Raw genomic sequence first — 41,047 nt, 5'->3', positions numbered from 1 at the left:
CCTCCCCCGGCAGGACACAGGAAGCCCACCACACCACGACCATCCAGCCACCACCAACCACCACACGCCAGCCGACACGCCCACCACACCAAATGGGCAACAGAGTCGCTAGCAGATCAACATCTCGCTGCGGGCGGCGCGTCGGGCGCCACTGGTGCCGAAACCGGGGACGCGGGGTTGGTGCGCGTGCGGCAACGGCTCGGCGGCGAGAGGGCGCGGCGGCGGGCGAGACTGCGAAGGCGAGAGCGCGTAAGCGAGGGGCGTAGGCGAGAGGGCGTAGCCCAGGGGGCGTAGGCCAGGAGAGGGCGTAGGCCAGGGGAGGGCGTAGGCGCGGGGGCGCTCGGGTGAGGCGGCGTAGGAGTGGGCGCACAGCGAGAGTGTGCGCTGAGGGTGAGTGCGGCGGGGGGGGTGAGGGGCGGGGCGGAGTGGGGTGCGGAGTGGGAGGGGCGGTGGTTAGCGGGGTGGGATTACGGTTAGGACTGTTTTGCCTGTTGTGTGGCCCTCGGCCAAGTAACTGATCGCGTCCTCTGCGGATGTCAGGGGGTAGGTGCGGCCTACTACGGGGACCACTGCGCCGGACTCCAGGTGGGCGGTGAGGGTGTCCAGGGAGGTGTGGGTTTCGTCCGCTGTCACGCCTCGGACGTGTGCCCGGCCGAACGGGGAGATCAGTGGGGCGGCCAGCTGGCGGCCGAAGCCGCCCAGTAACAGGCCTTGGGCGTGGCCGCCGCCTACCAGGGCTATCACCCCGGCTGGTTTGGTTGCCTGGCGCAGCACGGACAGGGGGCGGTTGCCTGCGGTGTCGATGACGGCGTCATACTCGATGCCCGCTGCGGTGATCTCCTGCCGGGTGTGGTCGATGGTGTCTGTTGCGCCCAGGGAGCGGGCCAGGGTGGCCTTGGACGGGCCGCAGACCGCGGTCACGGTGGCGCCGGCCTGGACGGCCAGCTGGACGGTGAAAGAGCCGACGCCGCCGGCTGCGCCGATGACGAGGATGTGCTGCTGGGGGCGTACGCCTGCGGTCTCTGTCGCCTTGAGCGCGGTCACCGCGGAGATGGGGACCGCCGCGGCCTGTTCGAAGGTGAGGTTGGCGGGCATCCGGGCGAGCCGGCGCTCGGTGGTGCGGGTGAACTCGGCGAAGGTGCCGGTGGAGCTGGTGCCGTAGACGCGGTCGCCGGGGCGCAGGCGGGTGACCCCGGGGCCGGTCGCGGTGACCACGCCGGCCAGGGCCCGGCCCAGCACGGGCTGGCGGGGGCGGCGCAGGCCGAAGCCGAGGCGGGCCGCGTAAGGGCGGCCGTGCAGGGCTATCCAGACGCCGGGGTCGAGGCCGGCGGCGTGCACTTCGACCAGGACGTCGTCGGTTCCGGTGAGCGTGGGGGCGGGCAGGTCGGTGACGGTGATCGAACCGTACTGGGGGGCGGTCACGGCTTTCATGCTTGCTCCTCGTCGGGGTAGTGGAAGACGTCGTCCAGCGGCACCCCGAAGACTCGGGCGATCCTGAAGGCGACCTCGAGGCTCGGTGAGTAGCGGCTCTGTTCGATGGCGAGCAGGGTCTGCCGGGTCACGCCGACCCGCTCGGCGAGGTCGGCCTGGGTCATCTCGCCGTGCGCGGCGCGCAGGGACCGGATCCGGTTGGTGACGCGGGTCGGTTTCACCACTGCGGCACGCCCACGCGGTAGACGACGACCTTGGTGATGCCGCCGAGGACGGCGGAGAGCACGAAGCCGAGGTAGATGACGTTGGCGATCCAGAACGGGTCGGTCCCGGTGATCGCCAGAATCATCGCGGTGATCGATCCGATCACCACGAACGCCTGTCCGACGTGGTCGCCGAGCCGGCCGATCTCGCGGTCCCGGTCGTCGGTGGCGCGGGATGCCTTCGGGGCGAGCGCGGCGAGGACGGCCTCCGCGGCAACCGCGGCGACGACCGCGCCTCCGATGGAGATGATCAGGGCAGCGGCGTACGGGGTCCGCTCCCACCCCTGGCCGCCGGAGCGGGCGAGGACGACGGCCAGGTAGCCGGTGTAGCCGAGGATCGCGGTGGTCAGCCGGATCCAGGCTTGTTTCTCCTTGTGCGTCATGGCGGCGCCCCCGGTCGTGTAAAAAATCTTTGACACGTGAAGCGTAGCAGTCATGTACAAAATCTTTGACATGGCGAAGCCCGGCACCTCCGGAGAGACGTGCCGGGCTTCGCGGACGTACGGGTCAGGGCCGGGGCGCCCCCGAGCGGACGAACACCGGCATGGTGTCCAGGGTCGTGGTGATCGAGGCGGTGGTGCCGCCCGCGTACCGCTTGCCGGTGAAGTAGTCCGTCCAGCTGCTGCCGGGCGGGAACCACACCGTCGTGGAGGCCGTCGTGCCCGGCGTGGTCACCGGGGCGACGAGCAGGTCACGGCCGTAGAGGTACTGGCTGCCTGCCGTCGCGTAGGCCTCCTGCTCCCCCGGGTACGCCAGGTACATCGCCCGGACGATCGGGGTGCCGGTGCGGGTGGCCTCGGCCGCGGCGGCGTACGTGTAGGGCTGCAGCTTCTTGCGCAGCTTCAGGAACTTCTTCGCCGACGCCTCCGCCGCCTCGCCGTACTGCCAGGGCAGCCGGTCGCTGTGGTTGGAGTGCAGCCGGTCGATCGGCTGGAAGGTGCCGGACTGCACCCACCGGGCGTACAGGTCGTCCGGCAGCTTGGTGCTGCCCGGCTCGGAACCCGGTTCCTGGAGTCCGCCGGTGTGCCCGCCGATGTCGTGGCTGACCGCGGCCAGCCCGGTCGCGGCCGACTCACCCGGCGTGTACCCGACGGTGAACCGCAGCGTCTCCCAGTTGGAGATGGTGTCGCCGGTGAAGTGCAGCGTGGTGCGCTTGTCGGCCCACGGGCCGGTCGGCACCGGACCCGGGTTGGCGTAGCCACCGGCCTGCAGCGAGCCGTACGCCCGGGAGAAGGCGAAACTGGTCTTGTCGGCGTACTGCTGGTTGATCCAGGCGTCCGGCGTGACACCGGGCAGGGTGGACCGGGAGGCGTCGCAGCACCAGTCCAGCCACCACAGGTCGAGGTTCTTGGTGCCCATCTTGTCGTGCAGCCAGAAGTACGCCTTGAGCTGGTCAGGGTCACCGAAGTCGAAGACGTAGCAGTCCGGGCCGCCGTTGCAGCCGGTGCGTTCCAGCTTGCCCTTGGCGATCCGCTGGGCCTCGGCGAACAGCGGGTCGGAGCCGAGGATGCTCGGGTGGATGTTGAGGCCGGTCCGCACGCCCTGGGCCCGCAGCGACGCCGCGAACGCGTTCCAGTCCGGGAACCGGGTGGGGTCGATGGACCAGCCGTTCCACTTGTCCGGCGCCTTGAAGTCGGTGTCCACGACGAGCACGTCCAGCGGTACGCCCTCGGCCTTGAACCGGGCGACGAGCTTCTCGTACTCGGCGGCGGTGCGGTCGAAGTACTGCGAGTACCAGACGCCGTACGCCCACTTCGGCAGCAGCTTCGTCGGGCCGGTCAGCGTCGACAGTTCGCGCAGGGCCCGGCGGTAGTCCTGGCCGTACGCGAAGACGTAGCCGTCCTGCCCGGCGGCCGGCCGTTGCCGCACCGCGCCGGTGGCCGGGCGGTAGAGCGCCGACGCGGAGTCGTCGAGCAGCGACCAGCCGTCCTGGTAGAGCAGCCCGCCGTAGGTCCGCGCCCCGCCGTTGACGTTGTCCAGGCCACGCCGGTAACCGCCGAGCGGCGCGTGCGGTGCCAGCAGTGGCGCGTTCGTCGCGGTGACGGCGACCGTGTCCAGGTTGACGTTGCAGCTCTGGTCGGTGGGGCAGCCGAGCGTGACGGTGTTCGTGCCGGCGGCCAGGCGGACCCGGACGGATCGGGTGCGCCAGAAGTCCCAGCCGCTGGTCGGTGGCAGCGTGGCGGTGACCGGGGCGGCCCCGTTCGCCGTCACGGTCATCGTCCGGTCCTGCACGGGCTGGCTGCCGGCCTGCGCGTTGGCGTAGCGCAACTGGACCTGGTAGTCACCGGCGACCGGCACCCCGGTCACGGTCAGCGCGACACCGGCCCCGGCGCGTTCCAGGCCGGCCACGAAGCCTTCACCGGCGTACCCGTTGTGGTCGTTGGCGAGCCGCGCGCCACCGGCCGGCGCGCCGGTTTCCGCCTCGCACACCGTGCCGAACGCGCACGGCTGCGGGCCGGGCGGGGTGGGTGCGGGGTACGCGGCGCCGGGCGCGAGCACCGCGAGGCTGTCCACGTTGACGTTGCCGGAGTCGCCGGCGGTGCGGACCAGGGCGATCTCGTGCCGGCCGGCGGCCAGGTCCAGCGGCACCGAGGCGAGGCCCCAGGTGTCCCAGTTGGCGGTCGGCGGCAGGGTGAGCGTGCCGGCCGGGGCGCCGTCCACGGTCACGGTGAGCGTGCGTGGCACGTTCTGGCCGTCCCCGCCGGTGCTGTTGGCGTAGCGGACGGTGAGCTGCTGGGCACCCGCGGCGGCCGGGGTGACGGCGAACGTGAGCGAGCTGCCGGTGCCCTCGAACCCGGCCGCGAAGCCCTGGCCGGTGTAGTCGCGGTGGTCGGTGGCCGTGCCGAGCCCGGCGAGGGCCAGGTCCTCGGCCTCGCACAGGACGCCGGTCGCGCAGTCCGGGGCGCCGAGGCCCGCCCAGGGTGCGGCGGTCACGCTCTGCCGGCCGGTGGCCAGCCGGACGGTGAGGTTGTCGGCGGTGAACGGGCCGGAGCCGACCCGGTAGCGCAGGGTGGCCGCGCCGGTGTCGATGGTCAGCCAGCCGCGCGACACCCGTTCGGTGAACCGGGTGGGCCGGAAGTCGTCCCGGCCGATCACGTTGAAGGTGTCGCCGTCGGTGAAGTTGCCACCGGCGGCGTACTCGGTCCGGATCAGGGTCGGCGAGAGGATCTGGAACCGGGCGTCGCCGGAGATCACGGTCGGCAGCCGGTGGGCGGTGGCGTGGGCCGGCGCCGACGGTGTCAGCGTGAGGCCTCCGGCCACCAGGGCGAGGGACGCGGCAGCGGCGACCCTCCGTCGAACAGAGTCGCGCACAGACGCTCCCCTTCGGTCGCGAACGAAACCTTTCGATCACGAACCTGTCATCCCGCCGCAATGATTGTCAATGGATCAAACAAACTCCCGCTTCTTGACTCCCGGTTTGTTATCGCTAACCTTCGATGTCAAGCGGGCCGGCCGTGACCACCGCAGAGAACGCGAACATCGCCTCTGGAGGACCGCCCCATGTCCCCGTACCCCCGCAGCCGGCTCCTCGCGGCCCTGGCCGCCGCCCTGCTCGCCCTGCTCGCCGCCGTCTCCCCGGCCTCCCCCGCGCAGGCCGCCCCGGCCGTCGCCTACACCAACCCGCTGGCGAACCAGCGCGCCGACACCCACATCTACAAGCACACCGACGGCTACTACTACATGACCGCGACGGTCCCGCAGTACGACCGGATCGTGCTGCGCCGCGCCACCACGCTGCAGGGCCTGTCCACCGCCGCCGAGACCGTCATCTGGCGCAAGCACCCCAGCGGGATCATGGGCGCGCACATCTGGGCGCCGGAGATCCACTTCATCGACGGCAAGTGGTACGTCTACTTCGCCGCCGGGGCCACCGACAACGTGTGGGCCATCCGGATGTACGTCCTGGAGAGCAGCGCCGCGAACCCGCTCACCACGAACTGGACCGAGAAGGGACAGATCAGCACGCCGTGGAACACGTTCGCCCTGGACGCGTCGACGTTCGTGGCGAACGGCGTGCGGTACCTGATCTGGGCGCAGCAGGAACCCGGCATCGCCACCAACTCGAACCTCTACATCGCCCGGCTCGCCAACCCGTGGACGATCACCGGCACGGTCGCCCGGATCGCCGTGCCCACGCTGGCCTGGGAGACCCGCGGCTTCAAGGTCGCCGAGGGGCCGACGGTGATCCAGCGCAACGGGCGGATCTTCCTGACCTACTCGGCCAGCGCGACCGACGCGAACTACTGCCTCGGCCTGCTCACCGCGGCGGCGGGCAGCAACCTGCTCAGCGCGTCGTCGTGGACCAAGTCACCGAACCCGGTCTTCGCGAGCAACGCCGCCACCGGGCAGTACGGCCCCGGGCACAACTCGTTCACCGTGTCCGAGGACGGGCAGAGCGACATCCTGGTCTACCACGACCGCAACTACCGGGACATCAGCGGCGACCCGCTCAACGACCCGAACCGGCGTACCCGCATCCAGAAGTTCTACTGGAACGCCGACGGCACCCCGAACTTCGGCATCCCGGTGGCGGACGGGGCGACCCCGGTGCGCTTGCGGTCGTACAACGCCGGCCGCTACCTGCGCCACTGGGAGTACCGGGCCCGGCTGGACGCCGACGTCACCACCCTGGCCGACTCCCAGTTCCGGATCGTGACGGGTCTCGCCGGTTCCGGGACGGTCTCCCTGGAGTCGACGAACTTCCCCGGGTACTACCTGCGGCACCGCGACTTCCAGGTGTTCGTCGAGCGCAACGACGGGTCGGCGACGTTCGCCGGTGACGCCAGTTTCGTGCGGCGCGCGGGCCTGGCCGCCAGTTCCGCGGTCTCCTTCGAGTCGCACAACAACCCCGGTCGCTACCTGCGGCACAGCAACTACCTGATGTACGTCCAGGCGGTACCGGACGCGACCGGCCGGGCCGACGCCACATACCTGCTGGAGTAAGCGTCCGGGATGGTGTTGGCTGTCCGGATGAGCATGATCAATTCGCTGCGCGACGTGCTGATCCCGGACAATGTCGTCGGCAGCGACGGCTGGGTCACCCGGGTCGGCGCGACGGTCCGGCTCGCGCTCGAGTTCGACTGCGAGTCGTGGGCCTACACCGACGCGCCGGCACCGCCCCGATACGACGACGGCAGCGGATACGAGCTGGTCGGCGAGGTGCAGCCGGTCGAGGCCGGCTGGGTGCACGGCTGGATGCTCGGCACGGGCGGGCTCACCGCGTACGTCCGGACCGACGACCTGCCCGAGGGCGGGCGTCTGGTCCGGGCGCGCGGGCGGTTCAGCATCGCCGAGGACTACGTGACAGATCTGTTCGAACCGCGTGACGAACTGCTGGCGCGCGCCTGCCGGTCCTGGCGCGTCGACCGGATCGTGCGGATCGGCCACCACGACCGGCGCGAGGTGTCAGTGATCCCGCGTCTGGAATCCGGGCGCCGGGGCTACCTGCTGGATGTGACGGGGGTGCCGGCATGAAGGCGTTGATCGTCCGCGGCGGCTGGGAGGGCCACGCGCCGGTGGAGTCGACCTCGCTGTTCATCGACTTCCTCGCCGCGCGGGGCTTCGCGATCGACATTCGCGACCAGCTGGCGGCTTACGACGATCCGGCCCTGCTGGCGTCCGCCGACCTGATCGTGCAGTGCTGGACGAACGGCGGGCTCACCGCGTCACAGGAGCGAAACCTCGTCGATCGCGTGCGGTCCGGCGCCGGCCTCGCCGGATGGCACGGCGGGATCACGGCTTTCGGGTACGAGAACCCGCAGTACCAGTACATGATCGGTGGCCGTTTCGTCTTCCACCCGGGCGGGTTCGTCGAACACTCCATCGGCATCGCGGGCTCCCACCCGATCACCGCCGGGCTCGGCGGCTACCGGGTGCACACCGAACAGTACTTCTGCCACGTCGACCCGTCCCTGACCGTGCTCGCCACCACCGAGTTCGCCGGCACGCCCGACGCACCGGAAACCGCCGGCGTGACCATGCCGGTCGTCTGGACCCGCCACTTCGGCGCCGGCCGCGTCTTCGTCTGCACGCTCGGCCACTCCCCCGCCGACCTCCGCGTCCCGCAGACCCGCACGATCACCGAGCGGGGCCTGCTCTGGGCCGCCGGCGCCCTCAACTCTCCGCAGCGGTGACCCGCCGGCCGGGTACGCCGGCGTCACCCGACCCGCCCGCGCCAGCCAAGCCGCCCGCGTCAGCCAAGCCGCCCGCGTCGCGCCGCGCGTCCTCCGGTGAGCCTGCGCCGGCCCGCTCGCCCGCCGGCGCCCCGCCGCGCCGGTCGCCCTCGGGCGTCAGGTCCAGCACGAAGCGGCGCGACGTCTCCCGGCTGTCGGTGAACCCGAGGCTCTCGTAGAACAGGTGCGCCGGATGCCGATGATTACTGCTCGTCACCTCCAGGAACAGGCACCCCGCCGCCCGGGCCCGCTCCTGTGCCGCCGTGATCAGCATCCGGCCCGCCCCACGCCCCCGATGCGCCTCGTCGACCACCAGCGCCGCCAGCCGCCCGAACTTCCCGGTGATCTCCAGGATCGGCGTGACGTGCAGTGCCGCCACCCCGATCAGCTGGCCGTCGTCGTCGGCACCGAGCAGCGCACCGGCCCGGTCGCCGAGCCAGTAGTCGAGCCGCTGCCGCACGTCCCGCTCCCCCGCCGGGAACCCGAGCTGCTCGAGAAGCTCCGCCATGCGGGCCGCGTCGCCCTGGTGGATCGGCCGGATATGCATCCACCGACCCTAAGCGCACCAGCGGCGTCCGTCGAAGCGGGCTGCCCGCACCGTGGCCGCCGTGCGCCCGGCCGCACATCACCCCAGCCGTGCGCCCGGCCGCCCATCACCCACGCCGGTCGCACGACGTCACGTCCGCGCGGCGGGTGTTGATCTGCTAGCGCTACGAAATCGCGGTGATCAAGGGCCTGAAACCGCGATTTCGCGTCGCTAGCAGATCAACATCTCGGCAGGGACGGCTCGATCGGCCGGCGGCAGGCCGGCCTCAGGCCGGAAGCGGACACTGGCTGCCGCCGCGCTCAAGCCGGGAGTGGACACCGGCTGCCGCCGCGCTCAAGCCGGGAGTGGACACCGGCTGCCGCCGCGCTCAAGCCGGGAGCGGACAGCGACGGCCGCCGCCCTCAGGCCGGGACCAATGCCAGGTCGATCTCGGCGGCCGGGGCCGGGCGGGCGAAGTGGAAGCCCTGGGCGTACCGGTAACCGAGAGCGTGCAAGCGGTCCGCCTGGCCCTGGGTCTCGACGCCCTCGGCGACCGCGCGCAGGCCCAGCGTGTGGGCGATACCGCTCAGTGAGGCCGCGATGGCCTCCTGCTGCGGGCTGCCGTTGAGCTCGTCGATGAAGGACTTGTCGACCTTGAGGCTGGTCACCGGACAGGTGCGCAGCAGTGTGAGCGACGAGTGGCCGGTGCCGAAGTCGTCGAGGGCGATGCCGACGCCGAGCGCGCGCAGGGCGTGCACGGTGTCCAGGGCGGGGCCGCCGGCGAAGACGGCGGTCTCGGTGATCTCGAGGGTGAGCAGGTGCGGGTCGAGGCCGTGCCGGTGCAGGGCGGCGGCGACCAGGCCGGGCAGGTCCGGGTCGAGCAGCTGGCGGGCGGAGACGTTGACGCTGACCCGGGGGGCGACGGCGCCGTGCCGGTGCTGCCAGGCGGCGGCGTCGGCGCAGGCGGTGTCGAGGATCCAGGCACCCAGGTCGATGATCATGCCGGTCTGCTCGGCGACCGGGATGAACTCGGCCGGGGAGACCGGGCGGCCGTCGGCGGGGTGCCAGCGGATCAGGGCTTCGACGGCGTTGATGGTGCCGTGCGGCAGTTCCACGATGGGCTGGTAGACGAGGCGGAACTCGCCGGTACCCAGGCCGCGGCGCAGGGCCGCGGCGAGGTGCGCGGTGTGCTCGGCGGTGGCGTCCAGGGCGTCGGTGTGCTGCTGGTACCGGCCGGCGCCGACGCGCTGGGCGGCCTGCTGGGCCAGCTCGGCGCGGCGCAGCAGGTCGGTGACGGTGTCGCCGCCGCCGGTGGCGACCCCGGCGGTGACGGTGACGAGCAGGTCGTGCCCGTCGGCGGGCAGCGGTTCCTGGAACGCGCGCAGCAGGGCCTCGGGCAGCCGGGTGCCGGCGGCCAGGGGGTGGCCGGCGGGCACCAGGACGCCGAACTCGTCGCCGGTGAGGCGGGCCACGAGCGCACCCGGCCCGGCCGTCCGGGAGATCCGTTCGCCGGCCTGGCGCAGCACCTCGTCGCCGGCGGCGTCGCCGACCCGGTCGTTGAGGCCCGCGAACCCGTCGAGGTCGCAGACGGCCACGGTGACGGCGCCGGCCTGGCCGGCGCGGGCCTGCAGCTCACCGGTGAAGTGGCGGCGGTTGGGCAGGCCGGTGAGGTCGTCGCGGCGGGCCTGCGCGGCCAGCCGGTCCACCAGCCGGGTGTTGTCGCTCAGCGCCAGGTGCTGCCGGACCACGACGAGCACGATCAGGGTGACCGCGCCGGCGGCGAGGCCCAGCGGCAGCGACCCCCGGTGGACGGCCACGCTGAGCAGGACGGCCACGGTGGTGGCCACCGCGACGTACGGGACCCGGCTGATGCCGTGGCCGACGCCGGTGACCTGGCGCGGCCGTGACGTGGCGGCCGTCGCGGTGTCGGCACGGACCTGGGCGTACGCGGCCACCGCCAGCAGCACCGCGAACGCCGGCAGCACGATGACGGTGGCGTTCAGGTGCGGCCACCGCTGCACCGCCGGCGCGATCAGCAGCGACACCGCGCCGAGCGAGCCGACCGGGCTGAGGATCCAGAGGGCCGGGCCGTGCACCGCGCCGGCGCCACTCATCCCGACCTTGACGACGGCGAGGACCGCGGCGCACGCGGTGCCCACGACGATGACGCGCAGCGCGGTCGCGAGCGGACCTTCGGCAATCGGGACCGGCAGCACCGTGATGGTCTGGCCGACGACGAGGCCGGCGGCGACCGCGACGATCGCGATGTCGAGCCAGAGCGCGAGGGTGGCCCGCCAGCTGCGGCGGCGGCTCGGCAGGCGCAGCAGCGCCACCACGGCGACGCTGACGGCGGCCAGGTAGAGCGCACCGGTGACCGGGCTCATCGCCACGAGCTCGTCGTGGACGCGCAGGGTGTCGACGGTCTGTCCGGCGGCGCCGGCGGCGAGCAGGACGACAGCCCAGCCGAGACGCCGCCAGAAGTGGCTGCCGGCGGCGGAGGCGGCCGCACGCGCGGCGACCGCACAGGCCGCCGCGGCGCTCAGCACCGCCGCGACCGTCAGCGGCCACAACGTCCAGGACGGTACGGCCGTCAGCGTCCCGAGGACGCCGATCGCCACGCCGACCAGCAGCCATCCGCAGGTCAGGGCGACGAGAAGCCTCGCCGAGCGAGCCGGTTGTCGCATCACAGTCCCGCGGTTCCTTCCGTCCCCAGCCCCGTCCCGGGCCGATCCACCTCCATCGGCGGCACGGGAACGGAGCTGAGCGGAACGGCGGACCGCGGAACGGCTGACCGCGGAACCGCGGATCAGTCCTGCGCGGCGGGCAGGCTGTCCATGAACGAGCTCACCGAGAAGACCGCGTTGCCGGCGCCGGCCGGGCCGTACCCGGGCGGGCTCGCCAGACCGTAGTGGTCCATGGTCGCGCGGTACGTCTCGAGCAGCCGGATGTGGTACTCCAGGGGGGCGCCGTTCGGGTTGGTCTTGCCCAGCGGCGTGGTCGGTTCCGGGCACCAGGTGGTGAACCGGGGCGTGATGCCCTTGGACATGAAGTAGTGCAGGCCCTCGGCGGTGGAGTCGATGGCCTCGTCCACGGTGGTGAAGCCGAACGGCTCGGCCATCTCGATGCCGGCCACGAAGTTCGGGATGACGTTGCGCGGGCCGAAGATCTCCGCGGAGTCGAGGATGCGGCGGTGCCACTCCTCGCGACCCACGTACCGCTCCTTGCCGGGGCAGTAGAGCTCGAAGAGCCGCTTGTCCCACACCTCGTAGTTGGGGTGGTAGATCTGGATGCCGTAGTCCTTGAAGCGCTGCACGTCCGCCTTCGGCAGCGCCTGGGCGACGACCTTGCCGATCCAGCGGCCGGGGAACCGCTCCTCGATGGCCTGGGCGTACTGGCCGTAGAAGTCGGCCTCCGCCTTGCCGCCGACCTGCGAGGTGACGCTGCCGCCGGTGAGCGTGTACGCCGTCGAGGTCTTCAGCGTGTCGTGCTTGTCGATGATCTCGAGGGCTTCGAGGACCTCGTCGACCGGCTTGACACCGGTGTACGGGCGCCCGGCCGCCTTGTGCTGACGCCAGTTGTGGTTGATGTCGCAGTACTGGCACTCCTCCTTGGCGCCGAAGTACTGGCAGACGCGGAAGACGGTGAGGTAGACGAGGTAACCCCACTGGATCGTCGGGGCCACCTCCATCACCTGCTTGCCGTTGGCGAGGGTGTGCCGGTAGTAGTCCGGCATCGGCGGCAGGCCGACGTCCGCGATGGCCCGGCCGTCGAGGAACAGCTGCAGCCGGCCGTCGGCGTCCGGCTTCACCCGGTACGGCGAGGCCGGGTTGATGCGCACGCTCACCACGGTGCGGCGCATGTCGTACGGTCCGCCGGTCAGCACGATCTCCTCCGGCGGGCGGCGCAGCGCGGCCTCGCCCAGCTCCGGCAGGGTGCGGTGGTCGAAGGAGAAGATGAAGTACGACTTCGGCTTGACGTCACCCTTCTCGTTGTCGGTGAGCGCCGAGTCGTCGAAGGCGAGCCCGCCCCGCAACAGATCTTCCTTGATCACCGCCTCGCGCGGGACGTGCGGAAAGCGTGCCATCAGATCTTCGACGAGATCGGTACGCGACTGCATGCGTCCTCCTTGCGCTGGTCCAAGCCGTTCCAGCTCATCACAGGCCATCGCGCCACGGCGATGTCACGGGGTCGGCAAATGGAGACGTTCGCGACAGCGTACGCGCGGCGGGAATGCGGTCACCAGGTGGCGAGCACCCGGGCCTGGCCGCCGGAGCCGCCCTCGTACGGGATCAGGCCGACGAAGACGGTGGCCCCGGTCCGCGGGATGCGGTGCAGGTCGGCGACGTTCTCCAGCCCGTACCGGTCGGCGCCGGCCAGCAGCTGGTGCACCGCGAAATCCGCCGAGACGCCGGGGTCGACGCTGAGGGTGTCGACGCCGAGGCAGCGGATCCGCCGGTACCGCAGCAGCCAGGCGGCAGCCTCCGCGCCGAAGCCCGGGAAGTGCAGGCCGCCGTCCGGACCGGCGTTGCGGTAAGCGTCCGGGTCGTCGACCCGGGTGGCCCACCCGGAGTGCATGAGCACCGCTGCGCCGTCCGGGATCCGGCCGTGCCGGCTCTCGAAGGCGCGCAGGTCGTCGACGGTGACGACGGTGTCCGGGTCCCGGGCGGCGCGGGCGGCCACGTCGACGACCACGGCCGGCACGACCAGTTCGGCCGGCAGCAGCTCGGTGGCGGGCCGGCCGCCGGGGGCGAAGTGGGCCGGCGCGTCGACGTGGGTGCCGATGTGCTCGACGATCCGCCACTCCTGCATGAAGTAGCCGTCGTCCGCGATCGTGGCGACGGTGCGGCGGCTCGCCTCCTCGCCGGGACTGAACGCCGGGAAGGCCGGTCCGAGTGGGTGGGTGAGGTCACGGATCCCGCGCCGGGTGCTCACCGGCGCCGCCGTGGCCGGGGTCGCGGTGGCGGCGGCGGCGAGACCGGTGGCGAGGGCGACGCCGCCCAGCAGCGCACCGCGGCGGGTCATGCTGTGATGGTTGACGCACACACCGGCCATTCTCGCGCGGTCCGGCCCGCCGCGCCCGCTTCGCCCGGTGGCCGTGGCGTGTCGGCGGCGATCAGCCCTGGAAGGTGTCCGGGTGCGGGCCGGTGCGCCCGTCCGCCTCCAGCGCGTCGATCGCGGACAGTTCCGCGCCGGTCAGCTCGAAGCCGAGGACGTCGAGGTTCGCGGCGATCCGGTGGGCGTCACCGACTTCGGGATCACCACGCGGCCCTGCTGCAGGTGCCAGCACGGTGGGGTTCATCGGGTGGCTCCGTTCAGGGTGAGGGTGCGGTCGCGGTGGAACTCGCCGCCGGGGACGGCGGCCGCGACCAGGAAGACGAGCAGGCCGGCGAGGGTCACGGCGGCGCCGGCCCACATCGGCGCGGTGTAGCCGAGGCCGGCGGCGAGGGTGAGCCCGCCGGCCCAGGCGCCGAAGGCGTTGCCGACGTTGAACGCGGCGATGTTGGCCCCGGAGCCGAGGGTGGGTGCGTCGGCGGCGTGCGCGAGGATGCGCATCTGCAGGCCGGGCACGGTGGCGAAGCCGAACCCGCCCATCAGCACCAGGGCGACGACGGTGGCGAGCTGGCTGCCCGCGACCAGGGCGAAGACGGCCAGGACGACGGTGAGGGCGGCGAGCAGGACGATGAGCGTACGCCCGAGGTCGCGGTCCGCGGCCTTGCCGCCGGCGATGTTGCCGGCGAAGAGACCCACCCCGAAGAGTACGAGCAGCCACGGCACGGTCGACGAGGAGAACCCGCTGACCTCGGTGAGGGTATACGCGATGTAGCTGAACGCACCGAACATGCCGCCGTAGCCGAGCACCGTGACGACCATCGAGAGCCAGACCTGGCGGTTGCCGAAGATCCGGAACTCGCTCAGCAGCCCGGTCCGGGCGGCGGCCGGGGTGGGCCGCACCAGCACGGTGATCCCGGCGAACGCGACGATGCCGATGGCGGCGATCGCCCAGAAGGTGGCACGCCAGCCGGCGGCCTGGCCGAGGAACGTGCCGAGCGGGACGCCGAGGACGTTGGCGATGGTCAGCCCGGCGAACATGACGGAGATCGCGGCGGCCTTGCGGTTCTGCGGCACCAGGTCGGCGGCGACGACCGCGCCGATGCCGAAGAAGGCGCCGTGGCACAGGGCGGCGAGGATCCGGCCGAGCAGCATCAGCTCGTAGGAGGGCGCGACCGCCGACAGCAGGTTACCGGCGATGAACAGGATCATCAGGCCGAGCAGGGCCTTCTTGCGGTCGACCCGGCCGAGGGCGGCGGTGAGGGCGATGGCGCCGACCGCGACGGACAGGGCGTACCCGGAGATCAGGTAGCCGGCGACGGCCTCGGTGACGCGGAAGTCGGCGGCCACCTCGGGGAGCAGGCCGGCGATGACGAATTCGGTCAGCCCGATCCCGAACCCGCCGAGGGCGAGCGCGTAGAGCGCGATGGGCATGATGACGCCTTTCTTAATGCAGACGCAGATAGGCAGCGTGTGCAACAACCTGACGATAGTTGCACGCGCGCTATATCGGCGCAAGGCGGTGTATCCTCGGCCACGTGGGGATCACCGATGACGCGATCGAGGTACGGGCACAGGGCTGGCGCCGGCTCGCCGCCCTGCACGGCCTGATCGAGACCGAGCTGGAACGCCGCCTGCAGGGCGAGCACAAACTCTCGGTGGTGGAGTACACCGTGCTCGACGCGCTGAGCCGCCAGGACGGCTGGCACATGCGGATGCGCCAGCTGGCCCGGGCCGCCGCACTGTCCAGCAGCGCCACCACCCGGCTGGTCACCCGCCTCGAGGACCGCGGCCTGCTCACCCGGATTCTGTGCGCCGACGACCGGCGCGGCATCTACACCGAGCTCACCCCGGCCGGGCAGCGGCTGCTGGAGCAGGCCCGGCCCACCCACGACCAGGCGCTGAGCGAGGCCCTGCGGGAGGCCACCGGCACACCCGAGCTGGCCGGGCTCGTCACCTTCCTCCAGACCGGGTAGGCGCCTTTCCCCCATCACCGGGCGAGGGCTGCCACCCGACTACTCCCTTCGGGGCGAGGGCTACCACCCGACCGGGCGCGACGCCCATCACATTTCCCGCGAATCGCCTAAAACGATCTAGCGGAGGCCTAGCTTTCGAAGCGGAAACAGTACGGAACTCAGGAGAAAGCCGCTTCGTTGCCTTCGCACCCCGTCACCCTCGTCGTCCTCGGTCTCACCCTCTGCGCGGTCGCCGCGACAGTGCTGTCCCGCCAGGTCCGTCCCGCCGCCGAGGCAGCCGGCCGGGCCGCGCTCGCCCGGCTGCGGCCGCACCTGCCAGCCCCGCTGTGCCGCGTCGCGCGCCGCTGCCACGGGCGCACCGACCCGGCCACCGTGCGGTCGGTGCTGGTGACCGGGGCCGCCGCCGGGATCGCCTGGTCGGCGGCGGACACGCTGAACGTGGTCGGCCCGGTCACCGCGGCGATCTCCGCGACCCTGTCGGTGCAGCTCAGCGCGCACGCCTCGATGCGTGAGGGCACGCAGCGGCTGGTCGGCACGCTCGCCGGCATCGCCGTCACCGTGGTCGTGTGGGGTGCGTTCGGCCTGACGCCGTGGTCGATCGCGGTGATCGCCGGATGCGGTCTGGCCGCGGGCCGTCTGCTGCGGCTCGGGGACGGGGCGATCACCGTACCGATGACCTCGCTCGGCATCCTCGTCGCCGGCAGCGTCGTCACCGAGGCCTTCGTCTGGCAGCGGATCGCCGCCACCGCCCTCGGCATCCTGGTCGGCGTGATCCTGTCCCCGCTGGTCGGCGGCATGACGCCGCTCGAACGGGCCCGGCACCGGCTCGCCTGCCTCTCCGCCGAGATCGCCCGCCTGCTCGGTCAGCTCGGCGCCGGTGTCCGCGACACCTACACCCCGGAACAGGCCGCCCGCTGGCTGGCCCGGTCCCGGGAACTCGAGGCGGACCTCGACGAGGCCGGCACCGCCGTCGACGACCTGCTCCGGCAGGCCCGCTGGTCGCTGACCACCCCGGTCACCCGGGTCGCGCCGCTGCAGCAGACCCTGCGGGCCCTCGAGCACGGCGTGCACCAGGTCAACTCGGTGGCGCGCTCGATGTTCGACGCCGCCGCCACCCCGCAGGCGCCGGTCGTGCCCGGCCAGATCGGCCAGGTCCTCGCCGCCGCGGCGGACGCGTTCGACGCCCACGCCGCCCTGGTCGCCGACCGGGACGCCGGCGCCGCCGCGGACGCCGGCAAACTGCGGGCCCTTCTCGACGACCTGCGCGAAACCCGCCGGCGCACCCTGCGCACGGTACGCACCGAGGTGGACGACACCGGCGTGCTGGTGCTCACCGGCTCGATCATCACCGACATCGACCGGATGGCCGGCACCCTGGAACGGTCCGCGCCGGCCCTGTCCGTCGGCGTGCACGAGCCCGGCCCCGGCATCCCGGCCGTGTCCGAGGTGCTGCCGGCCGTCCGCCTGATGTGGAAGAAGCGCGTCCCGGCCCGTTCCGGCCGCTGACCGCGAACCCGGCCGGGTCCGATCGAGCTGGGCCGGATCCGGTGCGCCTCGGGCGGGCGCTGGTGCGGCTCGGCGGGCTGATGCGGGCGGCCGCTCCTGCGGCTCGGCGGGCTGGCGCGGCGGGCACTCCTGCGGCTCGGCGGGCTGGTGCGGCTCAGTCGGCCACGAACGCGGCGATCGTCTGCCCCAGCGGGGTCAGGCTGAAGGCGGCGAGGAGGCTGGTGAGCACGGCGGCGGCGACGCACCAGCGGTACAGCGCCGGCGGCACACCGCGGCGCAGACCCAGTTGGGCGACGCCGAGCGCCGCGACGGCGACCGCGAACGGCGCGCCCAGCAGCGCGACGTAGAAGCCGGGCACCCCCAGCAGCCAGCCGGGCACGATCCACAACCAGGTCGGCGGGTACGCCCGGGGCGCCCACAGATACGGCACGAGGGCACCGGCCGCATACGCCGCGACGACGTAGAGCTGTACGCCCACGAGAGTACGCACGGCTGCGACGGGCACGGCGGGGCGGCGTGGCACGGCAGTGGTTGTCACGGGAACACTCCTGCGTCGAGGGGCACAGTGCCGTGACTGTAGACCGGGTACGCCACACACGTGCCGGTCACTGGTTGAGGTAGGTCAGCACGGCCCGTACCCGCCGGTTGGTGTCGTCGGCGGGTGGCAGGTCGAGTTTGGCGAAGATGCTGGTGATGTGTTTCTCCACCGACACCGGGGCCAGGAACAGGGTGCCGCAGATCGCCGAGTTGGACAGGCCCTGCGCCATCAGGTCGAGGACCTCCCGCTCGCGGGCGGTGAGCCCGTCGATGCCGTGGTTGCGGCTGCTCCGGGTGAACAGCTGGCGGACCACCTCGGCGTCCATCGCGGTGCCGCCGGCGGCGACACGCTCCACCGTGTCCAAGAAGTCGTCCAGGGCGGTCACCCGGTCCTTGAGCAGGTAGCCGACTCCGCCCCGGCCGTCGGCGAGCAGTTCCGCGGCGTACGCGCGTTCGACGTACTGGGAGACGATGAGCACCCGGGTGCCGGGGTCGTCGGCCCGGAGCCGCAGGGCCGCCCGCAGGCCCTCGTCCCGGAACCCGGGCGGGAGCCGGACGTCGACGATGGACAGGTCCGGCCGGTGCTCGCCGACCGCGGCGATCAGGGCGGGAGCGGTGTCCACGGCGGCCACGACGGTGTGGCCGGTGTCGGTCAGCAACCGCACCATCCCGTCCCGGAGCAGGAGCAGGTCCTCGGCGATCACGATGCGCATGGGAACTCCGCGTGCAGGACGGTCGGACCGCCGCTGGGACTGGTGACGGTGAACGTGCCGTCGAGGGCCTCGACCCGGCGCCGCAGCCCGTCCAGGCCGGACCCGGCCGGGTCGGCGCCGCCGTGCCCGTCGTCGGTGAGTGTCACCCGGACGATGTCGCCGGAGCGGCCCAGCGCGACGGTGCACCGGCCGGCTCCGGCGTGCTTGGCGGCGTTGGCCAGGCCTTCGGCCACGACGAAGTACGCCGCCGACTCCACCGCGGCCGGGTACCGGTCGCCGGGATCGCCCTGGACGCCGACGGTGAGCGGGCTGTCCCCGGCGAGCGCGGTGACCGCGGCGTGCAGACCCCGGTCGGTGAGGATCGGCGGGTGGATGCCGCGGACCAGCCGGCGCAGCTCGGTGAGGGCCTCGTCCAGCTGACGGCGGGCCAGCGCGACGTCCGCGGCCGCCGGCGCAAGGTCGACGCCCTCGGAGGCCGGCACCACGGCCACGTCAGCGGTCGCGGGCCTCCGGCCGACGTCAGCGGTCATCGGGGCCAGGCCGGGAGCCGCCTCACCGGCTGCGTCCGGCACGCGCGGCCGGAGCTTGCGGGCGGCCAGCGCCAGGGTCATCCCGGCGGCCACGATCCGGGCCTGAGCGCCGTCGTGCAGGTCGCGTTCGATGCGCCGCAGTTCGGCCGCCTGGGCGTCGACGACGCGACGGCGGGTCTCGGTCAGCCGGGCCGTCTCGTCGACGAGGTGCCGGTGCAGGCCGGGGGCCAGCAGCGCGTGGGCGGTGCGGGCCTGCAGCCGACCGAGGGCGCGCACCAGCCAGGCGGCCGCCGGCAGCAGCAGGACGCCCAGCAGGGCCAGGACGAACCGGCCCGCGACGGTGGTCATCAGGAAACGCATCGGTTCCGGTGCGTGCGGGTTGGGCACCGCCCAGGCCCACAGTGGCGCGGTCAGGATGCCGGCCTCCACGACGGTGGTCACGATCGCGGCCACCCCGCCGGCCAGACCGATCGGGAACAGCAGGATCAGCCAGACCAGATCGCGCCACGTCGCCGGCTGGGCGGCCACGGCGCGGACACGTTCGACGACGGTCCGGCCGCGGCCGGGCACGTACGGCGAGGTGATCGGTGTGCCGAGGACCCACCCGGCCCGGCGCCGTTCCGCGTCGGCCCATCGGCGGGTGACCCAGGAGGCGCCGAGGAAGACCGGCCCGCCGAGATGGGTGATCGAGGTCAGTGTGACGACGACCGTGGCGGCGATCGCCCAGGCGAAACCGAGGACGCCCGCGACGACACCGGTGGCCAGGTAGGCCAGGGCCCGCGCCGTCCGCAGCAGCATCGCGTCGATGGTACCGGTCCGGGCGCGGGCCGCGACCCCCACGCCGGTCCGGGCGCGGGCCGCGACCCCCACGCCGGTCCGACCGCGGGACCAGGCGGCGGCCACGCCGGGCCGCCGGCGTGGCCGGGCCGCGGCCATGTCAGGCCTCCAGTGCGGGCAGGCTGCGGCGGGGGACGACGAGCCGGATCGGGAGCAGTCCCGCGAGCAGCCCGAGCCCGCCGACCCCGCCGATCATCGCCAGGTACGTCAGCGGGTCCACGACGATCCGGGTGATGCCGTCCTGTGCCGTGCTGAACGTCGCCACCACCACGCCCGTCACGATCGCGCCCAGGGTCAGCCCGACGGCCACCGTGATCAAAGCCTCCCGCAACGCGAGCCGGTGCAGTTGGCCGGGGGTGGCACCGGCCAGGCGCAGACCGGCGTACTCCCGCCGGCGTGACACCGTGGCGATGGCGAACGTGTTGACGACCGCGATCGCGGTGAAGCCGAGGGAGATCACCATCAGCAGTTCCCATCCGCCCTGCTGGTTCGCCGCGTCGCCGGCGGGCCCGGCGCCGAGGGCGGGGGTGACGCGCACGCCGGGAACGGTGGCGGCGAGCCGCGCGGGCACGTCACCGGTGTACCGCAACCCGACCGCGCCGACCAGCCCGGCGGGGTCGTGCGCGGCGACGAGGCCGGCCGGCAGCACCAGGTCACCGAACCCCCGGGCCCGTTCGTAGACAGCGGACAGACGCAGCCGCACCTGGTGCCCGTCGGCCAGCCAGACCGGCACCTCGTCGCCGACGTGCCAGCCGTGCTGCCGGGTGAGGTACGCGCTCGCGGCGAACGTCTCCGGCCCGCCCAGGGCGCCCTCGCGCACCGACAGGTCCAGCGCCGGCGCCGTCCCGGTGGTCAGCAGCCCCTGCGCCGCGTAGTCCTGCGGTTTCCCGCCCTGCGCCACGACCACCCGGGTCGGCAGGGTGATCGCGGCCCCGGTCACCCCGTCGGTGCCGGCGACCCGGCGGGCCGTTCCCAGGTCGAGCCCGGCCGGCATCGACACCTGCGCCGTCGCCGGGGCGGTGCGCGCGGCCTGCTCGGACTCGGCCAGGTCGGCCACCAGGGCGTTGTTGAGCAGCATGACCGCGTTGACCGCGAACATCAGGACCAGCGGCACCGCGACCGCGGCGACGCGCCGGCGTTCCGCCCGGGTCACCAGGGCGGCCAGCCAGCCCGCGGCGCCACCCGTGCCGAGGACGCGGGAGATCGGCCCCGTCAGCAGGCGCACCAGCAGCGGTCCGAGGGCGGCCACCGCGCACAGCAGCAACGCCGTCGCCACGAAACTCATGCCGATGCCCAGGGGCCCGTCCAGCGGTACGAACGTCAGCAACGCGACGGCGCCCGCGGTGGTCACCGCCGCGACGAGCAGCCGCGGTGCCAGTCCACCGGCGGGAACGTTCGCGGTCTCGGTCAGTGCCTGGGTGGGGGCGATGCGGACCGCGCGGCGGCCGGCGAGCCGGGCGGCCGCGAACGTGACGAGCATCCCGGCCACGGCCGCGGCGACGAGCACGAACGCGTAAGTACGCACCTCGAACTGGGCCGGGACCACGGCGAGCTGGCGGAACCGGGCCGCCACCACCTCGGCGACGACGATGCCCAGGGGTGCTCCGCCGAGTGCCGCCACCCCGGCCACCAGCACGCTCTCCGCGCCGAGCAGCCGCCGCAGCTGGCCCGGTGTCGCGCCCGCGGTCCGGAGCAGCGCGAGTTCCCGCAACCGCTGCCGCACGCTCAGGGTGACGGTGCCGGTGAGGACGAAGACCGCGGCGAACCCGGTCAGGCCGAGCACGAACCCGAAGATGGAGATCGGGCCGATGTAGTCGGGCAGCGCCCCGGGCAGGTCGGCGCGGACCCGGTCGGCGCCGGTGTGCACGCCGGCGTCACCGGCCAGGTCCCGCACGGCCGCGGCCAGGGCGGCGGTGTCGGCGCCGGGGGCGGCCAGCAGCGCCACCGCTGTCGGACCGGCCGTGCCGGCGACCGCGCCGATGTCCGCGTCGGCCAGGAAGATCGCGCCCTGCGCCGGCAGCCCGTCCCGGCCGTCCGGCGCGGCGACGCCGACGACCCGCACCTGCCGGGTGCCCGTCCGGGTCGTGATCACCAGCGTGTCGCCGGCCCGCCGGGCCAGGTCCGCGTCGAGGACCACCTCGCCCGGGTTCGGTGGCCGGCCGCTGCGCAGCGTGTACGGCGTCAGCGCCGCCGAGGCCCACCCGTGCCCGATGACGGGTGCGCCGTCCGCCCCGCGCAGCACCCGGCCGTCCGGTGTGCCGGCCCGCACCGGGACGGCGACGTCCGCGACGGCGGCCGTGACCGAGGGCAGGGCCGCCAGACGACCGGCGAGGTCGGCCGGCAGGGTCCGCGACCCGGTCAGCGTCTCGGTCTTGACCTTCGTCTTGACCTTGTCCTTCTTCTTCGTGGTGGTGGTCGTGAGCTTCACCTCGTGCGGGCCGGCCACCACCACGGCGGCGGCGGCGAACCGGTCGGCCGGCGGCCGGGCGGTCAGCACCGACGCCAGCAGCAGCCCGCCGCCGGCCAGCAGGGCGATCGCCAGCAGCGCCGCGACGAAGGTGCCGAGGTGGCTGCCGCGGTGCCCGCGCAGCGTACTCAGGGCCAGCCGCATCATCGCGCCACCACCGCCATCATCTGCGCGGCGGCCCGCTCCGGCGTCGGCTCGGTCAGGTCGGCGACGATGCGGCCGTCGGCCAGGAAGACCACCCGGTCGGCCTGCCCGGCGGTGACCGGGTCGTGCGTGACCATGACGATCGTCGTGCCCAGGTCGTCGACCGCCTCGCGGAACAGCGCCAGCACCGCGCGGCCCGTCGCCAGGTCCAGCGCCCCGGTCGGCTCGTCCGCGAAAATGATCTCCGGCCGGGCGGCCAGCGCCCGGGCCAGGGCCACCCGCTGCCGCTGCCCGCCGGACAGCTGGGCGGGCCGGGCGTGCTCGCGCCCGTCCAGCTGGACCCGGCGCAGCACGTCGCGCGCCCAGGCCCGGTCCGGCCGGACACCGGCCAGGCGCTGCGGGAGCAGCACGTTGTCCCACACCGACAACGAATCCATCAGGTTGTAGGACTGGAACACGAAACCGGCCCGGCGCCGGCGGGCCCGGGTGAGCCGCGGCTCCCGCAACCCGCCGATGTCCTGCCCGGCCAGCAGCACCCGCCCGGAGTCCGGGCGGTCCAGGCCGGCGGCGCAGTGCAGCAGCGTCGACTTGCCGGAGCCGGACGGGCCCATGACGGCGGTGAACGAGCCCGACCCGAACGTCACCGACACGCCGTCCAGGGCCCGGATGCCGGCCGTGTACGACTTGGTGACACCCGTCAGCTCGACGACTGTGGTTCCGGAATCTCTCATGCCACAAGCCTGGTCGGCGCGCCCGGATCCCGGCACACGGCGACCTATGGGTCCCGGGGTGGGGAAACCCCTACCCCCGGCTCTCAGAACGTGCGGGTACGGGGACGCCGGTCCGGTGGCGCCCAGATGGTGGTCCGCGGGACGCCGCACACCGAGCCGGCCGACGACGACCGCGGCACCGGGGTCTCGCGCAGGTAGAGCACCCGCGCCGGGTCGTCGCCGGCGCACCGGGTCCAGCCGGCGGACTCGTAGAAGCCGGCGGTCCCGGCGTGCGTGGTGAGCCAGGCCCGCGGATGTCCGGCGGTGAACCGGTCCAGCAGCCGCCGGCCCAGGCCCTGGCCGCGGAAGACCGGCGCGACCATCAGCTCGGCGACGAAGACCGCCGGTGCGACGACCGCGGCCGGCAGGTCGTCGGTGCGGCTCGGCCAGCCGTAGACGGCCCCGGCTACCTCGCCGCCCCGGAACGCCACCACGCCGTACGCCCCGGGCTCGTGGGTGTCCCGGATCAGCCGGTCCGGGAAGCCGGCGAGCTCGCCGTCCGTCTCGTTCCGCGGTGGCGCGCCGAAGCAGTCACGGTAGATGGGGTGCAGCCGCTCCCCCAAGCTCCGCAGCCGGGTCGCGGTCACCGCCGTGATGGTGAAGATCATCAATAACATTGGTACCACAGAAGGGCACCCGGTTGTGCCCGCTCCCGGCGGACATTAGGTTGAAGCTGCCAACTGCGGCGACGCGAGGGAAGCCGGTGGAAGCCCGGCGCGGTCGCGCCACTGTGACCGGTCCGCGAGGGCCGGGAGCCAGAGAGCTCGCCCGCCGCAGGCCCCACGAACGGGACGCGTCATCCCGCAGGAGGTTCGATCCACATGTCCGACATCCAGCAGGCCCAGCCCACCGCGGCGCCCGCGATCACCGGTCGTCAGCTGGGCACCGCCGCCGGCGTGGTCGCCGTCATGCTGCTGCTCGCCTACCTGGTCGCCTTCGACCAGGGTGCCCTCTCGCAGAGCGGCATGTACCTGCACGAACTCATGCACGACGGCCGCCACCTGCTGGGCGTCCCGTGCCACTGACCGGCACCCCCGCGAGCCGCGGCTTCGCCCAGCTGCTGATCCGCGGGCTGCTCGCCGGCCTGATCGCCGGTCTGCTGGCCGGAGCGTTCGCCTTCACCTTCGGCGAGACACACATCGACGCGGCCATCGCCATCGAACAGGCCGCGGCGCCACCGGCCGCGCCCGGCACGGCCGAGGAGGAGCCGCTGGTCAGCCGGGACGGGCAGAAGGCCGGTCTGGTCCTGGCGACCACGCTCTACGGCATCGCGATGGGTGGCATCCTGGCCACCGCGTACGCTCTGCTGCGCCGCCGCCTGCACACCCGCAGCGACCCCCGCGCGGTGTTCTTCCTGGCGGGATCCGCCCTGGTCGGCGTGGTGCTTATCCCGTTCCTGAAGTACCCGCCGAACCCACCCGCGGTCGGCGACCCGGCCACCATCGACCAGCGCACCTGGAGTTACCTGGCAGCGCTGGTGCTCGGCCTGGTCGCGGTCTGGGCGGCCGTCGTCGCCGCACGCACCCAGCAGGCCGAGTGGCGGCGCGCGGCCGCCGGCACGACCGCCTCCCTGGTCGTGGTGGCCGTCGCCTACCTGATGCTGCCGAGCATCGACGAGGTGCCCGCGACGTTCCCGCCCAGCCTGCTCTGGGACTTCCGGGTCGTCTCGCTCGGCGTGCAGGCGGTTCTCTGGACCGCGCTCGGCCTCACCTTCGGCGCCTTCGTCACGCCACGCGGCACGCCCGCGTCGCCGGCGCGCGCCGAGCAGACCACCGCGGCCTGACCGCCTCGGCGACAGGCGCGGCATGCAGCGGACATTCCTGGTCCCGGACGACCTGCACGACCTCGTCCGGGACCACTTCGGCGCCGCGCGGCGGCTGACCTCCCTCGACCGCCTCACCGGCGGCTCCAAGAAGGGGGTGTACCGGCTCCGCCTCGACGACGCCACGACGACGATCCTGTACGTGTGGGCGGCCGGCGAGAACTACTGGCCGCCGTCCCCGGTGGTGCCGGACGACCCGTTCACCGACGCGTCCGGCGCGGAACTGTTCGCCGTCAACCACGCGGCGCTGACCGACGCCGGCGTGCGGACCCCCCGGCTGTACGCGCTGGACCGCGCCGGCCAGTTCCCCGGCGGCGACTTCGCCCTGGTCGAGGACGTCGGCGCCCGGACCCTCGAAGCCCTGCTCGCCGACGACCCGGACGCGGCGGCCGGTCCGCTCACCGCCCTGGGCACCGCGATCCGGCGCATGCACACGACGCCCGGCCCGCACTACGGCAAGCTCACCGCCGTCGCCAGCGGGTCGGCGTCCCAGCGGCGGCGCCCCGAGGACGTCATCGTGGCGCGGGCCCTCGGCCACCTCGACACCGCGGCGGCCCGCGACGACCGGATCGCCGCGGCCCAGGACCGGATCGCCGACCATGTGCGCGAGCTGCGCGGCGCGGTCCGGCCCCGGCAGGCGTACGGGCTGGTCCACGGCGAACTGGGCCCCGACCACGTCTTCGTCACGCCGTCCGGCGAACCCGTCATGATCGACTTCGAGGGCCTGGCCTGGTTCGACGTCGAATGGGACCACGCGTGGCTGCGGATGCGGTTCGGTGACGCGTACCCGTCCCTGCACCCGGTCGACGTGGACCCGGCCCGCCTGGCGCTGTACCGCTACGCGCAGACGATCTCCCTCATCGAGGGCCCGCAGCGGATCGCGACAACCGACTTCCCCCACCGCGACTGGATGCTCGCCCTCGCCGAGTGGAACATCACCAAGGCCCTCGCCGAACTCCGACCCCACTGACACCGTTCCCCGACCACCCCGTGAGTCGCGCGGTCACTCCGGTCACCGCGGGGTCACCGCGGGGTCAGCGCGGTCAGCCAGTCACCGTGGTCAGTTCGGCCATGGCAACCAACCGACATTTCGCTTATTTCGGTCGAACCGGTCGGCGCCGTGGCTTTCGGTTTCTCTGATTGTCCCGGAGGCGCCGTCCCTGGCGAGATGTTGATCTGCTAGCGATGCGAAATCGCGGTTTCAACCCCATGATCACAGCAATTTCGCATCGCTAGCAGATCAACACCGCCGCGCGGAGGCAACGCATCGCCTCGCGCCGGCCGTGCGGACGGCGGCGCTACCTCCGCGCCGTACCCGGGGGCGATGTCCACGAAGCGCTAACGGTTCAGGACCGCCTGCCACTGCCGACGGCGGGCCGGCTCCGGGGTGAGGACACAGTCGCCGCACGTGCCACCACCGGGGATGCGGTAGTAGAGGCAGCAGTTGGCCCGCACCAGGAACCACCGTTCCCGATCCGCGTCCGGCCGGACCAGGCTCCCGCTGCCCCGCAGCTGCGGCAGCCGCAGAGCCTCTTCGACGAAAGCCGCCGCCCGACCCGCCGCAGTACCGACGCCGACGCCTGTGCCGGCGAGTACGCCCGGCACTCCCGCCACCCCGCTCGCCGCCTCCGCGCTCAAGCCCGCCCCCGGAACGGCCGCCCCCGCCGCCGTTCCCGCGCCCGGAACCGCCCCCGGAACGGCCGCCCCCGCCGCCGTTCCCGCACCTGGAACCGCCCCCGCGATCCTCGGCGCGGCATCGGCGATCATGCCGGCCGCCCCGCCGAGCGCCGACGCCACATTTCCCCACAGCACCCGGGGCGACAGCGCATACCGCTCCCGGAACACGTCGAGGATCGGCTCGACGAGGACGAGCAGCTGCGCCGCGTCACTCTCCGGCGCGGTGCGAAGGTCACGCCACGCGATCGGGATGGGGCCGCCCGGCACCTGCCGCCACCACATCCGGTCGATGTCGGGGGCCGGCAGGGCGCCGCCGGCGGCCGCCGCGCCTACCAGCGGGGATACCAGCCGGGACGCCAGACCGAGGAAGATGATCGAGGCGACCGCGCGTTCTTCGAGGTCGTCGGGGCGCAGGCCGCCGAGCCCGGCGAGGGTTTGCCGGCCGAGGGCCACCCGGGCCGCGACGACCTCGGGGGTGAGCAGGTCACGCAGCGGGTGCCAGGACGGGTCGCCCTCCCACGGTTCCCACGTGAAGTAGGGCCCGAACCGCGCGGCCGCCCGCAGCGCGGAGGCAACCGGGTCGTCGAGCACGGGCCCAGACTACGACGCGGTGCCGCCGTGGTGGTGCCGGCGGTGGGCCCGCAGGGCGTCGAACCCGAAGTCGTTTGCCGGGTCCCGCCACACGGAGTGCGCATGGTTGGCGTCGCGCTGGGTGTTGTCCCATTCGAGGAGCAGGCGCGGGCCCTGCACCCGGTAGTAGTGCGGCGCTCCCGGCTCGGTCGGTCCGGCCCAGGCGAAGTGGACGGCGTCGAGGGCCGCGTCGTCGTAGGACGCCATCGGCGACACCGCGTCCGGCACCCGCCCGAAGTAGGTGCCGAGCAGGGCCCGCAACAGGTCCCGCTGGCCGGCGTCGAGCTCCGCGCCGGCGATCCCTTTCGGTCGTGACGTGTATTCCAGGGCTTGGTGGTCGTCCTCCCCGTACCCCGTGCTCGCCTCGATCCGGTCGCTCGCCGCCAGCATTTTCGCCTGCTCGGCGGCGTCCGCGAACCGGTCGCCGCGCCAGATGCCGGCGAGCGGGACCACCCGGTCGCCGTCGGCTATCGACGTGCGGTTGGCGGTGACCAGGTCGGCGGGGGCCTTCGCGGCCAGGACGGCGCGGCGGACCAGGTCGGGGGTGAGTGAACGGACGAGCTCGCGACCCAGGTCCTCCACCCGGGCGAGGGGCCGGTTGACGGCGCCGCCGAGCAGTTCCGACGATGCCGGGTCGGCGCCCAGGAAGCACGGTGTGGTCGCGACGAGCGCATGGCCGGCGACCACGTTGTTCAGCGAGACGTGGTGCCCGCCGAACCGCCACCCCCAGGTGCCGCTGCCCGGATCGCCGAAGACGCGCAGGTAGTAGAGCCCGGGGTCGCGGCCGCGCTCGCGGTCGAAACGGGACCCGAAACCCTCGGTGTGGTCGAGGACGTTCTCCAGGCCGATCGTGGTGGCGACGGTGACGTAGCCGGCGCGCGACAGACCGGTCGACACCAGCCGCATCGCGGCCTGCTGCTGCGCCGGCCGCTGCTGGTGGAAGGTGAGGCCACCGTGGTCGGTCGGGGTGTAGAACCAGCGCCGGCGTTCGTCGTCGGCCGCCTCGTCGGCGCCGGGGCCGGGACCGGTGGCGATCTCGCGCTGCTCTGCGGTCAGCAGCGCCAGCCAGGCCTGTGCCGCGTCGGCCATGGCGGCGGCCACCTCGATCCGCTTCTCCATGGCCCCAATGTAAACGGCGGTCACCGCGGGTGGGACCTCCCGCCCGAGCGGGACGGCGACTTTACAATGAAAACCGTTTCCAACAAGATGGGGGTGTGAGCCTCCAATCAATCACCTCCGTCGCCACCGTCACCGTGCTGTCCGGGTTCTCCCCCGGCGCCGTCCAGGCCGCCGCCCGAGCCCTGCTCATCGCGGACGAGACGCTGCTGGCGATCAGCTACGACCTGACCGGGCTGCGGGAGGGAGTGGTACGCCGCCGCGTCGAGTCCGCCGCCTCCGTGCTGTCCCAGGACGAGGTCACGACGGTGCACGGCTGCGTCTCGTGCACCCTGCGCGAAGAGATCGTGCCGACGCTGGCACGCCTCGGACAGGATCGGCCCGGTCGCGGCCTGCTGCTGGTCCTGCCGCCGGCGATCGAACCCGAAGCCGTCGCCACGGCGTGCGCGCACGGCTTCGGCGCCGACGCGCCGGTGCGGTTCGACTCGTACGTCACCGTCGTCGACGCCGACCGCTTCCTCGACGACCTGGCCAGCCCCGACGACCTGCGTCACCGCGACCTGCACGCCGCCGCCGACGACCATCGCGCGGTCGCCGAAGTGGTGGCGCACCAGGTCGAGTTCAGCGACACGGTGGTGCTGTGGAACAGGCCCGGCACCCAGGCGTACGAGTCTCAGCGTCTCGCCGCCCTGGTCCGTCGCCTCGCCCCCTGGGCCGTCCAGGTTCACGTCGGCGCGTCACCGACCCTGGACTGCACGGCGTTGTCCGCCCACGTCCGCGGCACCGGCCGCCACGACCCGTTCCGGCCCGGCACGCTCGGCCGCGCCCTGGAGGGCCGGCAGATCGCCCTGCACGACCCGGAGAACGGCTCGATGGTCTTCCGGTCCCGGCGCCCGTTCCACCCGCAACGCCTGCACGACGCCCTCGAGGAAGTGACCGGACACGCCCTGCGCGGCCGCGGCCAGCTCTGGATCGCCAGCCAGCCGGACACGGTCGTCGCCTTCGAGTCCGCCGGCGGCGGGGCGAGCCTGGGCAGCCTCGGCCACTGGCTGGCCGCCCTCCCCGCGCACCGCTGGACCGAGACCAGCGACGACCGCCGGCTCGCCGCCGACCTCGACTGGGACCCGTACTACGGCGACCGCAGAACGGTCCTCGCCCTCATCGGTCTCGACCTGAACTACCCGGCGATCCGCGCGCTCCTGCAGTCGTGCCTGCTCACCGACGACGAGCTGGCCGACGGCTTCGACGCCTGGCGCGCCCTGCCCGACCCGTTCGCCGGCTGCTTCCCCACCGACACGGAACCCGGCCGCTAGGCTGATCCACTATGGAGAGTCGCCGTCTCGGACGCAGTGGCCTCTACGTCAGCGAGATCACGTACGGCAACTGGCTGACCCACGGTGAGCTGGTCGAGCGGGACATCGCGCTCGCCTGCATCCGGGCCGCGCTGGACGCCGGGATCACCACCTTCGACACCGCCGACGTGTACGCCCAGGGCGCGGCCGAACAGGTGCTCGGCGACGCGTTGCGCACGGTCACCCGGTCCTCGGTGGAGATCGCCACGAAGGTCTGCCTGCCCACCGGGGACGGCCCCAACGACCGCGGCCTGTCCCGCAAACACATCCTGGAGTCCTGCCACGCCTCGCTGCGCCGGCTCGGCACCGACTACGTCGACCTCTACCAGGCGCACCGCTTCGACGAGAACACCCCGCTCGACGAAACCCTGATCGCCTTCGACGACCTGGTCCGCCAGGGCAAAGTGCTCTACCTCGGCGTCTCGGAGTGGACCGCGCCGCAGATCGAGGCGGCCCTGCGGATCGCCGCCGACCTCGGGTTGCGCAGCCGGATCGTCGCGAACCAGCCGCAGTACAACATGCTGTGGCGGGTCATCGAACCGGAGGTGCTGCCGCTGTGCGAGCGGGAAGGCATCGGTCAGATGGTCTTCCAGCCGCTGGCCCAGGGCGTGCTGACCGGAAAGTACCAGCCGGGCCGCCCGCTGCCGGCGGACTCCCGTGCCACCAGCGGCGGGCGGGCGCCCCGGTTCATCGGCCGGGTCCTCGGCCCGGCGCTGCTGGAGCGGGTGCAGCAGCTGCGCCCGCTCGCCGAGGACGCCGGCCTGTCGATGGCCCGGTTCGCGGTGGCCTGGACCCTGCAGACGAGCGGTGTCAGCTCGGCGATCATCGGCGCCTCCCGTCCCGAGCAGGTCACCGAGAACGCGGGCGCGGCCGGGGTGCGGCTGCCCGGCGCGCTCCTGACGAAGGTCGACGAGGTGCTGGGTGACCTGATCGATCGCGACCCCGCCAAGACCGCCCGGATGATGTCCGTCAAACCGGAGTGGAGCCGCCCGGCCTGACGCTGCCGGACCGGGCGGCGGCGGACGCGCGTCAGGGAATGAGCAGCACCCGGCCGAAGGCCGCCCGGCTCTCGATGTAGCGGTGTGCCTCCGCGGCCTCGGCCAGCGGGAACTCCCGGTCGACCACCGCGGTCAGCTCCCCGGAGGCGACCCGGCCGATCAGCTTCTCGATCAGGGCGCGGGTCCGCTTCGGGTTGTAGTTCATCTCGCCGCCGAAGTAGACGCCGGTCAGCGAGGCGCTCTTCGCCATGAGCGGGCCGATCTGCGGCGGGTTCGGGTCACGGCCGGCGTGGCCGACCCAGCTGATCCGGCCGCGGTAGGCGAGAGCGGCGATGCTGCCCTCCAGCGTGCGCCCGCCGACCGGGTCGACGACCAGGTCGACGCCGCGGCCCCCGGTCAGTTCCCGCACCGCCTCGACGACGTCCGTCTCGGCGTAGTTGATCGCGTGGTCGAGCCCGTACCCGCCGAGCCGGGTCAGCTTGTCCGGGTGCGAAGCGGTCCCGATCACGGTGGCGCCGGCAGCCTTGGCGAGCTGCACCGCGGCGAGGCCCACACCGCCCGCGGCGGCCTGCACGAGGACGGTCTCGCCCGCCCGCAGACGACCGAATTCGAACAGGCAGTCGTCGGCGGTGCCGAACTCCACCGGGATGCCGGCGGCCACCTTCGGGTCCAGGTCGTCGGGGAGCGCGTACACGTTCTGCTCGGGAACCGCCGCCAGCTCGGCATGCGAACCCGCCATCATGAACGCCACCGCCCGTTGCCCGGCACGCAGCGACGTCACGCCGTCGCCGACCGCCTCCACCGTGCCGGCCGCCTGATACCCGACGATGTGCGGCGCCGACGGGAACGGACTGACCCGGCGGTGCAGCAGGTCCCCGCCCTGCACGCCCACCGCCGCGATCCGGAGCAGCACCTCACCGGCAGCGGGCACCGGATCCGGCACGTCCTCGTACCGCAGGACCTCGGGCCCGCCGTTCTCGTAGTAGACGGCCGCTTTCATGCCACTTCCTCCCCTTCGCGTAGAAGATCACTCATGCCGTAGGTACCCGCTGCTCCTCGCCTCACGCCCGCCCAAGCCGACCCGGTCACCCCGCCTGACGCGTCCTAGGAGGCTAGGCTGAATGCTGTCCGGACAGGCGGTGGCCGGACAGGCGGTGGCGGACAGGCGGTGGCCGGGCGACGGCTCCCTGGCGCGGGCTCCCTGGTGCGGATTTCCGGGAGCACGCATGACGAAGGCAACCGGGCATGGGACGCGCCCCTGCGGGCGCCACACCGTTGATCACCGGCCAGCCCGATACCGTCCGGGACCCGGTCCCCGCAGCGGCGCCGGCCCTGGCGAGATGTTGATCTGCTAGCGCTACGAAATCGCTGTGATCATGGGCCTTGAACAGCAATTTCGTAGCGCTAGCAGATCAACATCGCCCCAACGCGCCGTCTGCGGCCACTTCTTCAGGCACGGCCAGGTCAAGCAACGCCGCGCCGCGCTCCCGCCCCGCCTCGCCCCGCCTCGCCCCGCCCCGAAGCATTGCGACTGTATTGCATCCGGGCTATCGTCGTAGCATTGCACCTGCAATGTAACGACGGTGGAGGCGACCATGCTGGTGATCGGGCTTGCGGAGGCGACGCACGTGGACGTGGCCGGCGGGAAGGCGGCCGCCCTGGGCGCACTGCTCCGGGCCGGCGAGACGGTCCCCGACGGCTTCGTGATCACCACCGGCGCGTTCCGGCGGGGGACGATTCCGCGGGACGAGGTGCTCGCCGCGTACGACCGGCTGGGCGGCGGGCCCGTGGCGGTGCGTTCCAGCGCCACCTCCGAGGACTCCCCCGGCGCCAGTTTCGCCGGTCAGCACGCCACGTTCCTCGACGTCAGTGGCGCGGACGAGCTGCTCACGGCGATCGCCAAGTGCTGGGAGTCGGTGCACAGCGAGCGCGCGGCCGCCTACCGGTCCGGGCAGGGTGCCGGGACGCCGGACATGGCGGTGATCGTGCAGCGCATGGTCGGCGCTACCTCCGCCGGCGTGCTCTTCACCGCGAACCCGCTCACCGGCAACCGCACCGAGATGCTCGTCGAATCGGTCGCCGGACCGGGCAGTGGCGTCGTCGACGGCACCGTGACGGTCGAGCGCCGGCCCGCCTCCGAACGATTCCGGCACATCGGCGACCGGCTCCAGAAACGATTCGGCGCGCCCCAGGACATCGAATGGGCCATCGACGCCGATGACACCCTCTGGCTGTTGCAGTCCCGGCCGATCACCACGCTGTTCCCGGCCCCGCCGCCACACGACGACGTGCGGGTCTACGTCGAGTTCGGCCACGTCCAGGGAATGCTGCAACCGGCCACCCCGATGGGCATGTCGAACCTGCGGAAACTCATCGCGGCCATGACGGCGTCGCTGGGAATGCGGGCGGAGATCGTCGATATCGGCGGACGACTCTACGGCGATCTGTCCGATCTGGCCCGCCATCCGGCAGCCCGGAAACGACTTGTCAGATTGATGGCAGTCGACTTCGGCCCGCGCGCGCAGGCGGTCATGGAACATGTGCTCGCGGACCCGCGTTTCGCACCCGCTCCGGCGGCGAAGAGCGACAGGTCAACACCCTCCTTGGGTACGGGTCTCCGCGCGCTCACCGGCATCCTCCGCGCGCTCGCCAGTCCCGCCCCGGCCCGGCAGCGCGTCCTGGCCGCCGCCGACCGGCTCCGGCTCGCCGCGGCCGCCCCGGCCGGCCTGAGCACCGCCGCGGAGAGGCTGGCGTGGGTGCGTGCGGACGCCGCGGCCGACGACATCACCGACGACCTGACCTGGCCGATCGTCGCCGGCATGCTGGCCGCCTCGGCGCCCGGCTTCCTGTTGAAGGGCGTCGTCGCCACCGACGAGGTGCACCTCGCACTCGGCGGGCTGCCGGACAACGTCACCCTCGAGATGGACCTCGACCTGTGGCGGCTGGCGGTGGCCGCGGGGGCGCACCGGGATCTGCTGCTGACCACACCGCCCGACGTGCTCGCCGCCCGTTTCCACGACGGCGACCTGCCCGAGATCGGCATGGCCGCGTTCCTGGAAGGGTACGGTCACCGGGGCCCGGCGGAGGCCGATCTGGGCGTACCCCGCTGGTCGGAGAATCCCGCAGGTATTTTCGCGGCCATCGCCAACTATCTGCGCGTGACCGATCCCGATCAGGCACCGAATCGTCGTTTCGCGCGTGCCGCCGCGGCCGGTGAGGAAATGGTACGCACCATTTCGCGCCGGGTCCGGTGGCGGCGCCCGGTGCGCGGGCGGCTCGCGGTTTTCCTGTTGCGGCGGGCGCGAGTGCTTTCCGGGTTGCGCGAGTACGGCAAGTTCGCCGGCCTTCACCACCTGGCCGCGGTCCGCGGGCAACTGCTTCTCGCCGGGGCCGAAATGGTCGCGCAGGGCCTGCTGGACGCACCGGACGACATCATGTTCCTGACCCTGGACGAGGTGTCCGAGCCGGCGCCGGGCAGCGAACTCCGCGAGCTCGTCGCCGCACGCCGGGCCGTGCACCGGGCCGAGATCCGACGGCGGCACGTGCCGGTGGCGCTCCTCTCCGACGGCACCGACGTGGAGGCCCTGCTGCCGGGCCGGCGTGGCGGCGAGAGCGGTGGCCAGGGCAGAGGCGACGGCAGCGTTCGGGGCGGTGGCGGCAGCGGACAGGGCGGTGGCGATGGCGGACAGGGCGATGGCGAGAGCGGTGGCGACGGTGTGTTGACCGGGGTCGGCGCGTCGTTCGGCCGGGTCACCGGGCGGGCCCGGATCGTGCACGACCCGTCGACCGCGCGCATCGAGCCCGGCGACATCCTCGTCGTCACCACCACCGATCCGGCCTGGACACCGCTGTTCCTCACCGCCGGCGGCCTGGTCAGCGAGACCGGCGCGGTCATGGCGCACGGCCCGACGGTGGCCCGGGAGTACGGCCTGCCGGCCGTGATCAGCGTCCCCGGAGCGACCACCCTGATCACCGACGGCCAGTTGATCACCGTCGACGGCGCGGCCGGAACGGTCGCACCAGCGCCCGGCACGGCGACCGGGGACGGCGCCCGGACCGTGACACCAGCGCCGGGAACCGTCACACCAGCGGCCGGAGTCGTCGCACCCGCGGCCGGCGCGGCGACCGCAGCCGGCGCGGCGACCGCAGCCGGCGCGGCGGCCGGGGACGGCGCGGCCCACGGCGTCGCCCCCGCGGCCTCGTGACACGATCGTCGCCATGCCCAGGAAGGTGGATCATCAGGAACGGCGGACGCTGATCGCCGACGCGTTGATGCGGGTGGCCGCCGAGCACGGCCTGGAGGCGGTCAGCCTGCGGCACGTCGCGGCCGAGGCTGGCGTGTCGACGGGCATGGTCCAGCACTATTTCCGGACCAAGGACGAGATGATGACGTTCGCGATGGGCGTGGTCCGGGACCGCAGTTCCGCCCGGGTCTCGCAGGCGATCGCCGCCCTCGGCCCCGACCCGGAGCCACGTCGGCTGCTGCGAACGCTGCTGGTCAACCTGCTGCCCCTCGGTGACGAGTCCCGGGCCGACGGGCGGGTGGCGCTGGCGTTCCTGGCCTACACGGCGGTGCGCCCGGCGTCCACACCGGCTCTGCGCGAGGACACCGAGCAGATGGTCGGCTTCATCGCGAGCCTGTTGCCGGGCGGCGACTCCTCGGCCGCCGCCGGGGTGCTGGCGCTCATGGAGGGGCTGGGCATGTATCTGCTGGGCGGCCAATACAGCGACGACCGGGCCCTGTCCACGCTCGACGCCCACCTGGACCGGCTGTTCGGCGCGGCGGCCCGCTGACCGACCGGACGCACGACGCCATCCCCGCGCAGCAAAAGCCGCCCGCACGGCAAAGCCGCCCGCACGGCAAAGCCGCCCCGGGTGGCAAAGCCGCCCCGGGTGGCAAAGCTGCCCCCGCGCGCGATGCCGTCACCCCCGGGTGGCAAGGCCGTCCAGGCGCGCGGCGATGCCGTCCAGCAGCAGCTCCAGGGCGCCCGGGTAGGCGCTGGCCACCATCTCGGTGGCCAGCAGCGGCGCGACCTCGGCGATGTGCGGGTGGGTGGCCGACGGCAGGCGGGCGTACGTCGAGCGCCAGATCTCCTCGTCGGCGCGCAGGGCCGCGTTGGGCAGGGCCAGGGAGGCGGCGTCGAGGGCGGCGAAGGCCAGGGTCTGGTCGATGAAGGCGTGGTAGACGGCGGCGGCCTCGCGGACCGGCAGGCCGGCGTGGCGCAGGACGGACAGGACGGCCTCGTCGGCGGCGAGTTCGTTGGCGCGGCCGGTCACCCGGGCGGTGGTGAGGACGGCGGCCTGCGGGTGGGACACGTACGCGCCGTGAATGCGGCGTCCGAGCGTACCCAGGTCGTGCCGCCAGTCGCCGGAGGGTGACCAGCCGCGCAGAGCCTGACCGATGAGGGTGTCGCCGATGGCGAGGGTCAGCTCGTCCATGCCCCGGAAGTAGCGGTAGAGGGTGCTGGGGTCGCAGTCGAGGGCGAGGCCGAGCCGGCGGGCGGTGAGTCCGGTGCTGCCGTGTTCGCGCAGCAGACGCAGGGCGGTCTCGACGATCAGGGTCTCGGTGAGGATGGTGCCGCCGCGGGTGGGGCGGCGACGGCGGCGCTTCTCGTCCGGCACGACGATCTTCGGCATCGGCTGATCTTATGCCAACGCAGTTGACCATAGCGATGACAACGGCGTTTGATCACAGCACGAGATCCGTATCCGAAAGGAATTTCCCGATGCGTGTCCTGCTGGTCGGTGCGGGCGGAGTCGGTACGGCCATCACCCGGATCGCCGCCCGCCGCCCGTTCTTCGACGCGATGGTGGTCGCCGACTTCGACCTGGACCGGGCGCGGGCCGCGGTCACCGCGACCGGTGATCCGCGCCTGCGCGCCGCCCGGGTGGACGCCTCCGACGTCGCCGCGGTCACCGCGCTGCTGCGCCGGCACGAGATCGACGTGCTGCTCAACGCCACCGACCCGCGCTTCGTGATGTCCCTGTTCGACGCGGCCCACCTGGCCGGCGCCGACTACCTGGACATGGCGATGTCGCTGTCCCGGCCGCATCCTGAGCGGCCGTACGAGCAGTGCGGCGTCAAGCTCGGCGACACCCAGTTCGAGCGGGCCGCCGCGTGGGAACGGGCCGGCCGGCTGGCGCTCGTCGGGATGGGTGTCGAGCCCGGCCTGTCGGACGTGTTCGCGCGGCACGCCGCCGACGAACTGTTCGACGAGATCGAGGAGATCGGCATCCGGGACGGGTCCAATCTGACCGTCGACGGGTACGACTTCGCGCCGTCCTTCAACATCTGGACCACGATCGAGGAGTGCCTGAACCCGCCGGTGGTGTGGGAGGCGGGCCGGGGCTGGTTCACCACGGCGCCGTTCAGCGAGCCGGAGGTGTTCGACTTCCCCGCGGGCATCGGGCCGGTGGAGTGCGTGAACGTGGAGCACGAGGAGGTGCTGCTGATCCCCCGGTGGGTGCGGGCGGGCCGGGTCACCTTCAAGTACGGGCTCGGTGCCGACTTCATCCGTACCCTCACCACGCTGCACACGCTGGGCCTGGACCGGACCGAAGGGGTGATCGTGCCCGGGCCGTCCGGCCCGGTGAGCGTCTCGCCGCGTGACGTGGTCGCCGCCGGCCTGCCCGACCCGGCCACGCTCGGCGACCGGATGCGCGGCAAGACGTGCGCCGGAACCTGGGTCCGCGGGACACGTGCCGGCGAGCCGCGGGAGGTCTACCTCTACCACGTGGTCGACAACGAGTGGTCGATGGCGGAGTACGGCTGCCAGGCCGTCGTCTGGCAGACCGCGATCAACCCGGTCGTCGCCCTGGAGTTGCTGGCCAGCGGCGCGTGGCGCGGGCACGGGGTGCTCGGGCCGGAGGCGTTCCCGGCGCGGCCGTTCCTCGACCTGCTGACCGATTACGGCTCACCGTGGGGTTTGCGCGAGGAGCTGCCGCGGGTGGCTCTCACCGCCCCCTGACGCATCGATCCTCGTAAGATCTGGACAGCGACAGTAAAGCAACTTAATAATTAGTCCTCCATCGATCCCCATGGAGGACGTCCATGCGCCGCCCCCGTTCCCTGGCGCTCAGCCTCGCCGCAGCGGTCATCGCTGCCGGCGCCGCCCTGTTCGCCGTCTCCCCCGCGTCCGCCGCCACCCCCAGCGCCACCTTCACCAAGGTGTCCGACTGGGGTTCGGGCTGGCAGGGCCAATACACCATCACCAACGGCGGTACGGCCGCCCTCACCTCGTGGAAGGTCGAGTTCGACCTGCCCGGCGGCACCAGCGCCGGGTCCTACTGGGACGCGCTGCTGACCACCTCCGGCGCCCACCACACGTTCACCAACCGCGAGTACAACGGCCGGATCCCGGCCGGCGGCTCGGTCACGTTCGGCTTCGTCGGATCCGGGCCGGGCGCGCCGGCCGGGTGCAAGCTGAACGGTGTCTCCTGCTCCGGAGGGGTGACCCCGACAACGCCCACCACCCCGCCGCCGTCACCGCCGCCCACCACCACACCGCCGCCCAGCGGCACCACTCCGGTGGCCAAGAACGGTCAGTTGCGGGTCTGCGGCCGGCAACTCTGCAACGCCCAGGGCAGGGCGATCCAGCTGCGCGGCATGAGCACCCACGGCCTGCAGTGGTACTCCAGTTGCGTCACCGACACGTCCCTGAACGTCCTGGCGAACGAGTGGAACGCCGACGTCGTACGCCTCTCGATGTACATCCAGGAGGGCGGTTACGAGACCGACCCGGCCGGCTTCACCGCCAAGGTCAACGACTACATCGAGAAGGCCACCGCCCGCGGCATGTACGCGATCGTCGACTGGCACATGCTCTCCCCCGGCGACCCGAACGTGAACCTGAGCCGGGCGAAGACCTTCTTCACCGCGATCGCGGCGCGCCACAAGAACAAGACCAACATCCTGTACGAGATCGCGAACGAACCCAGCGACGTGCACTGGTCGTCCATCAAGTCCTACGCGGACCAGCTCATCCCGGTGATCCGCGCCCAGGACCCGGACGGCGTCGTGCTGGTCGGCACCGAGGACTGGTCGTCACTCGGCGCGTCCGGCGACGGTCAGGGCGTCTCCCGGATCCTGGCGAACCCGGTGAACGCCTCCAACATCATGTACACCTTCCACTTCTACGCGGCCTCGCACGACGACTACTACCTCACCACGTTCCGCGACGCCGTCGCGAAGCTGCCGATGTTCGTCACCGAGTTCGGCACCCAGCAGGCGACCGGTGACGGCCCGAACGACTTCACCCAGGCCCAGAAGTACCTGGACCTGATGGCCCAGAACCGGGTGAGCTGGGTCAACTGGAACTACTCCGACGACATGCGCTCCGGCGCAGTCTTCACCGAGGGCACCTGCGCCGCCGGCGCGTACTCCGGCACGGCCCGCCTCAAGCCGGCCGGCGCCTGGATCCGTGATCGGATCCGGACACCGGACGACTTCTGAGAAGCGCCCGTGACCTCGCCGGCGAGCGGCGGTCGGGGTCACGGGCGGTCGTGCAGGAACCAGGCGTCACCGCGGGTCAGCGCGATCGCCAGCTCCCACCGCTCGGCCGGGATCGACGTCGCCCACCAGGAAGGTGCCGCCGAGCCCCTCCTCCACCGGGTGACCCCGCAGTGCGGTCCCGCGCAGGGCGTCCGCGATGTCGCCGGCGTCGTCCAGGAGAGTCCCCATGGCGTGCACGATAGCGACGCCCGGCCGGGCCGCAGGGGTGGAGTAATCTTGCCGGAGAGAAGTTGAGGGTAGGCCCAACTTCGGCTCCGGAAGAGGTTACGAACGGTGAACAGCCCCATCAAGGTGGATGTCTGGTCCGACATCGCCTGCCCGTTCTGCTACATCGGAAAGCGCAAGTTCGAGGCCGCCGCCGCGACGTCCGGGGTGGCCGTCGAGGTGGAGTACCACTCGTTCGAGCTCTCCCCGGACACCCCGGAGGACTTCGCGGGCAGCCACGCCGACTACCTCGGCGCCAAGCTGGGCGCCGGGCCGGCCCAGGTGCGCGGCATGGAGAAGCAGACCACCGCGCTGGCCGCGACGGTGGGCCTGGACTTCCAGTACGACAAGGTCCGGCCGACCCGGACCCGTAAGGCGCACGAGCTGCTGCACTACGCCAAGGCGTACGGCCGGCAGGCGGAGACGAAGGACCGGCTGCTCGCGGCGTACTTCACCGACGGCGTGAACGTCGGCCGGGTCGACGAGCTGGCGGACGTGGCGGCCGAGCTGGGTTTCGACCGCGCCGACGTGGTGCGCTCGCTGGAGAGCGGGGAGTACGCGGCAGCCGTCACGGCCGACATCGCGACCGCCCGGGAGTACGGCATCCAGGGCGTCCCGTTCTTCATCTTCGAGAACAAGTACGCCGTCTCCGGCGCCCAGGACCCGGCGACGTTCGCGCAGGTCCTGGCGAAGGTCAGCGACGAGCGGAAGCCTGTCGCATGACCGCCCCCGAGCAGCCGCCGGCGACGCCCTTCACGCTTGTCGGCGGCGGCAGCGACCTGACCTGCGAGGGCGACGTCTGCATGGTCCCGCCCGCGGCGGCCACCGAGCCGGCGGCGGCCGTCGAGCCCGCACCGGAGCCCGCACCGGAGCCGGTTCCCGAGGTCTGAGCAGCGGTCACCGGAGCCGGGTGGTGCGCCCACCCGGCTCCGCAACATGTGTCAACGCCGCGAACCCTTGCCCCTTAATCCTATCTGCATAGTATGAGTTATGGCCGGTTCTTCCCTGGTCGTTCCCCGTGAACGGAGAAGAGAGACCATGCTCAGACATCCACGTGCAGCAATAGCCGCCGCGCTGGCAGCCGCCCTGCTCACCACCACCGCCGCCTGTTCGGCCGAGGAGGCCGGTCCGGCCCTGGAACTGACCGCCGCGCTGCCCGAGAGCGTCCCCAGCGGTACCGTGCTCCGCATCGGCGACCCGGCCTTCGAAGCCGTCGCGAAGGCCTCCGGGCTCGACAAGGAACTGACCGGCGCCGGCATCGAGGTCGCCTGGGCCAACATCAGCGGCGGCCCGCAGAGCATCCAGGCGTTCCGCGCCGACAAGCTGGACTGCAGCGCCGTCGCCGACATCCCGTCGCTGTTCGCGGCGTGGACCGGCACCGCCACGAAAATCATCTTCCAGTCGGTCACCGTCGACCCGCTGACGTACCCGATCTATCAGCTCGGCGTCGCGCCCGGCACCAGCGTCACGTCGCCGGCCGACCTGCGCGGCAAGAAGATCGCCTACAGCGCCGGGCAGGCACAGGGCGCGCTCGTGCTGCGGGTCCTCAAAGCGGCCGGGCTCAGCCGGGACGACGTGACCCTGGTCGAGCTGACCAGCACCGGCGACTCGTACGTGACCGCGCTCGGCAGCAAGACCGTCGACGTGGCCCCGATCGCGGCGTACCAGGTGAAGCTCTACCAGACGAAATACCCGGGCGCCACGGCCGTCGGCACCGGCATCCGCGACGACGCCTCCACGATCTACTGCCTCACCACGGCCGTCGAGGACGCCGACAAGGCCGCCGCGCTCAAGGTCTACGTCGCCACCCGGAC

Annotated in this window: 38 protein-coding genes and 1 riboswitch (1 of these 39 cut by a window edge); of the genes, 17 read left to right on the top strand and 21 right to left on the bottom strand. The window is 72.8% G+C overall.

Annotation, left to right across the window (positions count from 1 at the left end; genetic code table 11):
- Positions 1-453 precede the first annotated feature (453 nt).
- From LPA41_RS07085 to LPA41_RS07070, 4 genes are all read right to left on the bottom strand, one after another.
- Entirely contained in the window at positions 454-1,431 is a 978-nt protein-coding gene (locus LPA41_RS07085; RefSeq protein ID WP_229069125.1) for an NAD(P)-dependent alcohol dehydrogenase, read from the bottom strand.
- Positions 1,428-1,655 (bottom strand): helix-turn-helix transcriptional regulator, encoded by a 228-nt coding sequence (locus tag LPA41_RS07080; protein ID WP_374238119.1) that lies wholly within the window; start codon positions 1,653-1,655, stop codon positions 1,428-1,430. The genes LPA41_RS07085 and LPA41_RS07080 overlap by 4 nt, the downstream gene beginning before the upstream one ends.
- Positions 1,649-2,077, bottom strand: coding sequence for a hypothetical protein (locus LPA41_RS07075; RefSeq protein ID WP_229069124.1), 429 nt, complete (start codon positions 2,075-2,077; stop codon positions 1,649-1,651). The genes LPA41_RS07080 and LPA41_RS07075 overlap by 7 nt, the downstream gene beginning before the upstream one ends.
- Before the next feature lie 124 nt (positions 2,078-2,201).
- On the bottom strand, positions 2,202-5,006 hold the full coding sequence (locus LPA41_RS07070) for a TIM-barrel domain-containing protein (protein ID WP_229069123.1): 2,805 nt from the start codon (positions 5,004-5,006) through the stop codon (positions 2,202-2,204).
- Between the two features lie 189 nt (positions 5,007-5,195).
- On the opposite strand from LPA41_RS07070, the gene LPA41_RS07065 reads away from it, so the two are divergent.
- Genes LPA41_RS07065 through LPA41_RS07055 form a run of 3 tightly spaced genes read left to right on the top strand, consistent with a single transcriptional unit; the run spans position 5,196 to position 7,828 of the window.
- Positions 5,196-6,638 carry a family 43 glycosylhydrolase gene (locus LPA41_RS07065; protein WP_229069122.1) on the top strand — a complete coding sequence of 481 codons (1,443 nt, stop codon included), beginning with the start codon at positions 5,196-5,198 and terminating at the stop codon, positions 6,636-6,638.
- A gap of 27 nt (positions 6,639-6,665) precedes the next feature.
- A complete protein-coding gene (locus LPA41_RS07060; RefSeq protein WP_229069121.1) occupies positions 6,666-7,169 on the top strand; it encodes a hypothetical protein in 504 nt (167 codons plus the stop codon).
- Complete coding sequence (locus tag LPA41_RS07055; protein WP_229069120.1) at positions 7,166-7,828, top strand: ThuA domain-containing protein; 663 nt, start codon at positions 7,166-7,168, stop codon at positions 7,826-7,828. Before LPA41_RS07060 ends, LPA41_RS07055 begins: the two co-directional genes overlap by 4 nt.
- Here LPA41_RS07055 and LPA41_RS07050 read toward each other — a convergent pair.
- The 6 genes from LPA41_RS07050 to LPA41_RS07025 form a co-directional block, all read right to left on the bottom strand.
- A complete protein-coding gene (locus LPA41_RS07050; protein ID WP_229069119.1) occupies positions 7,809-8,414 on the bottom strand; it encodes a GNAT family N-acetyltransferase in 606 nt (201 codons plus the stop codon). The two genes, LPA41_RS07055 and LPA41_RS07050, sit on opposite strands and share 20 nt — an antisense overlap.
- Before the next feature lie 401 nt (positions 8,415-8,815).
- Entirely contained in the window at positions 8,816-11,077 is a 2,262-nt protein-coding gene (locus LPA41_RS07045; RefSeq protein ID WP_229069118.1) for a bifunctional diguanylate cyclase/phosphodiesterase, read from the bottom strand.
- Between the two features lie 122 nt (positions 11,078-11,199).
- Positions 11,200-12,510: a radical SAM protein gene (locus tag LPA41_RS07040; RefSeq protein ID WP_229069117.1), complete on the bottom strand. Its 1,311-nt coding sequence runs from the start codon at positions 12,508-12,510 to the stop codon at positions 11,200-11,202.
- Positions 12,511-12,629: 119 nt separating this feature from the next.
- A complete protein-coding gene (locus LPA41_RS07035) occupies positions 12,630-13,415 on the bottom strand; it encodes a cyclase family protein (RefSeq protein WP_229069116.1) in 786 nt (261 codons plus the stop codon).
- 91 nt (positions 13,416-13,506) lie between these two features.
- On the bottom strand, positions 13,507-13,692 hold the full coding sequence (locus LPA41_RS07030; RefSeq protein WP_229069115.1) for a hypothetical protein: 186 nt from the start codon (positions 13,690-13,692) through the stop codon (positions 13,507-13,509).
- Complete coding sequence (locus LPA41_RS07025) at positions 13,689-14,876, bottom strand: MFS transporter (protein WP_229069114.1); 1,188 nt, start codon at positions 14,874-14,876, stop codon at positions 13,689-13,691. The genes LPA41_RS07030 and LPA41_RS07025 overlap by 4 nt, the downstream gene beginning before the upstream one ends.
- 104 nt (positions 14,877-14,980) lie before the next feature.
- Between LPA41_RS07025 and LPA41_RS07020 the strand changes: the two genes are divergently transcribed.
- Both LPA41_RS07020 and LPA41_RS07015 read left to right on the top strand, forming a co-directional pair.
- Positions 14,981-15,418 carry a MarR family winged helix-turn-helix transcriptional regulator gene (locus LPA41_RS07020; RefSeq protein WP_229069113.1) on the top strand — a complete coding sequence of 146 codons (438 nt, stop codon included), beginning with the start codon at positions 14,981-14,983 and terminating at the stop codon, positions 15,416-15,418.
- 177 nt (positions 15,419-15,595) lie between these two features.
- Complete coding sequence (locus tag LPA41_RS07015; protein ID WP_229069112.1) at positions 15,596-16,924, top strand: aromatic acid exporter family protein; 1,329 nt, start codon at positions 15,596-15,598, stop codon at positions 16,922-16,924.
- A gap of 154 nt (positions 16,925-17,078) precedes the next feature.
- Here LPA41_RS07015 and LPA41_RS07010 read toward each other — a convergent pair whose 3' ends face one another.
- The 6 genes from LPA41_RS07010 to LPA41_RS06985 all read right to left on the bottom strand — a co-directional run bounded on the left by LPA41_RS07010 (position 17,079) and on the right by LPA41_RS06985 (position 23,530).
- A complete protein-coding gene (locus LPA41_RS07010; protein WP_229069111.1) occupies positions 17,079-17,462 on the bottom strand; it encodes a hypothetical protein in 384 nt (127 codons plus the stop codon).
- Positions 17,463-17,529: 67 nt separating this feature from the next.
- Positions 17,530-18,174 (bottom strand): response regulator transcription factor, encoded by a 645-nt coding sequence (locus LPA41_RS07005; RefSeq protein WP_229069110.1) that lies wholly within the window; start codon positions 18,172-18,174, stop codon positions 17,530-17,532.
- Positions 18,162-19,640, bottom strand: coding sequence for a sensor histidine kinase (locus LPA41_RS07000; RefSeq protein ID WP_229069109.1), 1,479 nt, complete (start codon positions 19,638-19,640; stop codon positions 18,162-18,164). The genes LPA41_RS07005 and LPA41_RS07000 overlap by 13 nt, the downstream gene beginning before the upstream one ends.
- Before the next feature lies 1 nt (position 19,641).
- On the bottom strand, positions 19,642-22,155 hold the full coding sequence (locus tag LPA41_RS06995) for an ABC transporter permease (RefSeq protein ID WP_229069108.1): 2,514 nt from the start codon (positions 22,153-22,155) through the stop codon (positions 19,642-19,644).
- Positions 22,152-22,883: an ABC transporter ATP-binding protein gene (locus tag LPA41_RS06990; protein WP_229069107.1), complete on the bottom strand. Its 732-nt coding sequence runs from the start codon at positions 22,881-22,883 to the stop codon at positions 22,152-22,154. Before LPA41_RS06990 ends, LPA41_RS06995 begins: the two co-directional genes overlap by 4 nt.
- 83 nt (positions 22,884-22,966) lie before the next feature.
- Complete coding sequence (locus LPA41_RS06985) at positions 22,967-23,530, bottom strand: GNAT family N-acetyltransferase (protein ID WP_229069106.1); 564 nt, start codon at positions 23,528-23,530, stop codon at positions 22,967-22,969.
- Positions 23,531-23,615: 85 nt separating this feature from the next.
- A riboswitch (cobalamin riboswitch) is annotated at positions 23,616-23,687 on the top strand.
- A 56-nt stretch (positions 23,688-23,743) separates the two neighbouring features.
- Here LPA41_RS06985 and LPA41_RS06980 point away from each other — a divergent pair.
- Genes LPA41_RS06980 through LPA41_RS06970 form a run of 3 tightly spaced genes read left to right on the top strand, consistent with a single transcriptional unit; the run spans position 23,744 to position 25,714 of the window.
- On the top strand, positions 23,744-23,947 hold the full coding sequence (locus LPA41_RS06980; RefSeq protein ID WP_229069105.1) for a CbtB domain-containing protein: 204 nt from the start codon (positions 23,744-23,746) through the stop codon (positions 23,945-23,947).
- Positions 23,938-24,705 carry a CbtA family protein gene (locus LPA41_RS06975; protein WP_229069104.1) on the top strand — a complete coding sequence of 256 codons (768 nt, stop codon included), beginning with the start codon at positions 23,938-23,940 and terminating at the stop codon, positions 24,703-24,705. Before LPA41_RS06980 ends, LPA41_RS06975 begins: the two co-directional genes overlap by 10 nt.
- A gap of 22 nt (positions 24,706-24,727) precedes the next feature.
- Positions 24,728-25,714, top strand: a complete 987-nt coding sequence (locus LPA41_RS06970; protein WP_229069103.1) for a phosphotransferase family protein — start codon at positions 24,728-24,730, stop codon at positions 25,712-25,714.
- A 368-nt stretch (positions 25,715-26,082) separates the two neighbouring features.
- On the opposite strand, the gene LPA41_RS06965 is transcribed toward LPA41_RS06970, so the two are convergent.
- Complete coding sequence (locus tag LPA41_RS06965) at positions 26,083-27,012, bottom strand: (2Fe-2S)-binding protein (RefSeq protein ID WP_229069102.1); 930 nt, start codon at positions 27,010-27,012, stop codon at positions 26,083-26,085.
- A gap of 9 nt (positions 27,013-27,021) precedes the next feature.
- Positions 27,022-28,170, bottom strand: coding sequence for a DUF3500 domain-containing protein (locus LPA41_RS06960; RefSeq protein WP_229069101.1), 1,149 nt, complete (start codon positions 28,168-28,170; stop codon positions 27,022-27,024).
- A gap of 95 nt (positions 28,171-28,265) precedes the next feature.
- Here LPA41_RS06960 and LPA41_RS06955 point away from each other — a divergent pair, with 95 nt between their 5' ends.
- Both LPA41_RS06955 and LPA41_RS06950 read left to right on the top strand, forming a co-directional pair.
- Positions 28,266-29,480: a GTP-binding protein gene (locus LPA41_RS06955; protein WP_229069100.1), complete on the top strand. Its 1,215-nt coding sequence runs from the start codon at positions 28,266-28,268 to the stop codon at positions 29,478-29,480.
- A gap of 11 nt (positions 29,481-29,491) precedes the next feature.
- Positions 29,492-30,517: an aldo/keto reductase family protein gene (locus LPA41_RS06950; RefSeq protein ID WP_229069099.1), complete on the top strand. Its 1,026-nt coding sequence runs from the start codon at positions 29,492-29,494 to the stop codon at positions 30,515-30,517.
- A gap of 31 nt (positions 30,518-30,548) precedes the next feature.
- On the opposite strand, the gene LPA41_RS06945 is transcribed toward LPA41_RS06950, so the two are convergent.
- The gene (locus tag LPA41_RS06945) at positions 30,549-31,517 is read right to left on the bottom strand and encodes a zinc-binding dehydrogenase (protein ID WP_229069098.1); all 969 of its coding nucleotides are present in this window, start codon (positions 31,515-31,517) and stop codon (positions 30,549-30,551) included.
- Positions 31,518-32,100: 583 nt separating this feature from the next.
- On the opposite strand from LPA41_RS06945, the gene LPA41_RS06940 reads away from it, so the two are divergent.
- Together LPA41_RS06940 and LPA41_RS06935 are read left to right on the top strand one after the other, a co-directional pair.
- Positions 32,101-34,722: a PEP/pyruvate-binding domain-containing protein gene (locus LPA41_RS06940; RefSeq protein WP_229069097.1), complete on the top strand. Its 2,622-nt coding sequence runs from the start codon at positions 32,101-32,103 to the stop codon at positions 34,720-34,722.
- Between the two features lie 13 nt (positions 34,723-34,735).
- Positions 34,736-35,311 (top strand): TetR/AcrR family transcriptional regulator, encoded by a 576-nt coding sequence (locus LPA41_RS06935; RefSeq protein ID WP_229069096.1) that lies wholly within the window; start codon positions 34,736-34,738, stop codon positions 35,309-35,311.
- A 129-nt stretch (positions 35,312-35,440) separates the two neighbouring features.
- On the opposite strand, the gene LPA41_RS06930 is transcribed toward LPA41_RS06935, so the two are convergent.
- Positions 35,441-36,154: a TetR/AcrR family transcriptional regulator gene (locus LPA41_RS06930; protein WP_229069095.1), complete on the bottom strand. Its 714-nt coding sequence runs from the start codon at positions 36,152-36,154 to the stop codon at positions 35,441-35,443.
- An 89-nt stretch (positions 36,155-36,243) separates the two neighbouring features.
- Here LPA41_RS06930 and LPA41_RS06925 point away from each other — a divergent pair, with 89 nt between their 5' ends.
- A complete protein-coding gene (locus LPA41_RS06925; RefSeq protein WP_229069094.1) occupies positions 36,244-37,485 on the top strand; it encodes a saccharopine dehydrogenase family protein in 1,242 nt (413 codons plus the stop codon).
- Positions 37,486-37,568: 83 nt separating this feature from the next.
- Positions 37,569-38,969 carry a cellulase family glycosylhydrolase gene (locus tag LPA41_RS06920; protein ID WP_229069093.1) on the top strand — a complete coding sequence of 467 codons (1,401 nt, stop codon included), beginning with the start codon at positions 37,569-37,571 and terminating at the stop codon, positions 38,967-38,969.
- 66 nt (positions 38,970-39,035) lie between these two features.
- Here LPA41_RS06920 and LPA41_RS06915 read toward each other — a convergent pair whose 3' ends face one another.
- Positions 39,036-39,197, bottom strand: a complete 162-nt coding sequence (locus LPA41_RS06915; RefSeq protein WP_229069092.1) for a hypothetical protein — start codon at positions 39,195-39,197, stop codon at positions 39,036-39,038.
- Between the two features lie 105 nt (positions 39,198-39,302).
- Between LPA41_RS06915 and LPA41_RS06910 the strand changes: the two genes are divergently transcribed.
- The 3 genes from LPA41_RS06910 to LPA41_RS06900 all read left to right on the top strand — a co-directional run.
- Positions 39,303-39,956 (top strand): DsbA family protein, encoded by a 654-nt coding sequence (locus tag LPA41_RS06910; protein WP_229069091.1) that lies wholly within the window; start codon positions 39,303-39,305, stop codon positions 39,954-39,956.
- On the top strand, positions 39,953-40,123 hold the full coding sequence (locus LPA41_RS06905) for a hypothetical protein (protein ID WP_229069090.1): 171 nt from the start codon (positions 39,953-39,955) through the stop codon (positions 40,121-40,123). Before LPA41_RS06910 ends, LPA41_RS06905 begins: the two co-directional genes overlap by 4 nt.
- Positions 40,124-40,271: 148 nt before the next feature.
- Positions 40,272-41,047, top strand: the 5' portion of a protein-coding gene (locus LPA41_RS06900; RefSeq protein WP_229069089.1) for an ABC transporter substrate-binding protein. 292 nt of this gene lie beyond the right edge of the window; 776 of the gene's 1,068 nt are visible here — the first part of the coding sequence; it begins with the start codon at positions 40,272-40,274; the stop codon falls past the right edge of the window.

The sequence above is a fragment of the Actinoplanes sp. DH11 genome (assembly GCF_020873875.1).
Taxonomy (GTDB): Bacteria; Actinomycetota; Actinomycetes; order Mycobacteriales; family Micromonosporaceae; genus Actinoplanes.
Note: the sequence above shows the minus strand (reverse complement) of the source record. Positions and strands in the feature narration are given on the sequence as shown.

Bases quoted from the DNA above. Each gene is read 5' to 3' on its own strand.
- LPA41_RS06935 (WP_229069096.1), top strand. From the start codon at position 34,736: ATGCCCAGGAAGGTGGATCATCAGGAACGGCGGACGCTGATCGCCGAC.
- LPA41_RS07025 (WP_229069114.1), bottom strand. From the start codon at position 14,876: ATGCCCATCGCGCTCTACGCGCTCGCCCTCGGCGGGTTCGGGATCGGG.
- LPA41_RS06980 (WP_229069105.1), top strand. From the start codon at position 23,744: ATGTCCGACATCCAGCAGGCCCAGCCCACCGCGGCGCCCGCGATCACC.
- LPA41_RS06950 (WP_229069099.1), top strand. From the start codon at position 29,492: ATGGAGAGTCGCCGTCTCGGACGCAGTGGCCTCTACGTCAGCGAGATC.
- LPA41_RS06915 (WP_229069092.1), bottom strand. From the start codon at position 39,197: ATGGGGACTCTCCTGGACGACGCCGGCGACATCGCGGACGCCCTGCGC.
- LPA41_RS07045 (WP_229069118.1), bottom strand. From the start codon at position 11,077: ATGCGACAACCGGCTCGCTCGGCGAGGCTTCTCGTCGCCCTGACCTGC.
- LPA41_RS07050 (WP_229069119.1), bottom strand. From the start codon at position 8,414: ATGCATATCCGGCCGATCCACCAGGGCGACGCGGCCCGCATGGCGGAG.
- LPA41_RS06985 (WP_229069106.1), bottom strand. From the start codon at position 23,530: ATGATCTTCACCATCACGGCGGTGACCGCGACCCGGCTGCGGAGCTTG.
- LPA41_RS06945 (WP_229069098.1), bottom strand. From the start codon at position 31,517: ATGAAAGCGGCCGTCTACTACGAGAACGGCGGGCCCGAGGTCCTGCGG.
- LPA41_RS07085 (WP_229069125.1), bottom strand. From the start codon at position 1,431: ATGAAAGCCGTGACCGCCCCCCAGTACGGTTCGATCACCGTCACCGAC.
- LPA41_RS06920 (WP_229069093.1), top strand. From the start codon at position 37,569: ATGCGCCGCCCCCGTTCCCTGGCGCTCAGCCTCGCCGCAGCGGTCATC.
- LPA41_RS06960 (WP_229069101.1), bottom strand. From the start codon at position 28,170: ATGGAGAAGCGGATCGAGGTGGCCGCCGCCATGGCCGACGCGGCACAG.
- LPA41_RS06905 (WP_229069090.1), top strand. From the start codon at position 39,953: ATGACCGCCCCCGAGCAGCCGCCGGCGACGCCCTTCACGCTTGTCGGC.
- LPA41_RS07035 (WP_229069116.1), bottom strand. From the start codon at position 13,415: ATGACCCGCCGCGGTGCGCTGCTGGGCGGCGTCGCCCTCGCCACCGGT.
- LPA41_RS07065 (WP_229069122.1), top strand. From the start codon at position 5,196: ATGTCCCCGTACCCCCGCAGCCGGCTCCTCGCGGCCCTGGCCGCCGCC.
- LPA41_RS07030 (WP_229069115.1), bottom strand. From the start codon at position 13,692: ATGAACCCCACCGTGCTGGCACCTGCAGCAGGGCCGCGTGGTGATCCC.
- LPA41_RS06925 (WP_229069094.1), top strand. From the start codon at position 36,244: ATGCGTGTCCTGCTGGTCGGTGCGGGCGGAGTCGGTACGGCCATCACC.
- LPA41_RS06995 (WP_229069108.1), bottom strand. From the start codon at position 22,155: ATGATGCGGCTGGCCCTGAGTACGCTGCGCGGGCACCGCGGCAGCCAC.
- LPA41_RS07040 (WP_229069117.1), bottom strand. From the start codon at position 12,510: ATGCAGTCGCGTACCGATCTCGTCGAAGATCTGATGGCACGCTTTCCG.
- LPA41_RS06990 (WP_229069107.1), bottom strand. From the start codon at position 22,883: ATGAGAGATTCCGGAACCACAGTCGTCGAGCTGACGGGTGTCACCAAG.
- LPA41_RS07060 (WP_229069121.1), top strand. From the start codon at position 6,666: ATGAGCATGATCAATTCGCTGCGCGACGTGCTGATCCCGGACAATGTC.
- LPA41_RS06970 (WP_229069103.1), top strand. From the start codon at position 24,728: ATGCAGCGGACATTCCTGGTCCCGGACGACCTGCACGACCTCGTCCGG.
- LPA41_RS06930 (WP_229069095.1), bottom strand. From the start codon at position 36,154: ATGCCGAAGATCGTCGTGCCGGACGAGAAGCGCCGCCGTCGCCGCCCC.
- LPA41_RS07005 (WP_229069110.1), bottom strand. From the start codon at position 18,174: ATGCGCATCGTGATCGCCGAGGACCTGCTCCTGCTCCGGGACGGGATG.
- LPA41_RS07075 (WP_229069124.1), bottom strand. From the start codon at position 2,077: ATGACGCACAAGGAGAAACAAGCCTGGATCCGGCTGACCACCGCGATC.
- LPA41_RS07055 (WP_229069120.1), top strand. From the start codon at position 7,166: ATGAAGGCGTTGATCGTCCGCGGCGGCTGGGAGGGCCACGCGCCGGTG.
- LPA41_RS07000 (WP_229069109.1), bottom strand. From the start codon at position 19,640: ATGGCCGCGGCCCGGCCACGCCGGCGGCCCGGCGTGGCCGCCGCCTGG.